Annotated in this window: 64 protein-coding genes (1 of these 64 only partly in view); 48 read left to right on the top strand and 16 right to left on the bottom strand. The window is 43.7% G+C overall.

The features are described from left to right. Positions 1–238: 238 nt before the first annotated feature. Positions 239–1,399, top strand: a complete 1,161-nt coding sequence (locus tag MJX74_RS19810; protein WP_240224742.1) for a FimV/HubP family polar landmark protein — start codon at positions 239–241, stop codon at positions 1,397–1,399. 127 nt (positions 1,400–1,526) lie between these two features. On the opposite strand, the gene MJX74_RS19805 is transcribed toward MJX74_RS19810, so the two are convergent. From MJX74_RS19805 to MJX74_RS19795, 3 genes are read right to left on the bottom strand one after another with little or no spacing between them, the layout of a single operon-like run. After that, positions 1,527–1,871, bottom strand: a complete 345-nt coding sequence (locus tag MJX74_RS19805; protein WP_240224741.1) for a hypothetical protein — start codon at positions 1,869–1,871, stop codon at positions 1,527–1,529. Positions 1,872–1,880: 9 nt separating this feature from the next. Further along, positions 1,881–2,294, bottom strand: coding sequence for a hypothetical protein (locus tag MJX74_RS19800; protein WP_240224740.1), 414 nt, complete (start codon positions 2,292–2,294; stop codon positions 1,881–1,883). After that, positions 2,284–2,760 carry a hypothetical protein gene (locus MJX74_RS19795; RefSeq protein WP_240224739.1) on the bottom strand — a complete coding sequence of 159 codons (477 nt, stop codon included), beginning with the start codon at positions 2,758–2,760 and terminating at the stop codon, positions 2,284–2,286. The genes MJX74_RS19800 and MJX74_RS19795 overlap by 11 nt, the downstream gene beginning before the upstream one ends. Before the next feature lie 142 nt (positions 2,761–2,902). Here MJX74_RS19795 and MJX74_RS19790 point away from each other — a divergent pair, with 142 nt between their 5' ends. The 5 genes from MJX74_RS19790 to MJX74_RS19770 all read left to right on the top strand — a co-directional run bounded on the left by MJX74_RS19790 (position 2,903) and on the right by MJX74_RS19770 (position 5,459). Beyond that, positions 2,903–3,220: a hypothetical protein gene (locus MJX74_RS19790; RefSeq protein ID WP_240224738.1), complete on the top strand. Its 318-nt coding sequence runs from the start codon at positions 2,903–2,905 to the stop codon at positions 3,218–3,220. Between the two features lie 5 nt (positions 3,221–3,225). After that, on the top strand, positions 3,226–3,462 hold the full coding sequence (locus tag MJX74_RS19785; RefSeq protein ID WP_240224737.1) for a hypothetical protein: 237 nt from the start codon (positions 3,226–3,228) through the stop codon (positions 3,460–3,462). A gap of 80 nt (positions 3,463–3,542) precedes the next feature. Beyond that, a complete protein-coding gene (locus tag MJX74_RS19780; RefSeq protein WP_240224736.1) occupies positions 3,543–4,544 on the top strand; it encodes a DEAD/DEAH box helicase family protein in 1,002 nt (333 codons plus the stop codon). A gap of 4 nt (positions 4,545–4,548) precedes the next feature. Beyond that, a complete protein-coding gene (locus MJX74_RS19775; RefSeq protein WP_240224735.1) occupies positions 4,549–5,178 on the top strand; it encodes a helicase-related protein in 630 nt (209 codons plus the stop codon). 5 nt (positions 5,179–5,183) lie between these two features. Further along, positions 5,184–5,459, top strand: a complete 276-nt coding sequence (locus MJX74_RS19770; protein WP_240224734.1) for a hypothetical protein — start codon at positions 5,184–5,186, stop codon at positions 5,457–5,459. A gap of 17 nt (positions 5,460–5,476) precedes the next feature. Here the strand turns inward: MJX74_RS19770 and MJX74_RS19765 are convergent, their stop codons facing one another. Continuing rightward, on the bottom strand, positions 5,477–5,890 hold the full coding sequence (locus MJX74_RS19765; RefSeq protein ID WP_240224733.1) for a hypothetical protein: 414 nt from the start codon (positions 5,888–5,890) through the stop codon (positions 5,477–5,479). A 213-nt stretch (positions 5,891–6,103) separates the two neighbouring features. Further along, positions 6,104–6,817, bottom strand: a complete 714-nt coding sequence (locus MJX74_RS19760) for a hypothetical protein (protein WP_240224732.1) — start codon at positions 6,815–6,817, stop codon at positions 6,104–6,106. Positions 6,818–6,974: 157 nt separating this feature from the next. On the opposite strand from MJX74_RS19760, the gene lepB reads away from it, so the two are divergent. From lepB to traN, 6 genes are all read left to right on the top strand, one after another. Further along, on the top strand, positions 6,975–7,502 hold the full coding sequence (gene lepB / locus MJX74_RS19755; RefSeq protein ID WP_240224731.1) for a signal peptidase I: 528 nt from the start codon (positions 6,975–6,977) through the stop codon (positions 7,500–7,502). After that, the gene (locus tag MJX74_RS19750) at positions 7,489–8,799 is read left to right on the top strand and encodes a TrbC family F-type conjugative pilus assembly protein (protein ID WP_240224730.1); all 1,311 of its coding nucleotides are present in this window, start codon (positions 7,489–7,491) and stop codon (positions 8,797–8,799) included. The genes lepB and MJX74_RS19750 overlap by 14 nt, the downstream gene beginning before the upstream one ends. Beyond that, positions 8,796–8,936, top strand: a complete 141-nt coding sequence (locus tag MJX74_RS19745; protein WP_240224729.1) for a hypothetical protein — start codon at positions 8,796–8,798, stop codon at positions 8,934–8,936. The genes MJX74_RS19750 and MJX74_RS19745 overlap by 4 nt, the downstream gene beginning before the upstream one ends. After that, on the top strand, positions 8,933–10,102 hold the full coding sequence (locus MJX74_RS19740) for a TraU family protein (protein ID WP_240224728.1): 1,170 nt from the start codon (positions 8,933–8,935) through the stop codon (positions 10,100–10,102). Before MJX74_RS19745 ends, MJX74_RS19740 begins: the two co-directional genes overlap by 4 nt. 7 nt (positions 10,103–10,109) lie before the next feature. Beyond that, on the top strand, positions 10,110–10,571 hold the full coding sequence (locus MJX74_RS19735; protein ID WP_240224727.1) for a hypothetical protein: 462 nt from the start codon (positions 10,110–10,112) through the stop codon (positions 10,569–10,571). A 107-nt stretch (positions 10,572–10,678) separates the two neighbouring features. Continuing rightward, complete coding sequence (gene traN / locus MJX74_RS19730; RefSeq protein ID WP_240224726.1) at positions 10,679–14,548, top strand: conjugal transfer protein TraN; 3,870 nt, start codon at positions 10,679–10,681, stop codon at positions 14,546–14,548. 9 nt (positions 14,549–14,557) lie between these two features. Here the strand turns inward: traN and MJX74_RS19725 are convergent, their stop codons facing one another. Next, positions 14,558–15,478, bottom strand: a complete 921-nt coding sequence (locus MJX74_RS19725; RefSeq protein WP_240224725.1) for a hypothetical protein — start codon at positions 15,476–15,478, stop codon at positions 14,558–14,560. Between the two features lie 176 nt (positions 15,479–15,654). Between MJX74_RS19725 and MJX74_RS19720 the strand changes: the two genes are divergently transcribed. The 26 genes from MJX74_RS19720 to MJX74_RS19600 all read left to right on the top strand — a co-directional run bounded on the left by MJX74_RS19720 (position 15,655) and on the right by MJX74_RS19600 (position 35,338). Then, on the top strand, positions 15,655–17,520 hold the full coding sequence (locus MJX74_RS19720; RefSeq protein WP_240224724.1) for an ATP-dependent helicase: 1,866 nt from the start codon (positions 15,655–15,657) through the stop codon (positions 17,518–17,520). Positions 17,521–18,066: 546 nt separating this feature from the next. Next, entirely contained in the window at positions 18,067–18,297 is a 231-nt protein-coding gene (locus tag MJX74_RS19715) for a hypothetical protein (protein ID WP_240224723.1), read from the top strand. A gap of 65 nt (positions 18,298–18,362) precedes the next feature. Then, a complete protein-coding gene (locus MJX74_RS19710) occupies positions 18,363–19,262 on the top strand; it encodes a hypothetical protein (RefSeq protein WP_240224722.1) in 900 nt (299 codons plus the stop codon). Between the two features lie 339 nt (positions 19,263–19,601). Next, positions 19,602–19,946, top strand: coding sequence for a hypothetical protein (locus MJX74_RS19705; protein ID WP_240224721.1), 345 nt, complete (start codon positions 19,602–19,604; stop codon positions 19,944–19,946). A 299-nt stretch (positions 19,947–20,245) separates the two neighbouring features. Next, a complete protein-coding gene (locus MJX74_RS19700; RefSeq protein ID WP_240224720.1) occupies positions 20,246–20,470 on the top strand; it encodes a hypothetical protein in 225 nt (74 codons plus the stop codon). 326 nt (positions 20,471–20,796) lie between these two features. Beyond that, positions 20,797–21,339, top strand: a complete 543-nt coding sequence (locus tag MJX74_RS19695; RefSeq protein WP_240224719.1) for a hypothetical protein — start codon at positions 20,797–20,799, stop codon at positions 21,337–21,339. Between the two features lie 76 nt (positions 21,340–21,415). Beyond that, positions 21,416–22,456 carry an AAA family ATPase gene (locus MJX74_RS19690; protein WP_240224718.1) on the top strand — a complete coding sequence of 347 codons (1,041 nt, stop codon included), beginning with the start codon at positions 21,416–21,418 and terminating at the stop codon, positions 22,454–22,456. Between the two features lie 50 nt (positions 22,457–22,506). Then, entirely contained in the window at positions 22,507–22,989 is a 483-nt protein-coding gene (locus tag MJX74_RS19685; protein ID WP_240224717.1) for a hypothetical protein, read from the top strand. 95 nt (positions 22,990–23,084) lie between these two features. Continuing rightward, positions 23,085–24,179, top strand: coding sequence for a DUF3150 domain-containing protein (locus MJX74_RS19680; RefSeq protein ID WP_240224716.1), 1,095 nt, complete (start codon positions 23,085–23,087; stop codon positions 24,177–24,179). 103 nt (positions 24,180–24,282) lie between these two features. Next, positions 24,283–24,429, top strand: a complete 147-nt coding sequence (locus MJX74_RS19675; RefSeq protein WP_240224715.1) for a hypothetical protein — start codon at positions 24,283–24,285, stop codon at positions 24,427–24,429. 95 nt (positions 24,430–24,524) lie between these two features. After that, positions 24,525–25,637, top strand: coding sequence for a DUF7146 domain-containing protein (locus tag MJX74_RS19670; RefSeq protein WP_240224714.1), 1,113 nt, complete (start codon positions 24,525–24,527; stop codon positions 25,635–25,637). Further along, positions 25,637–25,891 (top strand): class I ribonucleotide reductase maintenance protein YfaE, encoded by a 255-nt coding sequence (gene yfaE, locus MJX74_RS19665; RefSeq protein ID WP_275692864.1) that lies wholly within the window; start codon positions 25,637–25,639, stop codon positions 25,889–25,891. The genes MJX74_RS19670 and yfaE overlap by 1 nt, the downstream gene beginning before the upstream one ends. A 660-nt stretch (positions 25,892–26,551) precedes the next feature. Then, on the top strand, positions 26,552–26,782 hold the full coding sequence (locus tag MJX74_RS19660) for a hypothetical protein (RefSeq protein WP_240224713.1): 231 nt from the start codon (positions 26,552–26,554) through the stop codon (positions 26,780–26,782). 67 nt (positions 26,783–26,849) lie between these two features. Then, on the top strand, positions 26,850–28,547 hold the full coding sequence (locus MJX74_RS19655) for a cobaltochelatase CobT-related protein (RefSeq protein ID WP_240224712.1): 1,698 nt from the start codon (positions 26,850–26,852) through the stop codon (positions 28,545–28,547). A 78-nt stretch (positions 28,548–28,625) separates the two neighbouring features. Then, complete coding sequence (locus tag MJX74_RS19650; RefSeq protein ID WP_240224711.1) at positions 28,626–28,886, top strand: hypothetical protein; 261 nt, start codon at positions 28,626–28,628, stop codon at positions 28,884–28,886. 86 nt (positions 28,887–28,972) lie between these two features. Next, the gene (locus MJX74_RS19645) at positions 28,973–29,206 is read left to right on the top strand and encodes a hypothetical protein (RefSeq protein ID WP_240224710.1); all 234 of its coding nucleotides are present in this window, start codon (positions 28,973–28,975) and stop codon (positions 29,204–29,206) included. A gap of 466 nt (positions 29,207–29,672) precedes the next feature. Beyond that, positions 29,673–29,933: a hypothetical protein gene (locus MJX74_RS19640; RefSeq protein WP_240224709.1), complete on the top strand. Its 261-nt coding sequence runs from the start codon at positions 29,673–29,675 to the stop codon at positions 29,931–29,933. A gap of 90 nt (positions 29,934–30,023) precedes the next feature. Further along, entirely contained in the window at positions 30,024–30,344 is a 321-nt protein-coding gene (locus MJX74_RS19635; RefSeq protein ID WP_240224708.1) for a hypothetical protein, read from the top strand. Between the two features lie 121 nt (positions 30,345–30,465). Continuing rightward, entirely contained in the window at positions 30,466–30,588 is a 123-nt protein-coding gene (locus tag MJX74_RS21830) for a hypothetical protein (RefSeq protein ID WP_275692860.1), read from the top strand. Between the two features lie 146 nt (positions 30,589–30,734). Next, complete coding sequence (locus tag MJX74_RS19630) at positions 30,735–31,703, top strand: hypothetical protein (protein WP_240224707.1); 969 nt, start codon at positions 30,735–30,737, stop codon at positions 31,701–31,703. Further along, positions 31,697–32,584, top strand: a complete 888-nt coding sequence (locus tag MJX74_RS19625) for a hypothetical protein (RefSeq protein WP_240224706.1) — start codon at positions 31,697–31,699, stop codon at positions 32,582–32,584. Before MJX74_RS19630 ends, MJX74_RS19625 begins: the two co-directional genes overlap by 7 nt. Beyond that, entirely contained in the window at positions 32,581–32,862 is a 282-nt protein-coding gene (locus MJX74_RS19620; RefSeq protein ID WP_240224705.1) for a hypothetical protein, read from the top strand. The genes MJX74_RS19625 and MJX74_RS19620 overlap by 4 nt, the downstream gene beginning before the upstream one ends. 691 nt (positions 32,863–33,553) lie before the next feature. Further along, positions 33,554–33,925 (top strand): hypothetical protein, encoded by a 372-nt coding sequence (locus MJX74_RS19615; protein WP_240224704.1) that lies wholly within the window; start codon positions 33,554–33,556, stop codon positions 33,923–33,925. Positions 33,926–33,991: 66 nt separating this feature from the next. Further along, positions 33,992–34,276, top strand: a complete 285-nt coding sequence (locus tag MJX74_RS19610; protein WP_240224703.1) for a hypothetical protein — start codon at positions 33,992–33,994, stop codon at positions 34,274–34,276. Between the two features lie 12 nt (positions 34,277–34,288). Then, complete coding sequence (locus tag MJX74_RS19605; RefSeq protein ID WP_240224702.1) at positions 34,289–34,723, top strand: hypothetical protein; 435 nt, start codon at positions 34,289–34,291, stop codon at positions 34,721–34,723. 306 nt (positions 34,724–35,029) lie between these two features. Continuing rightward, positions 35,030–35,338, top strand: coding sequence for a hypothetical protein (locus tag MJX74_RS19600; protein WP_240224701.1), 309 nt, complete (start codon positions 35,030–35,032; stop codon positions 35,336–35,338). Positions 35,339–35,454: 116 nt separating this feature from the next. On the opposite strand, the gene MJX74_RS19595 is transcribed toward MJX74_RS19600, so the two are convergent. Together MJX74_RS19595 and MJX74_RS21895 are read right to left on the bottom strand one after the other, a co-directional pair. Then, positions 35,455–36,159: a hypothetical protein gene (locus tag MJX74_RS19595; RefSeq protein WP_240224700.1), complete on the bottom strand. Its 705-nt coding sequence runs from the start codon at positions 36,157–36,159 to the stop codon at positions 35,455–35,457. 174 nt (positions 36,160–36,333) lie between these two features. Further along, positions 36,334–37,476 carry a tyrosine-type recombinase/integrase gene (locus MJX74_RS21895; RefSeq protein ID WP_240224699.1) on the bottom strand — a complete coding sequence of 381 codons (1,143 nt, stop codon included), beginning with the start codon at positions 37,474–37,476 and terminating at the stop codon, positions 36,334–36,336. Between the two features lie 238 nt (positions 37,477–37,714). On the opposite strand from MJX74_RS21895, the gene MJX74_RS19585 reads away from it, so the two are divergent. Then, positions 37,715–38,347, top strand: a complete 633-nt coding sequence (locus MJX74_RS19585) for a hypothetical protein (protein ID WP_240224698.1) — start codon at positions 37,715–37,717, stop codon at positions 38,345–38,347. Between the two features lie 73 nt (positions 38,348–38,420). Next, positions 38,421–39,152 (top strand): hypothetical protein, encoded by a 732-nt coding sequence (locus MJX74_RS19580; RefSeq protein WP_240224697.1) that lies wholly within the window; start codon positions 38,421–38,423, stop codon positions 39,150–39,152. A gap of 37 nt (positions 39,153–39,189) precedes the next feature. Here the strand turns inward: MJX74_RS19580 and MJX74_RS19575 are convergent, their stop codons facing one another. Beyond that, complete coding sequence (locus MJX74_RS19575; RefSeq protein ID WP_240224696.1) at positions 39,190–39,462, bottom strand: HU family DNA-binding protein; 273 nt, start codon at positions 39,460–39,462, stop codon at positions 39,190–39,192. Between the two features lie 41 nt (positions 39,463–39,503). Next, entirely contained in the window at positions 39,504–39,941 is a 438-nt protein-coding gene (locus MJX74_RS19570) for an OmpA family protein (protein WP_240224695.1), read from the bottom strand. A 412-nt stretch (positions 39,942–40,353) separates the two neighbouring features. Here MJX74_RS19570 and MJX74_RS19565 point away from each other — a divergent pair, with 412 nt between their 5' ends. From MJX74_RS19565 to MJX74_RS19540, 6 genes are all read left to right on the top strand, one after another. Then, on the top strand, positions 40,354–40,716 hold the full coding sequence (locus MJX74_RS19565; protein ID WP_240224694.1) for a hypothetical protein: 363 nt from the start codon (positions 40,354–40,356) through the stop codon (positions 40,714–40,716). Continuing rightward, positions 40,688–41,569, top strand: coding sequence for a DNA replication terminus site-binding protein (locus MJX74_RS19560; protein WP_240224693.1), 882 nt, complete (start codon positions 40,688–40,690; stop codon positions 41,567–41,569). The genes MJX74_RS19565 and MJX74_RS19560 overlap by 29 nt, the downstream gene beginning before the upstream one ends. Then, positions 41,566–41,847 (top strand): hypothetical protein, encoded by a 282-nt coding sequence (locus tag MJX74_RS19555; protein ID WP_240224692.1) that lies wholly within the window; start codon positions 41,566–41,568, stop codon positions 41,845–41,847. The genes MJX74_RS19560 and MJX74_RS19555 overlap by 4 nt, the downstream gene beginning before the upstream one ends. Positions 41,848–42,108: 261 nt before the next feature. After that, the gene (locus tag MJX74_RS21890; protein ID WP_240224691.1) at positions 42,109–42,714 is read left to right on the top strand and encodes an AHH domain-containing protein; all 606 of its coding nucleotides are present in this window, start codon (positions 42,109–42,111) and stop codon (positions 42,712–42,714) included. After that, positions 42,707–43,282 (top strand): hypothetical protein, encoded by a 576-nt coding sequence (locus MJX74_RS19545; RefSeq protein WP_240224690.1) that lies wholly within the window; start codon positions 42,707–42,709, stop codon positions 43,280–43,282. Before MJX74_RS21890 ends, MJX74_RS19545 begins: the two co-directional genes overlap by 8 nt. 600 nt (positions 43,283–43,882) lie before the next feature. After that, a complete protein-coding gene (locus MJX74_RS19540; protein WP_240224689.1) occupies positions 43,883–45,112 on the top strand; it encodes a hypothetical protein in 1,230 nt (409 codons plus the stop codon). 218 nt (positions 45,113–45,330) lie between these two features. On the opposite strand, the gene MJX74_RS19535 is transcribed toward MJX74_RS19540, so the two are convergent. After that, complete coding sequence (locus MJX74_RS19535; RefSeq protein WP_240224688.1) at positions 45,331–45,921, bottom strand: hypothetical protein; 591 nt, start codon at positions 45,919–45,921, stop codon at positions 45,331–45,333. A 431-nt stretch (positions 45,922–46,352) separates the two neighbouring features. On the opposite strand from MJX74_RS19535, the gene MJX74_RS19530 reads away from it, so the two are divergent. Continuing rightward, entirely contained in the window at positions 46,353–46,814 is a 462-nt protein-coding gene (locus tag MJX74_RS19530) for a hypothetical protein (RefSeq protein ID WP_240224687.1), read from the top strand. Positions 46,815–47,379: 565 nt separating this feature from the next. Further along, the gene (locus MJX74_RS19525; RefSeq protein WP_240224686.1) at positions 47,380–48,114 is read left to right on the top strand and encodes an EAL domain-containing protein; all 735 of its coding nucleotides are present in this window, start codon (positions 47,380–47,382) and stop codon (positions 48,112–48,114) included. Here MJX74_RS19525 and MJX74_RS19520 read toward each other — a convergent pair. The 5 genes from MJX74_RS19520 to traF all read right to left on the bottom strand — a co-directional run. Further along, positions 48,050–49,012, bottom strand: a complete 963-nt coding sequence (locus MJX74_RS19520) for a hypothetical protein (protein WP_240224685.1) — start codon at positions 49,010–49,012, stop codon at positions 48,050–48,052. The two genes, MJX74_RS19525 and MJX74_RS19520, sit on opposite strands and share 65 nt — an antisense overlap. Before the next feature lie 430 nt (positions 49,013–49,442). Beyond that, entirely contained in the window at positions 49,443–53,597 is a 4,155-nt protein-coding gene (locus MJX74_RS19515; RefSeq protein WP_240224684.1) for a conjugal transfer protein TraG N-terminal domain-containing protein, read from the bottom strand. Position 53,598: 1 nt separating this feature from the next. Beyond that, complete coding sequence (locus tag MJX74_RS19510; RefSeq protein ID WP_240224683.1) at positions 53,599–54,927, bottom strand: conjugal transfer protein TraH; 1,329 nt, start codon at positions 54,925–54,927, stop codon at positions 53,599–53,601. Between the two features lie 107 nt (positions 54,928–55,034). Next, positions 55,035–55,475, bottom strand: a complete 441-nt coding sequence (locus MJX74_RS19505; protein ID WP_240224682.1) for a hypothetical protein — start codon at positions 55,473–55,475, stop codon at positions 55,035–55,037. Positions 55,476–55,550: 75 nt separating this feature from the next. Next, positions 55,551–56,266, bottom strand: partial view of a conjugal transfer protein TraF gene (traF, locus tag MJX74_RS19500; RefSeq protein WP_240224681.1) — the 3' portion only. It continues 316 nt past the right edge of the window; only the last 716 of its 1,032 coding nucleotides appear in the window; the start codon falls outside the window, past its right edge; it ends in the stop codon at positions 55,551–55,553.

Here is a 56,266-nt window from a genome sequence, read left to right as displayed (position 1 = left end):
ATATATCAGTCAGCTTCTTGCTACTAATTCGCTAAGGACTTCAAATTTACGTGTTTAACCCCCACCCCGAAGACTGGGATATCTGCAAGAGAAATTTGCGCTTTTGGTGGTTCTCGTGAGGTGGAATACCAAATTCTTTCTTTTTGACAGCTAAGTATCAAATATCAGCAACCTTAATCTCACTCAAGCAAGGTAGTTCTCTAAATAATACCGTCACAACTCCTTGCGGACGATGACAATGAAAAAGCTTACGAAGATTGCTATCTGTTTAACTATGGGCGCTGCGTTTAGTTGCCAGTCAGAATGGTACAGTCAAAACCCAGACGCATGGCTCAAGGCAATTGAGAATACCGACCGAGCCAGGGAAAGGGCATCAAAAGCGAAAGTGGGTGATAAGGAACTACAGCAGGGTGCGGTGCAAGCACTACCTGTTGCCGGCTTAATTACCAGCAAGTTTGGGATGCGTTTGCATCCTGTATTTGGCGAGATGAAGCAACATAATGGGATTGACATCGCAGCAAAGCGTGGCGCATCTATAACGGCTGTTCAAGATGGAATTGTTGTCAGGGCAACACATTCACCTACATTTGGCAAAATAGTTGAGTTAGATCATGGCAATGGCACAGTCACAAGATATGCGCATGCAGATAGCATTGAAGTCGATGTCGGTGAGTTTGTAAAGAAAGGTAGTCAGATTGCAACCGTTGGTAGTACTGGTTTGGCAACCGGTCCGCACATACACTTTGAAGTATTGGAGCATGGCCGGCAAGTCAATCCCCTGAAAGGATTTATACACTTCTTAAACGTCGGAACTGAGCATAAGTTAGCTGGCGCTGTAAATAAACAAAAGGGATCGTTAAAAGTTGAGAGCCAGCGTTTAACTACCAGCAATGTGGTTCAACCAGATAAATTGCCTGTTAAGGTCCAAAGTCCCATGCCGATGGCACCCGTCGATGTATTAGTTGCAGATAAAGCTGTGGGATTATCTGCAGAAAATGTAGCGGCCCGTCAGTCTCTTGTAGAGCGCGTCACTGAAGATGAGGGGGCAAACGATGCTCCAGGTGAAACTAAAGATCATGCTGTATTAATTACTGCCCCCCAAAAGCTTGTTTCACCAGATGCCCTTAACAAAATTAAATTAGCAGATTCGGTTGCAATATGGGACCTGGCTAAGGAAATACGAGGTGACAACAGTATTTACCAGGCAATACTTGCTATATACAAGCTAAATCCAAGTGTATTCATCAAGGATAATATTAATCTACGTAAACGGGGTGTTCACCTTATTTTACCTGACGATAGCTATATTGCCTCAATGTCCAGGAAAGAAGGCATGTATAAAGTGAATGCTGACAATCGCAGTTTGAAAAATGGCAATGTACGCACCACTAACGCGTAGTGGTGGTTTGAAATCAGCTACTGGCTAAGTCAATCCGCCATTTACACCGGAATGATATCAATGTGCACTCGTGTAAACTGTTAGACCTCTTCAAATGGCAAGGAAATCACGTTAGGTAAGGTGCATCCTAATTGTCATTTTGCTTGCTAAGTAAAACCCCAAAACACTTAAGAAGTGCTGAAAATAAAATAACTAGAAATACAAAGCTGATTACTTTTGGTACCAAATTTTGCAAGTACCAGTCTGATTTCTCCTGATCAGTTGTTAGGGCGGAATAAGGCATCTCTGCTGTAGCCTGAAACTCAAGCTCTCTCTGCTCTCTAACAGTTGCCTCTAATCGTTTGCTTTCAAGCTTGTCCTGATAATACTGTGTCTTCACATCATCAGGTAAATGAGCAATTTTGTATTCAACAATGAACATGCAAAAAAGTGCTGTAAAAACTAACAGGGAAAGAATTATAACTGTTTTCATACTTTCACCTTAGAAAACGAATTCAGACTTGCCATGAGCTTTGAAAGTACTCACTTTTTCACATTCCCCGGATAATTTTTCAGTTGGGCATAAGAAGCGCTCGCCATTGCTTAACTTTAAAGCGAAGTATTCCGTAAATCCTAAACGGGCGCTGCCATACAGGAAATAATTATTTAATTCCGCATCTGTAACCATAGTGGCTGCTGGTGCGAACAGTTCATATATGGGCTTGCTCCAGGGGTCAACCGTTTCGAGCTTACTTGCCTTATATTTTGGCTCTGGCCGAAAGCCCATCATGTTGTCATTAATTGACCTTACATCAATACGTGTTGAATTGACCTGAGTAGTTTGCTGGCCAGCCTGTGTTAACAGAGTGGTAGCGATCAGGCTGACGCCTACCAAAGTCAGAATTTTAATCTTCATAGTTAAGCGTCCTTAAGTAGTCTGAATCATCAGGGAATGGGATAACAGGGAAAACCTCATTGCCAACTAGGCGCAACATGAACTCTTGCCCCTCAAAAACAGCCAGGATGAATGTTTGCTCAAAGGTTGAGAATTTAATCATCAGAAATGGTGTATCTGTTTTGGGAAAATTTCTGTCACAGTTGCTGTTAGCTTTCAGGAACTCATAAAAATGCTTATGTGCATCTTCATTGTCATAAAAACTATATGAGCCCTTTACGATTGCACCACCAGATTTAATGCCTTCTTCTAAGAAGGTAAAGTCCGAAATCTGATCATCAAGTAAGCCCTGGCAGTGCTTTGGACTTTGAAGCCAGCGCTTTATGATCATTTGCTTAACTCCTTCAATGGAAGCAGGCTGTTCCGGGTTCGGCGAGCAAGCTAGTAATACCGCGCAAAGTAAAGCCGGTGTTAGAGATTTGAGCATTAATACCTCCGGTTATTCAGGGGTATTATAGGGGCCGTTTGCAGATGCTATTCCCTGTTAAGCAGTAATTATTTGGGTGCTTAACCGGCATTGTTAAAACGCAGGTTGGTTACAATGCCTGCACAACCATGGGGATAACATAATGTTTAATATGACTGATTTCAGGGTTAAAGCTGTACATGAGAGAGCTGAGATGCTTGTTGCTTTGACCACGCCTATTGCTGAGGCTGCTGGCTATTTAGAAGAGACAATTGAAACAAGAAACTTCTTTAGTAATTGGTATGGTGAGCATAGTAAAGAGTTTCTTCTAGCAAACTCTGTGGTGGTACTTTTGAGGATGCTCAGAAATTCGAACAGTGAGGTTTCGAATCTGGAAGAGTGGATTAATGAGCAACCTATTCGCAGAAGCTGGTTTATGAAAATTGATAATGAACTACGTAACGGCGCAGAGGCAGCCTAATTGTTATGGCAACCCCTGAATCATGGGCGTTTTGTAGGGAACAGCTCATTAAAATTATTGGGGTAAATCGATTTAAAAAAACGGCCCTTCTCTGGGAAGGGGCAATATACAGCGTTATGAACCGGGACAACTGTAATCTAATTGATGCAGTTCAAATACTGGAAAATCGGGCGGACCTTTCGTTGCAGCAAATCGTGGTAATTAAAGCTGTTGCAGCAGAGATGACACTGAAGAACAACTGACAATTTCAAACAACCGACTCTTTAGCCAGTTTTGTGGCGCTAATCTGAGTTCGATTTATCCTCCGAAAAATGGAGGAGCCATGTCAAAACACCCTTTAGGAAACCTAAAGCTCGCCGGCCTCAAGGCAGTGGAAGAAGTCCCACTGTTTATGCCGGTTGAGTATGCTGATTACAGGTTTCCGGTAACAGACTTTGATATAAATCGGCTTATGTCGGGTTGTGACTATTTGTTTGAATGCACCCTGGCTTCAAGCCCTGAAACAAAATTTTCTAAAGGAAGACCACAAACATCTTTCACTGTAACCGACGGTGCGCTGCTACTTCAGTTCGTTCTCTTTGGAGATGTACGTGAACAAGTTGAGCAATTAAAGGCGGCAGAGCGCTTCTATGTGCATGGCACGCTCAATTGCTCTGGAAGCGGGGCTTACATAAATAATGCAAGGTTAATTGAGCCAGTGTTAGTGGGTAGGGTTAATGCAATATACCCGGGCGTGCCTGGAAAGCTAAAACCTGCAACCGTAGGAAAGCTGATTTCAAGTTTAGTTGTTGATGCAGTACCTGCCGCTGCGGAAAAAGTAAGGAAGCTATGTTTGAAGCACTTCTCAAACGGGGCAGGTCTAAGAAGGTACCTGCAGTGTGAAAGAATGACATTGGAAGATCTTCTTTATGCTATTCATTTTCCAGAAAACATCGAGATAGCACATTACGCCTATAGCATCTTTCATAAATTAGCTACGCTATGCGCTTCAGATGCGCTGCTGGCCAGGGCTGCTGCTGCAAAATCAATCCAGCGGGTAAAGCCTATTTTAGGTTGGCCATTGGAGCGCTTGACAAAAAATGTGCCATTTCAGATCACGAAGGAGCAACGCGATATTGTACAGCGGCACTTAGCCGCTCTCAGTGCCGGAGAAAAGGTCAACACACTGTTGGTTGGCGATGTTGGTACCGGCAAAACAGTGACGTATGGCTTAATTGCCGGCTATGTTTGCAGTGCCGGTGGTAGGGTATCAGTGTTGCTACCAAATGGCCGGCTCGCTGAGCAAATTCACCGTGAGCTTTCGGGGGTATTTTCCGGAGTTTAGCCCGTTGTTGGTTAACGGCAATAGTGGTCACACAACAGCACAAATGATGCAAAGTAAACTTCTTATTGGCACAAGTGCTCTGCTGTTTCGGGAAGTGGGGGAGTTTTCGCTCATTATTGTCGATGAACAGCAAAAGTTGTCATCTACTCAGCGCTCTAAGCTTTGCACTGGCGAGACTTCAGTAATTGAAGTCAGCGCCACACCTATACCGCGTAGCATGGCCCTTGCCGAGTTTGGAGCGGTCAGAATTGAATGCATTACTCAGTGCCACGCCATAAAAACGATTGACACCCGGATTATGGAAAAGCATCAGGCGCGGGAGCTGATGCAGATGGTGTATCGTACAGTTAATGCTGGCGCCAAGGTTCTGGTAGTCTGTCCAAAGCGGGAAGCGGATGATAAAGATGATGACCTTCCGGATGCCGAAACAATAGCAATGCAGTTGGAGCAATTCTTTCCCGGCAAAGTCAGCGTGGCGCATGCCGGACTTTCAGAAGAGGGAAACGCTAAAGCCCTCAATGATATTTCATCTGGCATCACGAGTATCATTGTGAGCACGGTAGTAATTGAGGTGGGAATAACCATCCCTAAACTGGAATTAGCGACGTTTATCATGCTGAACGGTTTGGCCTGACGCAATTGCATCAAATTCGCGGCCGCCTGGTTCGTCATGGCGGACATGGAGCCTTTGTACTTTATTTGCCAAGGATGCGAAAGAACCCTAATAGCCTTGAGCGCATGCGTGCGTTATGTGAGATTAGCGATGGTTTTGATCTGGCAATGTACGACCTGAGATTAAGAGGTTTAGGTGACATAGAAGCGGGCTCCACGCAACATGGAGCCTATCAAGGGTTAATTAGAAATATCAATGTCAGCATTGATGATGTTGAAAGTGTCGTGGAACTGCTGAGTTAGCGATAAATTTGCTATCTTTAAAGACTATTGCGTAAGGGGCCTGTGAAAATGGAATGCCAATTGCGAAGGGTCTCACATTGCTCTGATTTAAATGCTAAACCTTGCACATAAGTTCGGTCATTGCGTAAAGCCTTAGTGTAGCTGTTAATCACTATGCCACATGCACCAATAGCTTTCATTTTAGTAAGGTCATCGGTGTCTCTGGGTTTAAAGGGGTAGGTCAAAGAAACCTTAATCTCTTTAATAACCGTGATTTCGCAGTCACACACTTTGGAAGCTTCATCAGCACTTGCGGCCAAAAGCACGATAGACTTTAGATAGTCTTCCCCAGGTGACGTTTCAGCGTTGTCGGGCAATAATATGAAAAATGCAAAAGCCGCCAAACACATTGCAGCTAAGGTGAGAAGAGTTTTTGATTTTGAAATTTTCACGGCCAATACACCAATCTATTTAAATTCAGGTATATGGTAGAGCGAATTAATTATGTCTTTGTTGGCTTAGGTATGGTTTTTCTGAGTCTTAACAACTTGGCATATCTAAATATGTAAAAAATGTACGTTAAAATTGGACACTCCCTGATTTGTTCAAGTGCGAACTTTTAAAAATAGATGCGCCCCGATAAAACGGGGCCGATCTATTTACTACTACTGACGCCGTTGAGCCTGCACTGCAGGGAATGAGCCGTTATCGTACATCTGCTTTGACATCATCCTGATTGTCGTTAAAGCAGCCTCAGAGCTCAGGCCTGGGTAATTTTTGATATAGGATACCAAAGCAATTGTCCCAAACTGCAAGGCATCCACCAGTGAGATCGGAGCCACATTCATCTCCATTTGTGATGCGCCCATTTTCATATAGAAGTTCTTGCCTTGATTCTCGATTGAAAACCACTTGTTCTGAGGTCCATGGTTCTTGAACTCACAACTGGGGAGCTGGCCCATTAGCACAGCTATTACAATGGGCAATTCGGATGCCGTAAGCTGTAGTAGTATTTTTTTCTGCCAGTTGTAGTCTCTGTTATTTGGATCGTTGGGGTTCAATCGTTTAGCCGATTCCATAAAAACAGTATGAAGACCTGACCTGCTCTTACCGCTGCTAAACTGAAATGCTGCGTTTTTACCGTAACCAACATGCTCAATCCGTGGCTCAACGAACGGTTGCGTCGTTTGTTTACTGTTACCCGTATTTGAGGAGTGTTGCTGCTGACTATTAACGTGTTGAGATATTTCACTTGGACCATTGTTTACCCGGCTTAGGGATGCTGGACGGCTATTGACTTGTTGTGGTAGCTGGCGGCCCTGTCCAGGGTGCTGATTAGGGTATCTGTTTTGATTGTTAAAATGGTACTGATCACTCACGGTGTTCTCCAGTTTTGCCGGAATAGTAAATGCATTATTCCAGAAGCATGAAGTCGGGCAATAAAGCTGCCTATTACCCATCAAGCATACTGGGGCAACCTTAAGGCTCGAAAAACAGCTGTCTTAGCAACGTAAAAATATGAGCATGGCAATTAAGATGACCTTATCTGAAATTGCACATATCGAGCTTATGAATATTTCCAAATTCAGCGCCCAATTCGCAGCTCTTTGCTTAATGGTTGGCTTGGCATTCACCTACTTCAACAGCAGGTACTCCTTTGCATTTAATGCTGCTGATAGTGACTGTCTCTATGCCTCATTTTTCCTTATAGATAAGTGGGATAAATCAGTATCCAAGGGAGAACTGGCCGCATTTGTGATGAACAGCCCTAATGCAATTCACGGTGTCGGCGGTAGGTGGATAAAAAAAGTGGCCGCAACGGAGGGTATGTCTGTCCATGTTGATCAAGACAAAACCGTTATTGCCGGCACAGAAGTGGTGGACCTTAGTCTTAGCTACTCATTTCAGTACTTAGGAATGTCCATAAGCGATATTCAAACCGACTGGTTAATTCCTGCAGGTGAATTTTTCATGATGGGTGAAACCATCAGCTCCTACGACTCCCGCTACTGGGGAACCGTAAAACAAAGTGACATTATCGGGAAGGCGTATGCAATTTTCTAAGTTATTAGCCTGTGGTTTAGTCGTCATTCTGCCTTTCATGGCCTTATCGGGTGATGAAGTGTTTAACACTAAAAAGGCGGATGAAATGGCTCAAAAGCTCAGGTCTGAAAAGTGGGTTGGCCAGGACAATTCAACTTCAACTGATACTTCGTGGGTTCAGGGTGTTGTAGAACAAACCGGTGAAGCTTCAAAGTCATTAAAAGCAGATGGCAGCCTGAATCAGTTTTCTGTTGAGTCAGTTGAGGCGAAGGTTCAAGCCTACGAGAAAGCTGCACAGCAACTTGTGGACAATACGTATTCGCGGCTGGATGTTGAACTGCAAAAGCATGCAGGTTTAACACAGGAAGAAGCCAGCCTGTTTAATCCAGAATACAGTGACGCCCCTAAATCACACTTTGCAATATTCATTAGCTTCAGCATGTCAGAAGCTGAAATCAAAGATGCTCTAACATCTGCCCAATCCGCTGGCGCTCAGGTGTACCTAAAGGGGTTAAAGAAGGGTGATGAAAGCATTATGGACACCCTTAGCCATCTCCAAAGGTTGGCCATCAAAATGGATGAAAAGCCATATACCAGGTTTAACCCGGCTGCCTTTGAACAATTTCAGGTTACACAGGTGCCGACGATTCTCTATCATGAAAATGGCAGAACCTACACAGCGCGTGGGATAACAAATTTACGATGGCTAAAAGGACACGCCGTTGACAATATGGAAAGTCAGGACTTTGGTTCATACGGCCCTACTAAGCCTGTCTTAGAAAGAAGTATTGTTGAAGATATTCAAGACCGAATTGCAAGCTTCGACTTTGAAGCGGAAAAAAAGCGAACGGTTGACAGCTTTTGGAAGCGTAAAAAGTTTGTCTCTTTACCCAACGCTGATAAGTCTGAAGTGTGGTTTATTGACCCAACTGTACGTGTTACTGCTGATGTGAGAAACCCACGAGGGGACTTGCTGGCAAGAGCGGGTGACATTATCAACCCACTGGCCACGATGACAGCCGTGCAGAATTTCATGATCTTCGACGCCTCTAATGTAAAACATCTTGAATGGGCAACTGCAGCATTAAGCTCGCCGCAGCTAACCGGGCCGGTAATGCTAATGACCAGTACTTTAAACAGTGAGAATGGTTGGGAGCATCTGGCCGCTATTCGCAAGCATTTTGGTAAGGAAATCTATCTGTTGCCAAAAGAGCTGGTAGATAAATTTAAGCTTTCTGCGTTACCCGCAATTATAACTCCTGAACTTAAAAAACAGGTTTTTCGAATTGAGCAAATCAAACTTGAGGAACGGCAATGAGATTTTTACCCGCAATATTTTTCGTGGCTGTGGGGATCTGGGTGTCATTCTCATACCCTGATCTGGCTGCGCAAGCCTTTAACTATATTGGAAGGGCAATAGAGTGGGCGAAAGAGATGCTGGGAGATAAGGTGTGAAATCAGTTATTAAGCTTCTTTGGGTTGCAGCGTTCATCTTTATTAGTGCAGTAGGGAACCCAACTCGTGCAGAAACAGATATTGAAGTAAACCCGATTTGTGATGATGCGAACGTCTTTACGAATGTCTTTACGCAGATTTGTTGGGACTGCTTTCTCGACAGCTTGAACTTGTTTGGGGTTGGGAAAAAGCCTAACGGCGCCAATGATTCAGCACTAGCTTGCATGTGTCAGGATGCATTGGGTGTTCCTGAATTTGGCACTCCTATGGGCTTCTGGGCGCCGGTTAAAGTTAATGAAGTTGTCACTACTCCCTGGTGCTCCCCTGCACTTGGCGGTATCCGCTTGCAAGACTCACTTACAGGACTTGGCCACAACCAGGGCTTCAGGCACAAAAATGGCGGTAGTGCCGGCGCGTTTTATCAGTACCACTATTTTTCTTATCCGATAATGGCCATGCTGGGAATGTTAATGCTGCCTGATTGCTCAGATGGTTACATTGACATGGACTTGCTGTACGTAAGCGAAGTTGACCCTTTGTGGAACAATGATCTCCTGTCTTTAGTGCTTAACCCAGAGTCAATCATATTCGCTAATCCCGCAGCAATGGCCTGGTGCGCGACTGATTGTGTTCTGTCCACAGCTGACAATCAGGACGAATCTTTTTACGGTTGCGCTGGCTGCGATGGGAGTTTGTACCCCCTTACCGGCAACGTATTCCCTCAGTCTGATCCAGTCGCTGGCAGTTCGTTGATTACACAGCGGGTACTCGCTTCATTACACCGAAAAGGACTAGCCCATAAAACGATTGGCGATGAAGCGATGTGCGAGACAACCTATTTCCCGACAATACCGCGATCGCAGTATAAATTCAGTATGTTGTATCCGGTACCGGAAGCCAGCTCATCAACAACCAAAGGTTATCAGGTGCCATTTATTGGTGACCCGGATAATGAAGAAGATGTGAAGCTTAATGACAGTAACAACTATGCAGGCTCAGTTGGTGAAGAAGCAACGCCATTTGCTGATTGCTGCCACCCTATGGGAATGTCAACTGCAAGGTGGTGTACGCCGGTTGGAGGCCGAACCCGGCCGGGCAAGGACAATGCGTATGTCTACTTAATCTGGAATTATAGAAATTGCTGTGTTCGCTCCTATGGTGGGTAATTAAAAGATGCCCAGTGAGCTTCATGAAAAGTTATGCCTAAAAGCCGTTTCCTGGTTAAAGAATAACGGGTTCGGCGTTGCTGCAATGAATGTCTGGGCATTTGGCAGCAGAGAGCGTGCTGACTGTATTGGGTTCAGGCAGCAGTGTTCTGTATTAATTGAAGTGAAAGTTTCCCGGGCTGATTTTCTGGCCGATAGGAAAAAGCCAGAAAGGTTTTCGGGTGGCTTTGGGAATTACCGATTCTACTTGGCCCCTGCAGGTTTGCTCGATGTGACTGATTTACCCAAGGGCTGGGGCCTGCTCGAATATCAGCGAAAAGTTGAATTAGTACATGGGCCATCGGGTAACATTTGGCCATCTGAAAAAAACGCTATTGGTACCGACTGGCAAGAGTATATCCATGCCTCATGTCAAGAAGCAGAGCGCTCCTTCCTTTACACGCTGGCACGAAAGCAGCAATCTGTGTGAGCCAATCCACAATGTAAGCTAAGAGGCCAAAATCAATACGCTTAACGAAATATGGATGGCTGCAGTTCAAATATCATTGCGGGCAATCGATTAAGTTAGGCCATGATATGCGTCTTAAAAATATTGTCACTCACTCGCTGATAGCAACCATGTTGCTAAATCTCAATGCAGTTACGATGTTGTCAGCAGTTTCAGGCATCAATGTGCTGTTCAATTACGCTTACGCACAAGAAAGTGACACGCCTCTACTCGATGAGCTCAAGGATAAATACGATCTTGAGAATGTTGACAGGAACCATCAAACAACAGGCCAGACCCCGGAGTCAATGACCCGGCAAATGAACCTGCCATCCCGTAACTTATCGGGAGTAATTGCCGAGCAAATTAACGGAGCTGGGATAGCACGACAAATTGACCTTACTGGCCAGACTATGTCAAAGCCGGTAAATGAAGCTGCATCGACATCACAAAATCAAGCATTCTCTATCGGTAAATCCCACGGAAGCCCTTTAAAGCAAGATTCTGGCGATGAAGTTAAGGGTAGCTATGCTAAACAAGGTACCAGGGAGTTCTATCGTGATGAAAATGGCCAACTTAGAATGCGTGCCAAAGAAAACGTCGAGAGAGTATCAGGAATTACTGGCTCTGACCTCTACGGTGTTGAAGCTAAGAATCCTGAACATAACTTCAAAGCTAATGAGAAATACGGTGATGAAACCGGTCTTCATGGGGAGGGCAAAACCACTTACCAATCTTTTAAAAGTGGTAAGTCTGCTTCTGCAAGGGGGTTTCAGGCTGTAACTAACAAAGCTCAGCAGGGAATTAACACTAATATCAATGAAAATGAAGGGTGGCTGCAGCCCGGTTTAAACTCTTTATTGGATGCTGAGAACAGCCCTGGTGATTTCTTTTCATCATGCCAGAACGTTACTACGGATATTAGTGGTACCGTGAATTCGCCAAATACTCAAGAATTTTTCTGTCAAGACCTTGAACAAGCGAATTATGACTACTGTGAAGTTGAAAGGATATCTTATTACCCCTATACCATACTTCATGCATCTGGAGCTGTCATCGGTTCTTGTGGGCCTGGTTGCATAGATGTCACCATTGGTAATATGCAAGATAACGTATACCGCGCGAGCTGTACCACTTTCTCCAGCTCTGCAAGCCTCATTTTGAACCCGGCGCTAAAAGTACAATCTGTCAAAGTGGTTGAAAGTGCAATTGATGACCATGCTACATTGAAGGTCAACGGTGCAACGGCCTGGTCTATGTTAAATGGTTCACCCGGTAGTAGTGGTGATTTGTCTCAGGTTAGTAGATGTGAGTTGGCTACTAACTTTAGACCAAGCCATTCGGGGAATATGTTCGATGCTATCTCTTCTGCTCACAATAATAATCAGCAAATTGACTTTAATTTCGATGTTCTAGTTGATAACAAAGGCGAGGGGGGTATTAGATTTCAGATCCAGATGATAAATCCTAACGGAAAAGGTTTTGGTGTAGAAATAAAGCAGTTCCCAGAGGGCTGTTACGATGCACTTGATAAGAAGGCCCGTGAAGATAACCCCTTAGCCGGGTATATGGAGCCTGATAATCTCAATGATGTTGTTTACCAGTGCAGTAGAAGTGCGTCCCTACCAACATGCTCAATTGGTGAAGTTGTTGGTACGGTCACTGAAGAGCAATGCGCCATTAAACCTGAAACCGAATTTTATTGTGATACGGGAAGTCTAGAGGGTGAAAAGTGCACTACTGAACCTCAAACAAACCAATGCCCTGTTGGCTTCGCTCTGGACACCCAAACAAACAAGTGCCTTGCCAGTGCGCAGACCCGACCAATCTGTAGTGGTAATTTTACGTTACAAGAAATCGGATATAAAGGCGATATTACTAAAATGTGTACCAGGCCAACTGATGGGCGCTCCTCTCCGAGTTGGAGTTGCAACGGCCCATCAGGATTCGGTCCTTATTCCTTTGGGGGTGGAAGCTGTTCAGTCATTACAGAAGAATTCTACGATAGCAACAATGAACTTATCAAAACCGAAGATGAGATGGGGAATAAATTACTTCATCGGTCCTTTGTAGATACTGCGAGTTGTAGGAAAAACTTTATTGGTGAGGCTGCAGAAGAGCCGACTAGTTTTTGTAAATTCGAAAAGTACCAACCAATAGACGTTGGCTCTAAAAACTATCCTGTTGAATTTTTGAATAGTATTCCACAATTCTATTCAGGAGATGAAGGGCACAAAACTTGGAAGGTCAATCTTGAGGGCTATGAGTGTGACCCGACTTATGGGCAAATACTACCTTTTACTAACCCTGAAACGGGTGAGCTTGAGAATTATACTTGGAAGGAAATCCAAAAATTACCTCAGCAGTGTCAACGCTATATAGATGATCCTGCTTGTAGAGAAGTTGCCAGGGAATGCACTGACGGCTGGTTTGAGGAGCAAACTGGCCGCTGTATGGCTGATACTGTCACATTCCGCTGCGACCGCGGTAAGGAAATTGACTACAGCTACTCCGAAACGACCAATACGTGTTCAGGAATTTTACCGTGCTCAGGCGGTGATTGTTTCGGTACTGAACAAGAGTCAAATGGCAGATTTGTAGAGGCAATGGTGGCTGGTTCAATCCTGGATAATATCCAGTCTGACAGCTCGTGCACTGACCCTAAAGATCCTTCAACTTGCCGCATATTCGAAGGCGAGTACAAATATTGTTCTTGGGAAACAACGGGACTTGGTAGCGATTGCTGCGAGCAGCCAGGTGGAATAGATATTCTGGCTTATGTCTCATTTAGCCGGCAGATGATGAAAGTAGGGCAGATGGCAGGTAATGGTGCTTTTGGCACCGGGGCACAAGGTATGTACTCTACACTAAGTGAACCAATTACCAGTGCTGGCCAGGCGGTGTCAAATTGGGCTAGTAGTGCTTATAGTAGTTCCATGAACAGTTTGTTTGGTGCAGAAGAGGTAATTGCTGAAGGTACTGCTACGGCAGTTAATGCTGCTGCAGGTGAAACTGCTACTGCTGCAATTGAGGCCGTGTTAGCTCAGCTTCAACAACAAGTCTATTCGTTCGTTTATGACATGCTGCCAGATCAGCTTGCCAGTATGATATTTACGGAGACAGCTAACGTAGCTGCTGGCGAAGCGTCATCCTTAGTAATGAATGAAGCGCTTTCAAACGCAATGAGCAATGTAATGGCTGTTTATGCTGCTTATCAAATGATTAAGCTTGCGCTTACCTTGCTTACTGCCTGTGACAAAGTTGAAATGGATATGGGTATTAAGCTGGCTCAAAGATCATGTTTTGCAGTCGGGCAAAAGTATTGTTCGAAGCGGTACCCACTAATAGGGACATGCATGCAAAACCGTCAAGACTATTGCTGTTACTCCTCAATTTTATCGAGGATAATCATGAAGGAGTCGTACAACCAATTAGGGATTAATCCTATGGCCGGCGGGCGTCCAACTGAAGAGCAGGCAGAATCAGGTGAAACTAATGCTTGCTTAGGTTTAACACAAGAGCAGCTTTCTATGGTGGACTTTGCAGCTCCGAGTATGCAAAGTGCACTACAAGAGTGGGTAGGCCTTTTACTTGAGTCGGGAGAGATACTAACCGAATCAAGTGAGCAGATCCTTACCGGGGGGGCCTCGAAAAAAGATGTTAGCTGCCAAGTAATTATGCAACCTGTAATTGACCCATTAACGGGTGAGCAAATTGTTGACCGTAATGGTAACAGTGTATGGGAAGAAACTGGAGAACAAGATTGCTATCAAAGAGCTGATGGTGGGCAAATTTTCAATGCTGATGCGAGGAAGCCTACAGGACAAAGAACAAAGGACCGGCTCGGAACAGCTGATGAACGGGTGCAGGAGGCAAAAGATTACATGAAAGATGCCGCAAATAACTTAGATTGCTCTATTCATCCGCGGCCACCAGTTTGCAATTATGGTTTAAATTAAAGGGCTAAATTAGCCCTTCTTTTTCTCAAATAGCAAAATATTTGATGATTTTGCTACAAATGAATATGGACGAGTAACGGTGAAAGTTACAGGCTTATCTGTAGCTTTGACTTCGAGTGAGCTTGGCACCAGAACATAGCCATCGTAATTTTCGATAATAGCTTTATCGAAAAAATTACCTGACTGAATTTCTGCGACAACAACATAGTGGTCCCGACCATTTTGATTTATTAAACCTGCAATCTCAACCCGTTGGAATACACCGCAATATCCACCAACATCATCAATCTCTGTTTGGAAAAACTTTTTGAGAGGTTGTGTAATCTTCGTAATAGCATTGGACTTGTTGTATGCAGTATATCTAAGTGAATCTTTACATGCATTTTCCGAATAAAACAAAACAGCAGAGTTGAAATTGCTTTTGCTATTACGAGGTTCGAACACTCCAAAAGATTTAAGGTCGGCGTATTCTTTACCTATAGCATCAATTGTCTTTTCACCCACAAATTTAGAAACTTTGTGTATTAATTCACTGGTTGACACATTTTCGTTTGGTACAGGGTATAGCTCAACAATGGATGTCCTCCAATTCAAATGCTGTTCCGCCGCTGAACCTAATGTTTCAGAGGATGCAACCCCATAGACACCCATAGCTAAACCGGATGTAACCGCATCAAATACACGCATAGCACCAGAAGACTTGCCCTCATTAGCTTGCATACCATCTTCGAAATCACGCATACCGCCACCCACGCCGGCAGGCTGAGCCATTTTAGCTACGTTCAGAGCCTCTGAGATTGAGTTATCCCATACATAAGGTTTGTTTGATAATACCTTGAAGCTCCCATCAGGGGCTGAGTTATCTGTGCTGGCACATCCTGCTAATGCAGCTGCGGCTGAAAGAATTAAAATTGTTGTTAACTTTTTCATAAGTCACTCCGAGTTGATCTGAGGACATAATAATCGAAGACAGGATTATGGCAACAAACCAAAACACATAACGACTTGTTACGTTTGCTAAAGCAGAGAAATCAGCACCCTTAATACCAACCTCGGCTGCATCAGCAAATTATACTGTCGGCCAATTGCAGTATCAGGTCCAGAAAATGTCTTTAAGCCAAGAACAATACGACACAACGGTCGAACCAAACGAAAACAAAATTGTTGTTGCCTTGCCTGGGAGCGGCAAAACACATACCAGTGTCAGCTTTACTCAATCGGTTTTAGAGAAAGTACCCGGAAGTTCCGTGCTTCTGGTTACCTTTACGAATGCCTCAGCAGAGGAAATGGGTAACAGATTAGAAACCAGGTTGGGTGCTCTTGTTAAGCGAACCCGGTCATTAACATTCGCCAGTGTCATGCTCAAGCAATTTGCACCATTGAAGGGAGTCAGGCAGCTTTTATTAGGGGGGGAGCAGCTAAGCTATATCAGAAGGTGCCTGACAAAGCTGAAGGTGAACACAGATAACCTGATGATGTTTGCAGAGCGAATTGATGCTTTTGGCCGGCTTTACGATTTTAAAAATGATGGGTCATTATCCAGTAGCGTCTATGTGGAATACCTGAACATGCTTGCCCGATTTAATAGGGTAGATCTGAACACGGTTGCCAGAGAGGTTGTAGAAGCTCTGATAGCCGGTAAGATTAAGCCGGTAAACGAAACACATATTGTGGTTGATGAGTACCAGGACACTGATGCACTTCAGTATATGTGGATCTCTGTCCACGCTAATTATGGCAAATATATTTTTGCAGTTGGAGATGATGACCAGTCTATCTATAGCTGGCGTGGTGCTGAGGGATACGAAAACATAGTCAGACTGCAGGAAGACCATGGAGCAGTCGGGTATGTACTCAGTAAGTGCTTTCGTTGTGCACCAAAAATTTTAGCGGCCGCTAAAAGGTTGGTCGAAAATAATGTTGAGCGTATTCCAAAAGATATGTCTTCAGGACGGGATATTGAGGGTTCAGTACAGATTATCGAAATACCAGAGGATTTCCAGTCAAATTTTAGCCAGGAAAGAAGCCAGCGCGACACCATTGAAATCACCAACATGAAAACTAATTCCAAGGTGAAAGTAAGTGATCCTGAAAAGGCTGATAAAGAACTTGAAGCCTACCGTTATGTAGTTGAGAAAATACAGCATGACCCGTTTGGCTGGGCTATTTTATCAAGAACAAATGTGCATTTAGATTTAATGGAGCAGGCACTTGCTGAGCGGCAAATTAACGTTGTAAGGCTTGGCGGGAAGTCAATCTTTGACAATGAACACGCATCCGGAATAGTTAAGCTATTAGCTGCAATCAGTCAGCCGAAAATGGCGGATCACCTTTCTGACGGCCTGGGATGGTTAGGCGAAGATGACGGTACAGTGCATGCCATATATCTGGCCGCAAGCAATATTGGGTTTGCGGCCTGCAGCAGCATGAATAGCAGAGAATGGTTACCTGCAACGGCTGCGCTTCAACAACTTGCATCAGACTGGCGAGATGACACACAGCTGCAGGGTGAGATAGAAAGCCGAATGGAGAAATTCAACCGGTTGATTATCAAGCATCTTGAGGGAGCTGGTGACGATAAAAGCTACGGCATGCAACGCGCAATATTAAAGCTCTGTACTGACATAGTTGTTGGTTCCAAAGGTAGCTTTGAAAGTAGAGTGCAAAGCCTATTAGAGAAGGCTACCCGAGGTAAAAAGAAGAAGGTTGACCATAAGGTCAATGATGCTGTGATTTTGTGCACGATGAACAGCAGTAAAGGCCTGGAGTTTCCGAAGGTCTGGATTATTAATGTTGAAGAGGGGCGGGTACCACTAATCAAAGACGATGAAGTAGACATTGATAGTAAAATTGAGGAAGAACGCCGCCTGATGTATGTAGCTATGACTAGGGCCGAGGATGAGCTGAAAATTTCGTACAGAGTGAAAAAAGAGAGCATGTTTATTCAGGAAATCAGAGGGTACTCAGATTGAAGTGGGTGCTAAGAAATTAAAATCGATAGTCTTAAGATATCCAAAGACTTGCCAGTATATATAGAATTACATTGTCGGTAATGACCTGACATTGCGCGAAAGCGCCTCAAGCCCTTTGGCTCACGCGAAAGCGTTCTTTGTTTGCTGTAAAGCATTTGCGCACTGCGCCACCGGTCACGCGTTTTTCCTGTTTGCTTAAAAATGGGAGAGAGGTGTGTTTTCGGCTGTTCGCAACTTTATCTTGCTCAAATACGAATTAATTAAATTTCCCGACTTCATGCTTTAGCCGGCTAAATAGCAGGTTAAAGCATGGCGTTGCCATATCGATTTTTTACCAATGATGTACCTACATCGACCGCTTGCGAGCGGAATACAAACCCAGCGGGTTTTAAGTATTTATACTTATAACTGACAGTGACCCGATATCACAATCGCGTTACTCGAAATTGGCGTAAGCCCATTAAATTAAACCCATTTGGGAGTTATGTATGCTCCCAATGGGGCAGCATACTCCCTCTAAAAATTGCCTTCGGGCCGGAGAGAGCAATGCAAATTACATTTCAAACAGTTGATACTCAAGTTGTTAATTTAACGGAAGACCAGGTAAAACAAGTTGCTGTTAAAGCAATATTGTCAAAGCTTGGTTTAACAGAAAATTATCGAGTTATTGGTGACCAAATCCATGATGATTATGGGCCAGTGGAAAACGTATTTGAGCGTTTTGTAACAGAAGCAGATCGTTCTGCCTTTGCAACTATCGCGCTAATTCTTAAATAACCCAATAGGGGCATCCTCTATTGGGAATGTCCCTCTGCAATGTTGCCTTCGGGCCGGAGAGTGATATGAATATTTACGATTCATGGTGTGCATATGCTAAAGCTAAAGACTTAGATTTATCCAGCTTGCAATATGAAGTTGAGTGCCTGGTACATTTAAGTCAGATTAATGGCGTTTGGAAAGTCTGTCGTGAGCAAGATTCATTGCTTACCGGCTTCATTCCAGAGTTCGATTTTGAACATCTAATTGATGGGGACCATCCTCATGTAACAGAGCTGCTTCATTTGTTTATACCTACAGTTGAGTTTCGTTATTACCTAAAGATGCAGAAGCAGGTTTCATGCGTTACTGTAACTAATTGCTACATCGCTGGTCATGTTGATTTTTGGCTTAAAAAAGGTCGGGTATGGCTGAAGTGTAGTGAAGACGTTTGTGAGTGGATTTCACTCCCAACTGAGGAAAATGAAGTTAAGACACTTAACTGTGGTTTCCCCAAGTTATTTGTTTACATGGAGCTTGCTAAGCGAGAGCGAAAATTCTCTGGCCGCACTCCAGATATGTGTGAAACTGTTGAGGAATTCTTGGAGTTTTACCAGCCTGGTATTACTGAGTTATCAAGAAAATCAAAACAGGTTGACTGGCCTGACGAAGATGGTTTCTTTGTAGAGCATGAAAGGACTATTTCCTATAAAGGCTCGTTATTCTCAGTTACCCATCTTGAGTCAAAGCATATCGAAGGACATACGCGCAAAACAGAGTGGAAGCGTGATGGTAACTACCACCATATGTCCGGATTTGCGGTCGTTGACTTTTTAAACCCTTTCATCCCATCAGAAGGTTATCTAGCTAAAGATGAGTGTTCACGTTTTGTGAATGGTGTGCTTATTGAAGAGTTAGATAAAACTTTTGAGACGATTGTATCTAGATGGCCCAGTCCACAAAGGGCTTATTTTGGATACGATTAACAAGCTTTAGGTAGTGATACCAATAAGCTAATTTCTACAACACCCTGCGGTGAATTTTTCACCGCTAGGTGAATTCTTCTGTCCGGACGCTTGGTGTTTAAAACATTTACTCATCAACCGGATGATGGATAGGAGAGAGTCATGGTGCTAATGGTATTAGCTGGTTGCGTAATGGTGGGTTCCTTAGGGTACCTGTTCATTGTTCGGCCGGTGTTAAATCAACTTGGCGTTGTATAACGCACCTCACCCTGCAGGGATATTTTCCCTGTCAGGGGCATATATATCTCTGCAGTTTTTTATAAATAAAAACTCTGGGTCGCAGACTCAGTAAGGAGAGATATGTACAAATATAAATATGTTTTAACTATGTTGGCACTGTTCTGTTTCAACGTGGCAATTACCAATTTTTTGATTGGGGATGATCTTGTTGCAAATACAGTGTTTTTTATTGGGTGTATCCTTTTGGTGATTAAAGTTTACTTTATAATCCAAAACGAAAACCTTGAAGGACTAAAAAATCAAGCAAAGCAATGGCTTTTCGAGATTTCTCTATATATTGGGTTTGTAGGTTACAGCGTCGCTTTTAGCGCTCCGCTTTACTCTGCAATTTTAGTCGTTACTGGTGTTTGTGGTATACTTGCATTTGTAGGTGTTGCTTTGCACACTGAAATGTCTAAAATGTAGTTATTAACGATAAATAGGACAAAAGCATGAATACACCATTGATTATGACAGCTATGTTGCTGACTACTTTAGTCATCGGTTTATCAATGTTCGCATTCGCTATTAAGAAGGCCAGTAACGAGAAAACTAACTAACTCAACTGCTGTTGATAGTTAACTCCACGGCCAATAAACAGCCTAAACGCTAGTCGCTTAGGCTGTTTTGCATTTTTAACAGGTTGTTTCTGGTCGGTAGTTACCACCAATGCACGTTTAATAAGCGTGTATCGGGGTAACTACTGACATCAAGAGGAACATCCCATGCTAGCCACTTCTACTCTTTCAAATACACAAATTCATTTCTTTGACTCTGCCAATTCTCTGCTGTTAATTAGCATCGGGAATGGTCTTTGTCGGAATGTACCTGTATCTGCACCGGTTCCAGCTTCTAATGATGATTTTGCCCTACTTGAAGAACTCAAAGCGATTTGTGTTAATCAGGGGCTTATCTCTGCAAATGATGAAATAGCCATGTTGGCGAGCTGATCGGCGCACGCCGTCACTTAGTGACAACTAAGTGCGGCGCCCAACCTCAGGTGGTTTACTAAGCCGGTTGAGGTAGGGCGTTGCCCTAGATGTTTTTTACCAATGATGTTTCTACATCGACCGCTTGCGAGCGGAATACAAACCCAGCGGGTTTTTATGTTCTGCATAAAGACTGACGGTACCCGATGAATAATCGAGTCACCCGGCCATTGGCCATACTTTGGCGTAAGCCCTTAAATAAAAACCCTATAGGGAGTTTGCTTATAACTTCCCTATGGAGGTTGTACGCAGCTCCCTTTTTTATTGCCCTCGGGCAGGAGAGAGAGATGCGTACACAAACCAAAAGGCTGCACCCTGCTTTGCGTATGCAAGCAGCATGGCGGCTGTTAGAGCCTGGTGCTAAAGGCACTGTAGCTTCAGTAATGAAACGGTATGACATGACAGAGCGTGAGCTTAAATCAGCATGCCAGGATTTTCTGAATCAAAACTTCAAAAAGGACAGGTCTTGGAATCCCGCATGGGATGATGAGCTTGTTATCCACCACCCTGTTGATACTGCTGTAATGGTTGATATTGGCAATGGTGCAGAGAAAGGCTCGGACATCGATTTGATGTTTGATCCTGACTTTGACTCGGTTAACGGAATGCTTCATGTACGTTGGACATCTGATGATGTATTAGCGCTATGTGAAGGTATCCCTTATCGGGTGTTAGAAATTTTACGTGACTCAAAGCCAGGCGATGAACTCTACCAAGAGGCTATCGAAATGGCAGATAGTCAGATATTCAAAATGATGTGTAGCGCTTATGGCATAGATGCAGATTCAGTGTTGCTGAAAGCTCTTAACATCACAAAAGCAGATATTTAAAAACCCTTGGGGGCATTCTTACCCTTAAGGGTAGGCGTGTTCCTCACCAATTTAGGCCTATGGCCAGGAGAGAGATATGTCAAACGTAAATACTGTTGAAAAGATTAACTTTGATGAAATGGTGCAAATGTCTGTTGCTCAGGTTTTCCCTGAAGTGTTCGACACCAGTGCTACAGGAAAAGTGAATGTGCGTAAGCATCGTCACCCTGACTGTGTTCCCAGCAACCCTGATTACATCCCGGATGAGAAAACGCTGCGCCGAGTTTTGGCCTGGTGGTTCTCTCCTATGCGCCAAGCATTAGGTCTATGGGGTGAAACAGGAACAGGCAAGACGGAAATGCTGCTTTATGTAGCTGACCGCTTGAATGAGCCGGTGTACATGGTAAAGGTGCATGCGTCATTAATGCCAGAAGATCTTGAGGGGTCGAAGGAGTTAAAGGCAAGTGCAAAAGGTGTTGTTACTGCTGACCGGTTAGGTTTAGCTGCTAAGGCTTATGCCTATGGTGGTTTAATCATTCTGGATGAAGTGGATAAGAGCAACGCTCCTTTAGGCTGTGCTTTGCACGGATTGGTTGAGGGGAAACCCTGGCCTATTGAGCAGTTTAGTTTAGTGCTAAATAAGCATGCTTTCTGCCGTGTTGCGGGTACTGCTAACACTAACGGTGCGGGTGGGCATGAGCGTTACCATACGAGTAATCGGATGGATCAGGCGCTGCGCTCACGGTTCGGCTGGTTGAAATGCAACTTCCCTGAACCGGCTCATGAGATGGCAATTTTGGAGAAAAAATTCACCAAACTGCCGAGATTGATGCGAAAAGAGTGCGTTCAAGTTGCAAACAAGCTTCGTGACGCCTTGCTAGGTGAGAAGCGTGATGGAGTAGTTGATGAACCAATCAATGCGGTGTTTTCGACACGGACATTGGTTAATTGGTGCAGTTACACCATGGCGTTTGGGCCGGATGCATTGTGGGGTGAGTCTTTATCTTTTGCTTTTGACGGTTCGGTAGATCCGGATTGTGAGCAGCAGGTAAAAGATGTCATCAAGCTTCAGCTGAGCGACTTAGTTAACAAACCGGTTAAGGAGGTAGTTGCCCATTTTGGGCAGGTAAAGCCGTAACACCGGGTGCAACCAGAATAACCCCGGCAGACATGCCGAAGTTAAAGTCAATGGCGTTTGAAGTCGGAGAGGAAATGATAGCCGGGAAATTGAGAACCGTAGCGTTGTCACTGGACTCGGTAAATGGAAAGAAATACAGGTTAGAGCTTACAGACGGTAAGTTTGAACAGTGTTTCTTAACTGACCAAAATCATTCCTTTAGTTCGAGTGGCTACAAACATCAACGCCTTACAGATGCATCTGATACCGCATTACACTTTGAAGATTTGCCATACCAACCAAGTCCTTATTTGCATTCAAGCGAAAGTATTGCAGTGGAGTTCTATTTACATCCATCAGGAAAAGCTTGGGCAATTGGGTCGAAGAACAATCGAATGCACGTATTTTTCGCCAATGCGGATACGGAGCATAGGTATGTACATCAGATAGTAAAAACGCTGCCGGAAGGAGAGCGCCAGGTTGAAAAATCCCAAAAGGGTTATGTATACCAGGGCAATAAAACCTTCTGCGGAAAAACACGTTCAATAATTTAATTTAAAACACTACCCACAGGGGAGTATTCACTTCCCTATGGGGGTGATCTCTTCTGCTGGACTTTAAACAAATAGCCCTCGGGCAGGAGAGATATATGAACTATTCAGTACAACAAGCAAAAGATCTGGCCGAGAAAATCGCTAATGATAATCCATCTATGGCCAACAGCGCTTGCCTAGTATGTGCACCAGAAATTGGATGTACCACTGGCCGAATCACCTTGCGTGATGCGGAAACAGTCGTTGATGGTCAAAAGGTGAAATCAACTGCGCTTAACGGAGCAGACCTTGCGGTTTTCCCGGTTAAAAAATTACAGCCGTTCAATAACCTTCGTGTTGCTGCTAAGCGGTTGTTTCAAAACCATACAGTGCAAATCGGTGATTTGTATCTGTGTCCTGTAGAAAAGCTGGCTGATGTATTGGCTGGTGTGGAAGAGCTGCGGGAAAAGTTTGAAGGTGAACTGACAAGCTTGCAGGCAAATTATGACTCTCTTGTTGAGGACCATAAGCAAAACCTGCCTGAGGTTGCCCATCTGATTGAGCGAAACCGTCTTCCATGGGGGCAGTTCTCTGCGCCCTTCAAGTTCAAGGTTAACCCGCCATTGGCGATCAGACCTTTGTTCGATGAAGACGCGGAAATGTTGCAGTCATCAGCAGCCGACACCCTTTGGGATGAGGTAGCAGCTGATGCAGCGAATCAATACAAAACCAGCTTCGCCGGCAAAGAAAAAATTAGTCAGAAGGGAATAAACGCTGTTAAGCGATTACGTTCAAAACTGGTTAATTTATCTTTCCTGCATGATGGGATTGACCGCGTAGTAGACCGTTTTGATGAGCTGTTTGATAAGCTTCCAAAGGCGGGTTACTGCGAAGGCGGTGACTTCCACATGGCTGCTCACTTTGTTCTTCAAATCTCTGATGCCCAGCGTTTACGCGATGAAGCAGAGGGGTTAAATGGCATTACTGCTTTAGAAGTCGAAGAAGAACAGGAAGAGCTGAATCAACAGGAGGAGGACGTTTCTGTAACTGCAGAGACCCAAATGCTTGCAGCTGAGACTGGTGCCGGTGAAGGAATCGAATTCAGCGATGATGCAGATCTTGAACCTGAAGTAGACCTAGCGACATTAGTTGCTCAGGCACAAAGCCAAGTCACGACATCGATTAGTTCAGATGATTGGGGCGGCTTTTAACGATTTACTTTTAACCATACCTGAAGGGTACAGACATTCTTACCCTTCCGGGGTAGGCGTGTCTGTCTTTTCTATTAATCGCCCTCTGGGCAGGAGAGACAGCATGTTAAATGAAACCAAGGCAGTTACTTTCGATACAGTGAATGGCCGAGTAGTTGTAGTGGGCTTTGTTTGGAAATGGGGTCCTGGGTTTTCCAAGCCTCAACAAAAAATGAATAAGCCTATTGGCAGTCAACCGACTCGCCAATAGGCGAGTCTCTTTCTAACCCCGGGATTGTCAGATCACCAATATGCCTGGCAATGCCGGGTATATCGGGATCTGACAATTCCGAGAAGGAGACACCCATGAGAGAAAGTAAAATTACTAAAGTACACGCACTCGTAGCGCAGCGCGGTGGATGGGGAGCAGTATTTTCTGCTATACCATCGCTGTCGCAAGCGTTCGAACGCCCTGGTCGTCAATTCCCCTGCCCAAAATCTGGTGGTGGAAAAACCAAGTTTCGCTTTTATAAAGACTGTGATGCAACCGGTGGAGCATTTCACAACGATGTCAGGTCGATGCCGGATGGTATCGATGTGATCGCGTGGTATTTGGGAACTGACAAATCTGCAGCGATGGATGAAATCATTCAAATCTGTGGAGGTGATTTATCAACCGTCAGTGCGCTGGATACAAAACGGATGCAGCAGCAACGTCGACAGATTTCAGATAATCCAATATCTGAAGCAGAATCTGCAAAACGTAAGTTAACAATTAGCAAAATCTGGCGAGGGGTTCAGCCTCTTGTAGGTTCAACAGCTGAGTGTTATCTACGTAACCGCGGCATCAAAGGTGACCTGTCTGTTTTGACAAGAAACCTTCATGCTCATCCAACACTTTCCTACAAGGAGAATGATAAGACACCATGGGAGAAATACCCTGGCATGCTGGCCATAATTCGTGATGGAAACGGTAAGGCATTAACTCTTCACCGCACCTTCCTTGAACCAAATGGCTCAGGCAAGGCGCCAGTATCAAGACAGAAAATGATGGTTCAACAACCAGCTCCGTTAAACGGCGGCTGTATTCGCTTGGATCAACCGGTTCAGATGCCGCATGGCAAACTGATCGGTGTCTGTGAAGGTATTGAAACGGCGTTGAGTGTGAGGGAGGCAACGGGCTGTCCAATGTGGGTCGGAATTTCCGATTACATAATGGAGCAAATTGCATTCCCGGATGATGTGAAAGTAGTTGTTGTGTGGGCTGATCTTGAGAAATCAGGAGCAGGTTTACGCGCTGCAAATGCAATAAAAGCTCGTTTAGAGCCAAAAGGTGTAACGGTTTTAATCGAAGCGCCTACACAGTATGGTCGTGATGAAATGGACTGGAATGACGTATATGTCGAGCACGGTTCAAAAGGCTTTGACCTCATCATGGAGCCTCAATATCGGGTTTATACCGGTGTGGAGGTTGAGTGATGATCACTGTCCATACAAATATAGGTACCCGCAATTTAGCTGGCACAGATGTGACAATACTGGAGATGCTTGAGAAAGAGCATATTTATGTTGAGTCGCACTGTCGCCAAGGTTATTGCGGGGCATGCAGGGTGAAAGTCCAGGGTGATGTTGAATACACAACAGAGCCTTTGGGTTTTTGCAGAAAGGGGGAGGTTTTAGCATGCTGTAGCAAGCCAAAGTCAAACCTTGAAATTGATGTCCGCAATGTCTAACTCAGACATTCGGGCATCAGCCTGTTTTTTGTCAAACGACACTCTACCTGAGCGGTTTTTTTTAAGGCTGTTGAGGTAGGATGTTCTCCTAACATTCCAATCAAACCTTCATGAATTTCAACATGAAGTGGGTGCTAAGGTTCAGTAATAAGAAGGTTTAGGTTCGTCGACTGCTGAACAATGACTGTAAAGTAACGGCATCAGGATCATCCTGCCACTGCGCGAAAGCGCCTCAAGCCTTTTGGCTCACGCGAAAGTGTTGATTGTTTGCTGTAAAGCATTTGCGCACTGCGCCAACTCCCTCTGAATGTCCGGGGATTCAGTTTGACTTTGGCCGTGCTCAATATCTACTAAATCAATTAAACGTTTGTACTTTCCGACCCCATGCTTTAGCTGGCTATTTAGCAAGTTAAAGCATGGCGTTGCCATGTCGATTTTTTACCAATGATGTTTCTACATCGACCGCTTGCGAGCGGAATACAAACCCAGCGGGTTTTTATGTTATGCATAAAGACTGACGGTACCCGATGAATAGTCGAGTCACCCGGCCACTGGCCACACTTTGGCGTAAGCCCTTTTAAACCCTTTGGGAGATTTGTAGCGCTCCCATTAGGGGCCTGCATACTCCCTTTAAATTAAGCCTATAGGCAGGAGAGAGTTATGCAAATTACTATTCAGAAAGTTGAAAGTCAGGTCATTAATTTATCAGAAGATCAAGTGAAAGATATTGCCACTCAGGCAATTCTTAAAAAGCTTGGTCTTTCAGAAAATTATCGTGTACTTGAGGACAAAATCTACGACGATTTTGGCCGGTGCGAGAATATGTTTGTGCGGAACATCACTGATGTTGATCGTGCGGCATTTTCAACTATTGCACTTCTATGTAACTAACCCATGAGGGAACATGTCCCTTATGGGACGTTCCTTCTTTCAAATAGCCTTCGGGCAGGAGAGAGTGATGAACGCAAGACAGTTAAAGCGCCAATTCGAAGTAAGGGCCAAAACCCTTGCTACCGTAATGGCCAGCAACCCAAACATTAAAGTCACTATTCAGGGAAGCACAGCTTTCCGGGTTACAGGCCATATAAATCTTCCAATGGGGGATTTTACTGACTTGGAGTGGCAGCAGATGCTGATGGGCTGGATTTACCATGAGTTAGGGCATGAAGCTCACACGAATTCATGGTTTTTCGGACATGCTGCTGCAAAAAGCCCTACCCATTTAAGCTTTCTCAATATCATTGAGGATGTTCGTATGGAAAAGGCTGTAATGCAGCAGTACCGCGGTGCAAAACCTACCCTAAACCGGCTGGTTGAGCTGGCTATCATTCGTGAGCTATTCGCTGATCCAACTCACTTAACATCAACCCAGCTTATACAAGGCTTATGCCTGTATTGGGGGCGTTGTTTTGTAGCGGGTCAAGATATGCTTCAAGTATATGCACAGAGCGCCAGGCAGCTTGCCAGTGATGCAATTGGTGAAGAGCTTGTTGACCGTATTATAGATGAAGTTATAAAAACTGAATCTGCAAAAAATACGGAAGATGCTTGGGATATCGCAGAAGCAATCATTGCCCTTTTAAAAGAAGAGCAAGATGCTGATGACGACACCGACGACACCGACGACACCGACGACACCGACGACACCGACGATTCAGATGATCCTGGCTCTGCCGGTTCGACGGATGAAGATGGTAGCGAAGGTGGCGATGCTCAAGCTGGTGACTTACCTGCTAATGAACAGCCAACGGTACAGCAAGTCAAAGCGATTATTGAGGAAATTCTTAATTCATCGGAAGATGACCAGTTAAAGGATTTTCATGAAGTACTCGCTGAAGAAGTGACTGCGGAAGCTATTGATGCTCAGCATGAAGATGGGGACCTAATGTGTGCTGGTTCAGGTGACATCGAAGTCACAAAGTCAGCATGCATGGATAGTAATCAGCTTGATGTTGATGCAGCGAAGAAAATGTCTGGTCAGGTATTTCAAACATTGAACAAGGTTTTATTCGACCAGGTGCAGAGTTTGGAAGTTACCCGTAAAACGGGTAGTCGCATTGTACGAAATAAACTTTCTGGTATACCTGCGGGTAATCGGAGTGTTTTTTCACGGCGAATTGACCAAAAAGATATAACAGCTGCTGTTAGTATCGTCGTCGATGCCTCTGGCTCGATGGATAGAAATGGTCGTATGAAAGCAGCCAACACCTCAGCACTCGCATTAGCCTTAGGGTTAGAGCGCTGCGGGGTTAAATCGGAAGTTTCATACTACGGTTGCGATATCGGTTCAGACCACACCTTTGGTTACTTCAATGCTAAAAGCTTTGACAGTAAACCGGTACCGGCTAGATTTCCTATCAATGCCTATGGCGGCACGCCAACAGGTAAAGCCATGGAAATTGCTTTAATGTCACTAGCATTAAGGCCGGAAAACAAGAAACTGATGTTGCTTTTGACTGACGGTGACCCGGACGATTTATCATCTGTGGAGTATTCACTGAGAGTTGCAGCGGCTATTGGTGTGACTGTTGTGCCAATCGGTATTCTGTCTCTGAGAGTTCAGGGGTTCGATACCAGCGAGTTTGTATCAGTCAATGATGTGAATGATCTTGGTAACGCACTTCGTGAAGCGGTCAAACTAAAATTATTTAATTAAACCCCAAAGGGAGTTATGTCTGGCTCCCATTCGGGCCTTGCATACTCCCTAATTTTTGCCTTCGGGCTGGAGAGAGATATGCAAGAACTAACACAACACGGTTCAGTGATCGAAAGAGAGCTGTCGCCATATTCATTAGCCGGCTTTGAAGCTGGGCTTGGAAATGGATGGTCATTTTTAACAAGCGATCAACCCAATTGTCATGCGGTATTTGTAAACGAAGAAAAGCTTTCTTTGGTTACTTACTGCGAGGGGGACGTGATTACGAAAAGGTCACCGAATGAATTTGTATTCAGTTTAGAAAAAAACGATGAAATGTGGTTTACGGCTAACGCCTAAATCAATTAACCCAATGGGAGTAACGTATTGCTCCCATCGGGACATGCTTACTCCCTTTTTTATTGCCCACGGGCAGGAGAGAGAGTATGCAACAATTTGCTGAGTTAGTTACGGTTATACCGGGCCGCGGCTTGGTTACACTGTATCGCGGTATGAATGCAGCTAAAGTGAAGTCCTATCAGGTTTACAATGGGCTGCAGGAGTTTAAAGGCCGTAAGGTCAGCGTAGTAGAGAGTAAAACACCTGCTTTAAGTCGCCCGGTTATGGGGTGGTTGTTTAAGGAAGAAACTGCAAAGGGGCGATGCTATGGAATGCATTAATGCTTCAATGCAAACCCGGCCGATGCCATTTGTTATGCAAATGACAATTGCTGCCAGGGGAGAGAGAGTTAACCACTTTCGTACCATCCCTGGTCGTAAAGGTGAGGTGAAGGTGTTCTATTCTGACACGAAGGTTTTCATAGTTAGACTGGACCGGCTACGCCGATTGGAAAGCTTTGAAGCCAGAGTACGCAGACCAAACGAATCACTTCTTGGTATTGAAGGTAGTATCGAAGATGCGCTACGAAGAGAGCAGGTGTTCAGTCAATCCGCATAAGGGGGTTGAGAGCACCTGTGTTTCAGGCCTGTTCCAAAAAAACTTCAGTGATGGCCTGGCAACTCAGCAACTTACACTGTTTGAGCTGATGGAGTGGTTATTAACAGCTCGCAGTTAATTAACTTGCTTTCTTCGGATCACTAACCCTGAAAGTTTGTAATCCACTTTATTCAGTTTTGGAGAAATAGAATGAGTAAAAAAGGTTTTGTCATTTTGGTGGATGGAGTTCAAATACATTGTGCTAATTCACCGTTGGCAATAAATATAACAGCGCAAAGTATCAACGTTTGGGGAATGGATAATCCAAATGTAAATGCTCATTTTACTAACGCTGCTGCCTTGTCAGAAGCCGTAAGATTGCAAACTGCTCTTGATATTAAGTTCGGAGAAGGTAAACACCTTGTTCAAACTGCATGGGTTGATTTGATTGAACCTAATACAAAACAATAAAATTTTACTTAACCCAATGGGAGTTACATCTTGCTCCCTTTGGAGCTTGTGTACTCCCTCTATTAATTTGCCTTCGGGCTGGAGAGAGATATGCAAGAAGAAAAAATTTTGTCAGGCCTTCGTGAAGTGGGCATTAAGCTAGTTGAGTCAGGTAAGACAGTGAAAGGCAATTCGGCATACGCCGCGGTTGCAGCAGATTATCTGATTGAGAAGCTGGCAATCACTGGTAAGCCCTATGTAACAGCCACAGAGCTTGTAAAGGTTCTTGGCGAACGATTGGTAATGGCTGGCAAGTTAAAATCGGTAAAGTCGAATCCAGAGGATGTTATGAAGTTTCTTTATGACACCTTTGGCATCGATATGAGCCGACCGCTTGTAACAGCTATCGCTAGACCAAAAACACTTCATTAAAACTAAGCAGCCATCCGGCTGCTTTTTTTTTCCTTTTCACTAAGCAACAAAAAACCTCTATCTTAGCCGGCAATAATCACAATGAGAGCCGATACAATAAAAGCTAAAACTGGAGGGGTGTATGAGTGAAATTTTAACCTTTTTGTGCATCTGCGCGCTGGCGCTTATCGCGTTGAAAATGTTTGCTGGTGGTGACGCCGGCAGTGATACTGATACAAACGATTCTGATACAGACTTAGAGTAAAAGGTATGTCCGAAATAATACTGGTACCAAGAGATAAAAGTGGCCTTCAAGTGTCAACACGTTACGCTGACGTTGCTGGCCAAGTAAATCTGAAGGCATGGTACCGGCATTATGACTTGCAGTGTGGGTGCATACCAGAAGGCGTAATGATGCACATTCGCCATCGCCAGGACACTGATTTGTTTTACCTGGCAGATAATCCCACCTCTGAGCGACACTCAGAGTCATGCGATTTACACACGGTGAGAGCAACAGTTAGCTCTGAGGAATTACAGCTACTAAAACCGGTTGTTGAGTTCCATCCCTACAAAGAGCGCAACCGCAGCGAAAGAAATTCCTCTACCAATCACTCTGTGTCAAAACGGCCAATTATGTCAGGCCTGGAAAAGCTGTTCGCAACGTTAATCACTAATTCATTTACCAATTACCAGTTTGGTCGGTACCAAAACCTGCCTGACTTCATGAATAAAGTGATCAATTCCGAAAAGAACAAAGCAATAGGTACGCCCTGGGGCAAAACACTGACTGAACTTTGCTATTACGGTCCAAAAGGGCTGGAATACGCCCAATCAGCTGTAAAACGCCTTGATCAAACCCACAACCAAATTCCAGCGTCACTGTGGTTTAACTATGCACCTGCCGGCACAACGCATACTGGTACCAGTGTTACTGTCAGAGAGCAACAGTTCACAGCTACCAAAGTTCAAGTCCCACATAAGGCAAGTGGGCCGTTCTTAATGGTATGTACGATTTCAAAACAACAATCTGATAATCAATTCAGAGATATTTTGTTGGTACCCATTGTTAGTAAAGATTATATATTTGCGGTCCATTCTGACATTGAGCGAGAAATACTGCAGGCCTTTTTACCCAAGCTTTTTCGTATGAATAGCCATGCGGAATTTACTTATTATTTGAATAAACCAGCATGGCCAGTGATTGATAACGGTGCGGTTTACTGGCCGAATTGGCTTCTACATAGGAAGTCAAAAAGTGACAGGAAAAAATCATTCAAGGTCATCAGTGACGATAACGTTGATGTTTTAGCTGACATTTACGGTGTCGAAGTAATACACATGAGCAGCCTGCTAGCTGCAGGAGAAGTTACTTGGTGAAGATGGCGCTGCTTAATGGATGGGTTGTCCATATTGACGATCCAGCAGTTCAGCCTGGCAATGATTGCAACTGTATCTGCAGCAACTGCGGAGCAGCTTTAGTTGCAATGAAAAACGAAAAATCCGATGGAAACCACTTCGCACACACAGTTGGTAGCTGCAATTATGACCCTGCTATAGCTATTCATCTATTTGCCAAGCAGGCCATCGCTGGTGCAAAGGTAGTCAAGCTACCAGATTTAAAAGTGATTCTCCCGGCTGTCGTGTCAGAGAAGGGGATGACGCTAGTGCCGGAGTTGGCCGTAAATAAGCAGATTGGCGCCATTAGAATAGACACAGTAAGTGTTGCGGCCGGCGTGGAAGCTGAAATTGCGGATCTTCGTTGTGTAAAAGGTGGCTCGACTTTCTTTATCCGTTTAGCAACAAAAGGGCTGTTAGAGCATGAAGGCGCTGATATCGCAAAGCAGCGCGATATTTCATTAATGGAAATTGACCTGACAAACGCACCGGTTACCTGTGATACAAAAAAGCTGCAGACCTATGTTATCGAGCAATCACCAAGGCGATGGGTAAGCAATCCCAAGCTTAGACGCTGGGTTAAAAATCAGATTAGTGATAGGAAAGCAAATAGTGCACGCCACATAGAGGTGTTGAAACAAGACGTAAAACGAGTTGGCTCAATATCGGCTGTTCTAACTGCGCAAATGACGTTATTGACGCTGAGTACTGTAAATCAGTGCGGTGCGTGTCAATTATTGTCTACCAGCTCAGAGTTCTGCAGTCACTGCTCAAGTTCAAATGTCACAAAGGTTAAGTCTTCAGGTATTCATAAAGAAGCATTACCGACACTGATCCGGCAGCGTTATAAGGAGAGCGCATGAATCAAATCATACCAATAGTCGGTAAAACATATATTGCATATCGCCCGGGAGCAGAGTTTGAACTGGACGGGCAGATAGTGGAGTTTGAAGAAGAACGAAAAATGATTACCGTGTTACCGAAGCCGGCCCAGGTTATTGCCGATGATGGTGTTACAGAGGAGATAATTGATATTCCGGAGCACCTTAAAAGTGAAGATTGGTTGTTAGTCGAAAATTTAGAAACAGGGCGAAGTCATTGGCTCTCACTCAAAGCCTATTCTCTCATGTTGCCAATATAATTTGAATTCCAACGCTAAATTGTACTGAACAACGCTATCATGTACTTTACACAGATATTACGTACTGGCTGCCTGGACGTTTCCTATTAGCCAGCCCATAAGCCCCTAAATTCGGGGCCTCTTATCACGTGCAGGTAGCCAGAATAAAATCCGGCTGGCAAAATCGCGCATTATTACCCTACTGGGTGCGCTGATTAATGGATGGACGCCCTTTGAATGGCCCCGAACTATAGGGAGCAGTTAATTGCACGTAATAGCGGCAGAACAGATCCGCTGCGCCACAGAAATAAGCTGCTGTTTCTGTTGGCCAGTCTTACAGGATTTCGCGAGACAGAGCCAACATAAATCACCATTGGTATATTCGTGTCGCCTGACGGAGAGATACGTGAATTCCGCGCCATGGAAGAAAACCGAATTAAAAATTTTAAGGCACGACCAACACCTCCTAGACCCAGGTTAAAACACAACATTTACCCCTTCATGAATTTTTTTCTTAAAGCCGGCTTAACTATATATGCCCTAATGCCGTTTAATGGGATTTTCCAATATGCTATCGGCCCCATGGTACATTTGTAAATTAGTAAATGTTAAATTCGTTAAGCATAAGAATTAGGCCTGCTTGATTTATTGCCAGAAAAGCAAATTGCATTAATCTATTCAGTATCAACAGTTAACCGGTACAGGAAACCCAATGAAACAGATACCTAAGCTTTCACATGAAAGTAAAAGTCTGACGAAAAACCATAAACTCAATATTTTTATAGGACTCGTGGTTGGCTTTATTTTTAGTACAGTATTTTATTTATCGTCTGCTTTTGGTGTGGAAACATCTCTTTATATCGGTATAGCAGGAGCTGTTTTTTCTACTTTTGCCATGTATCACTTTGAACATGAGGAATATATGCATTCCTCGTATAGAAATAGTCTTAAAAATTACGACCTTGACCAATTGATTCAGTTATCGAATAGCCAGGAACTAAATGACACTGAACGAGGTTTGGTAGTCAAGTATCTCAATGAGAAGCACTCAGGCTGGAGCATTAGTAAAGGCAAGCCGGTCTGATTTATGGCGCTGAGCAGATACTAGGTTACATTAGCAATTATAGAATTTTCAGATACAGGAAACATCATGGAACAACTGGATTACTCGCCTGTTTTGAAGGCTTTGAAGCTTGCTGATCAGGACTTTACTGAAAAACATGGTGTTGCTCACTATTCGCTTTTTGATGCTGCCCTGGAAGAAGCTGCGAAAGCGTATAATCGCGAGAATGGTACTGACTATGATCCGGTCGAAGCGCGGCACCAATACCTCGAACTGTGCGAATCCGAGCCAAACCCTTTCGCTCTGGAACAAGTAGTAGTGGATGTTGAAGATTTGATCACTGGTAAGCCTGAAAACCGTTCAATTCATTAAAAGGAAAAACCGATGGAAAAGCCAAATTTTAAAGAGTTTGTTCCAGGTCAAACAGCAGAATTTAACGCTGGTTTTGAATCTTTTTACATTGGCCGTGAAAGTGCCGACAACCCACACAAATCAGGTTCAAGCTCTGAAGCTGAATGGAGCAAGGGCTTCGATGCCGCTGTATTAACATCTGCATACCGCAATATTTTTATTGTTAAGACAATTAAGGAAGCCAGGCAGCGCTTTGCTGAAGTAACACCACCAGCCCTTTTTCAGTTTCCGCAATTTAGCTTAGGTGCTGAAGATTTGGAAGAATTTAATGTTTTTGCTGCGGAGGTTAGAAGTAAGCAAATTGTACTGAAATACAATGAAGCAGACTTTCTAAAGTCAAAGGCCTCACGGCGTGAGACTGTTTTGAGATCGCTCGAAGCAGCTACAGTAATTAAAAATTCTAAATAGGAATCAATGAGGTCTTACCTAATTGCTTGATTTTATTAGATGCCAGTTTAGGCGAATGCTAAAAGGCTATTGTTGGAAATGTGGTGAAGCTAAGTATCGTTTGCAACCGACTGATGACCCTGACAAGACAAAGCCTCAAACAGTAATGATGTGTCCGATCTGTGGGCATATAGATAAGTATGTGAAGTAGGATACCCCGATGACAACGAAAAACAATAATCCACAGGGGGAGCTGATTGCCTCTATGTCTCCCGGAATGGTCTGTGTCCGGTCATATCAAAGTCATTTTTTAATAGAAGATAAAAATTGAGATACTTACTAACAACCGGACATAACGAGCCAAAATTTTACAAGCAAGATGGCTCTATTGTTGAGCTTGAATTGAAATATATTAAAAGCAGAACGATTACATCCATTGATGAACATGGTCGTATTGTCTCTCATACTGTTACTGGCCTCCCTAGTAATGTTGATATATGGATGGTTGATTCTGTTGAAAAAGCTCTTAGGCTTTTAGCAAAACATGGTATTTACCCATATTCAAGTAAGTCAGCAGCAAGAGCAAATGCGAAACGTATAGGTTTGACTACTTTCAAGTATATTTCGGTGTCATAGCAATCCTAATTCAATCAACAGCAGGATAGGATAAAGACCAGTGCCACTAGCCGACGAAATATTGACGTTATGTCAGCTCTTGTGGGTAAGTCGGAAGCGGGCTTAATTAATTCAGTTCAGTTTAGCCATCTCATTTCTAGTTCTGCATTTTCTAATGTTGAAACCACATCCAATTTATTTGAAACTTTAACTCTTTTTCCACCTCCAGTGCTTACCCAAAGCTCACAGTAGGGACGAATTTCCTTATTATTAACTTTTTCGAGGATGGAGCATGATAGTGTATTCATCTGGTCATCAGCCAATGTACAATAGTTTCTTTCAATATTAATCTGGTCTGGCTTAATTGTTGTTTTGTAAATAGAACAGGTCACTGGTTTCCAGTTATATGAAAAGGTTCTTATTTGTATTGTGATTGGCGTTTCAGTTCGGCTTTGAGCATGTAGATAGAGAAAGTTGATGTCTGGTACTGCGTCGTAACCAAGTGCTAATCGTTTAGCTCGTAGTTTCGAAACTTCATCAAACCGGCAATTAAAGTTTGAGTTAATTGCCATTTCTTCGTTTAACACAGTAACTGCAAGTCTTGAGTGGTTATCCATCACAACAATGCAATAGCTATCCTGGTCGGGAATATATATGAGATGACCAGACCGTGAGTTTATTCGTTTACCGCCGTGACCTGCCCCATTGAGCCAAACAAATTTCCCCTGATTTAGAATATCATGCAGGTATGCCTCATCCAGACCAAACCTTTCGTTTAGACGTTGAATTGCATGTTCATGTAATTTTAGTTCACTACCATAATTGAAGTTAAAGTCTTTCACCCTAATTCTAGTCCACAGTTAAGTATAATTTTGAACATGCTAGCATCAGTGTAGCTAGTGGTGATTTATTAAAGGCATGAATATTGCCTCCTTAATTAAGGTATTTAATCTAGTTAGATGTAAATGGTTAATTAGTAATTTCCGAATAATCGCGTCAGACTTGGGGTAGGGAAGTCACCGGCCTGATAACTTGGCCAACATAGCTGCCCCTGACTCTTCAGCATCCAGCATTCGGCCGTAATAGGTAACCATATTGGTGTTCTTCCACCCACCGGCCATTTGGATCTTATGGTTTGGGATGTTTGCTGATATCTGATCAAGCGTACTACCAACCCGAGTACTGTGGGCTGTAAATGCCTCTTCACCGCCAAACATTTTGTAAACTCTGAGCACGGTATCATAACTGATAGGTGGACAATTTAGCTTTTTCGTTTTGCCTGGTATTGCATTTGATTTAGCGGCAACCTTTCTGAACAGGTATCCAGCGGAAATGCCGGTGTGCGTTAGCCAGCGATCTATCAAGGCCATGGTTGAATTAGAGATATACCGGTAAGAACCGACCGCTACTCTGTCAGTCTTAGAGCGTTCAATGAGCAATAGGCCGGCGCCATTTCGCCGGCTAATGTGCTCGACTTTAACCATTCTAATTTCTGAAGCACGAGCCATCGTATCGTAAGCCAGTGAAAGCATAACTGCAGCCCTCAGCTGAGTGATATTCGCTAAGTCCAGCTTCTGTAGTGCTGCTTCCAGCGCCAAGCTATTGAGTGGCACAGCTTGTTTGGCCGGGGCTGAAATACTTGCCGTGGTGTATTTGATATTCATCCGTAGCACATCATCTGTGATCAACGGATTAGCTACCTTCATTATTGAGAATATCTTTCGAAGCGATGACAGTCGACGGGTCAAAGTATTTGCTTTAACTTTTACCGCTTGATCAGCAAGAAAGCCGGTAATCGTTGCTGAAGCGGTTTCATTATTCCCAGATGTTGGGGGGAGATTGTTTTGCCGACAATACTCAACATATACACGCCAGTCACAAACCAGAGCCTTTTTTGAATTATGCGGTAGCCGGTTGAATACTTCATCAATAAATCGAAAAAACTGGCGGCCGTCGTCATCCGAGCCAGCCGAAGAAAGGCCGACCAGCTGTACCTGGTTATTCTGTAGAGTATGCAATGCGCTCATCATATATACGTAGTGTAATGCGTTTATATCGTTGAGTATAACTACAATTCCATGACTAGACAAATATACAGTAGTAAGAGTAATCAAATCCATCGAAAATAAGAGTGCAAGATAATAACTGTTATCTTGCACTCTAAATTGCCATATGCTGAACTGACAAGGCAAAATTGGTGCTTATTTATCGAGCAACGCTAAATTAATACTCCAATACAGTAGGGATGTTCGAAAAAAAATAGGAAACCCTCTCATGGGATAAATATTGATTGCCAAAATTATACCATGAGATAATATTTGGTACCGTTACCGTCAATTATTGACATCAGCACAATGGACAGCGATTTTGCGAACCAATAAAAATAGATGGGTTAGTGTGAGTGAGTTTGTTGCTATAACCGCATGGTTAAAAGTTAATTCGTTCAAGCTTTTTACTCCACACGATTTAGTCGATGAAACAAAGTGTAACTCCACCTTTTTCGACACGCTAAATCTACTTTGCTCGCCGGCGCCGGGTCAAGATCTGGCATCCGCGGCCGTGACTATTAGCAACTATCTTGATGGTATGGTTAAGGTCGAATCATGGAAGAAAATCAAGCAAAGATATCACCGGAACAAGCACCGGCAGGCTAAAGGCGCTGCGACTATTGAGGTACCGGATAAGACTAAACTAAAGTTACTCCAACTTAAGGAAGAGCACGGGTTGGATACAATGAACGATGTGATCTGCGAGTTGTTGTCAGGCTCAATAAGCCCACAATCAAAAGTTGCTTCCATTTCGCCGGCAATTAATGAATCGGTCTGGAGGGACCAAACAGCGGTCGTCGCCGAAGCAGTTAATTCGATGCCAGAAGATACTCAGGAGCACTTTGTAGCATTTGTGGCCGAAGTGTTTGCCGATGGATACCTTCAATCCAAAGCAAGCAAAAGGCGCAGCATAGAGGATATGCAGGCTAGAATTAGGCAGCTTAAGATCTTCAAGTTACTTCATAGCAAATTAATGATGTAACGGTCGAACCTATATATTTACGCAGTGGAATGCGATAAAGTAATTTTATGACATTAGAAATTTTCGAATTGGTATGAAGTCAAAGATTAAAAAGTGGCTCCAAGGTGACGCTATTCTCGATGTTGCCAGTTGGCTAACTAATACATACCAGGCTCTCAAAAAGACTGTAGAAATTGAAGCGCCTGAAAATTCAGCTGAATTTTTTGAAGCTCTACCCTCAATATATGAACTGTCTCAGCCGGATGTCTCAGAGTTAAAACAAGCACTGCCGGCGGCATTCGACTTATTACCTAATGACGTGGCCTATAAGCTGGAAATGCGGTATCGCTCATACACTAATCGCAAAATTCAGAAAGACCCTAACAATAAAGTGCAGCCAGTGGCCAATAAGAAAAGTTGGTGCACGCCTGACCAGGCACATGAAATTCTACAGTATCTATACGAGAAATTAGACACAGTACGCAATCGAGATGGGCTATTCATTGATGCTGATAGTGCTTACGCTTTCGACAAGGCCATTATCGGGTTACAGGTCAAGAATATTAAAGCCCCTGATGCCCTGCAAATCGAATTGGAAGCGGTACTGCAACATCATTTACACCTGAAGGGCTGGCGGGAACTCAAGCACACCATACGCTCATTCAGGCATGCCAAATCGAATAAACTTGTGTCAATTAAAGTAGATGAAAGCGCGAAACAGCTGCTTGAATGGGTAAAAGAAGAGAACAATCTAAGTAACGTCTCAGAAGCCATAAAGTTGCTTGCTTCTGAGAAATTCATAAAACCCGCTCGGATTAAGCCGTAAAACCTGAAACGCCAGCAAGTGCTGGCGTCAAGCAATGTTAATTACAAGCGTCTTTAAGGGCTTTACCTGCAGTAAAAGCAGGAACTTTTGCCGCGGCAATTTGAATAGCTTCACCAGTTTGAGGGTTGCGGCCGGTACGAGCGCTGCGATTATTCACTTTAAAGGTACCAAAACCCACTAATTGCACTTGACCACCATCAGCCAGGACCTCGGTTACAGCTTTAGTCATTTCATCGATAGCCCGGGCAGCAGAAGCTTTTGTGATATCGGCGCCGGCGGCTACTTTGTCGATTAATTGTGATTTATTCATAGAACTTTTCCTTATTTTACTAAATTACAAGTTGCAACATATTAGTAAGCCAGGACAACGCGGCGATTACGCTTGTCTGACTTTGCGTTTAGAGGTCGCTCTACGCCCAACGAGCTGACGATAACCTGTGAACCGTCAACACCCTGAGCTAAAAGCGCCTTAGCAACGGCATTCGCTCGTTTCAAACCTAACACATAGTTATAGTGGTAATCACCAGTTTCATCCGCTAAACCTTCTATTAAAACCCTTCGATCAGGATTTGCAATGAGCATTTTGGCATGTGGTGCCAATATCTCCTCAACATCTGCAGGTAAAGAGACATTATCAAAAGCGAAGAAGACAAAGTGCTGTACCAGGTTCTTATTAATAGGGGTACTGAAACCCTTTGAGGTTGATGTGGCAGGCGGAGCTGTTGGAGTAGGCGCTGAACAGCCTGTTATAACCGCCAGCATTGCCATCAAAGTAACACATTTGTGCATGGTGGAATCTCAATAGGGAACTTAACACTGATTATAAACACTGTATGAACTGCGGTTCTTCACTAAGGGCTTGGAAAACGCCTCCTTAACCCAGCACATAAGCCATGCGGCCCGACATAATACCGGAAAGAACTGGTGCTGATACATTAATTACGTGCATCATACCTAAGTACGCACCCTATAAACCTGTGCCGCTTCGCGGCACTAAGCTCTTCGAAGCCGGAACCGGGCCGGCCCGAAAGCGAGGAGAAGGGAAGGGGCAAATAAAGGATTCATAAGGTTAGGACCATGTTTTTCTCAGAAGTCAGAAGATGCACCGGCAATATCACAGGTTGAGGCGAAGTTGCTACGAAGTACTGCTTTTGTCTCGAATTGACTATACTAGGTATGATGCACGTAAAAGAGGTTAAGTGTGGAATATTTAAATATCGAATCGATGGTGAAGCCGGTACAAAAACCTAAAGGGTACGTAGTCATCATTCTGGCTATTTTTACCTTGCTATCGGTCGCTTACGAAATGGGTGGGGGAAGCGGCGGCCGCAACATGGCCATCGTTCTAATCATGGCAAACCTCTACTACATGCTTTTACCCGTATTGCGGTTAAAAAAGTACCGGCGGGAAGCAATTGGCCACTATGCCACTTACTTGCAGCAGTTATCGGATGGTGAAGTGAGGCAATTAAGAAGGTGGCCACAATTAACAAATGCCTCTCGCAACATGATTGAACAACGCCTGGAGGGTAGCAATGGAAGATCAGAAGCGAAAAGCGAGTGAACTAGTTGCAGATCTGTACTTAATCGAAGCGCACATTCGCCAGCTCAGTGACATACTTGAACAGTGCGATCATCAAAGCCATGTGTATGAATTCCCGAAACTAACTCAAGAAGATGTCGGAACGACACCTAAGAGCATAGTCCTGACGTCATACGCCGGAAAGCAGGCATTTCAGAAAGCCATGTTGCACATCCGTGACTTCAAATGGCTGGAGGACGAGCCCGGACTATTTGGCCGGCGTCTGGCCGGTACGGTTGTGCTGCAGTCAGCACAAGGTGAAGATCTTTGTCAACGTATCCAGGCTATCAACACCTTGAAGGATCATTTCCAGCAAAGCATTCTAATGCTTCATAAAAATGTTGATAAGCGGTTTGAGCTGTTCAAAGAGGCACTACCAGGCGTATCCAAAAAGGCTATCACACGGCACATTTTGCTGGCTCCATCAGGGCTAACAGCAATCAACTTCAGTTGGGCTCACAAGTATTCAGGTAAGACTTTTACAAGGGAAGAGGTGGCTGATCTAATCACTAATTCTGGTAAGCAGGTACCGGCCAAAGTTGATGCCGCTACGTGGGAAATTCAGATTCAAACAGAACTGGAAGCTTTACGTAACGCCAATCACACCAATGTATTTTATCTACGCCGGCCGCTTAGAGTGACACCAACCGCCAACCTTTATACCAGTTATAAGTCGTATAGCATCACTTCGGTTGCGCATTCACCCATATTTGTGATCAACCAATCACCCGTAATAAGTGAGTTTAATAACTTTCCGCATCGCAGCCGGGAAAGCAAGGCAAAGCAATTAATGCTCGTGATCCCGCGCCGGCATATCTATTGTGAGTATCCATGAAAAATAAAGAAGCATTGTCGAGGTTCACTGAACTACTTAAGCAGTCAAAAACCACCTTTTTACAGTCAGGCAGCAAAATCCATCTTGGAAATGGCACTGTTACCTTTATCGATCAAGGAGTTTCAATTATTCGATTAGGCGTTCCAGACAGAATTATCCCATATTCAAACCTTAATATTGATCGCCTTTACAGTCTGGTCTGTCATCCAATCGCTGATATCAAGCAGGTTAAGGCAACATCGGGCCGCGAAAGCCCTGTCGAGCACCTGCCTGGGTGATACATTTAATTACAATGCCTTAGCACCCATCTTTAGTAGTTTTAAGGTAGCTTATTGAAGTGCCTGACCGCAGGCCTTTAGTAAAGAACACGCATAAATTCTGACACTCTGAAATGTGGAAGCGTAAGCTTTTCTTAAAATTTCCTCCAATTAGCATAAACAGGCTGTTGTCTGCTAAAAGCCAAATGCTTGCGTGATTACAATATTTACAAAATGCTATCATACTGTAAACTTTGAAAGAGCCAATGCAAGGAGCACGATGTGAGCAAAATTACAGAGCCGGTGTACCTGTCCGTCAACGAAATGGCGGAAGATTTTACAAATCTGACTGGCAGCCGCGAATATGGCCAAGCAGCTTCAATGGCCTATGCCATCTATTACCGCGACACGGTAATTGACACCCTCCGCTACCAGAGAGGCGCTATCGATGACAGAGCCTTAAAGCTTAGCCGGCATGTACGTTGGGAGCATGCTAAAAGGCATAATGTTATGTTGTCGGACAATATGCTGGCTGCCGGCCGTCACCGACCGAAAAATGTCTCCACACATCACATTGTTGCCTGGGACCATCCCCGTGCCGCGAAATCGCGTATACGCCTGGCTGCTTATGCGATTGATATCGACAACGAGTTCAATGGCGTTTATTTGCCGCGCTACCAAACGCATTGTCCTCATCCATATTTACCTAATGCAAAATCACATTCTAAAACGCATACTGAAGAGTACTTCATGAATGTTGAATTTTTGCTTGAAGGTACCATTGCAGAGGGTTTGGGGAAAAATGCTATTATGTCAACTTTACGTGATGTCGCTACCATGCTGGAGAATGGTAAGTTTCCGCTCCGGAGGAAGTTAGCAGATGGATAACACCGTTATCGATACAAAATGTTATGTTGTGGCCACCAACGTCAGAAAATTTTCCATGCTGCAGGAAACTGCATTGGAATTGATCATGCAGATTGACGAGCCGGTGGGGTTGTATGGAAAGCCCCTCGCTGATAATTGGGTACCAATGGAAGTTACCTGGTTTTACAACCCGGACGAGCGGATTAAACCGCAGCCCGACATTGCCGCATTCGGATCAACGGCCTTTGCCGTCTCAGCAGCAACCTGTGAGCAGCTTCGCCCCCATATACAGGACTATGTTGAATTTTTGCCAATCAACGTTGACGGATGGCGCTGGTACATTATCCACGTTCTGGCTCGTGAAGATGTTTTCAATGAACAAGAGTCGCGGCGGTTTATGCGGCTAGACGGAACACCAAGCAGGATGTTTGAAAAATTGGTGTTAGACGGACATCGAGCTAAAAATGGTGTGTTATTTCGTGTGACAGGCCTTGGCCTGGGTATTTTCACGACAGATATTCCAAATTCTTTTAAGCAAGTCGTCAAAAAGCTTAAACTGACCGGTCTTTCGTTCCAAGATATAGAATAATAATAGGCTTTATTATAAAAAAGGTATTTGGACTACTCAGCCAGGCATATGTGAGGCGTAGCCGGGATTCTGGAAATTTTTTCATAAAATGCGCGCTAAGCTACTGAATTACAATGATATATTTGGAGGATGAATTAATATACTCCTACTTTACTCGGAGCTTAATCTAGACTGCTGGAAACGCCTTGCTGGTACTGCCAATACTGTACTGACATAACCGGTAGTTTTATTGGGTTCTGATGCTAACCAGTAAAAACTCAAAAATATTACTGGTTAGAAATGCTGAAACTCAGTAACTTCTGAGCTGCACCTCAGTACGTATATACATATTACGTATTAGTACGAAATGATAATGCAGATAAAAATTCAAAATCCCGTTAGCCCCTCTATGTTAGCCGCCGATATCCTGGTTCCGGTTCGGTTGTGATCGAAATTCTGTGTCATTTCATTTAACTAAGCAAAAACGGTATGACTCATGGCCAATCCAACTTTCGATATGCAAGCAGCCTACAGGCAATGCACAAATATCAACTTGAGCCATGATAAGGATTCCCCTCAAGCTTTTAAGGCTGATGTATCTAAAGTGAAAGGGCTCATAGTATGGTGTCGCTGCTCAATCGGGTTGGCATTACGTACAGGCGAGCTTTTACATTTCATTTATATCGTTTATCCTGCTGCGTCAATTTGATTTTAGGTAATTTTGCGATGATAGAGAAGCTAGATAAGTTCTTGGATGTTCTGGAGCGGTTGTTAGAAATCCTTCGGCCCAAGACCTTTAATGTGATTGCCAGGCTCTCGGCGATTACAGGTCTGGGTCTGATCATTGAGTCACAGGTTAATATTTTCCAAGCCATCCTCATTGCAATTTTTGAAGAGTTTATTGCCAAGTCTGACTGGTTGCGTTCTATTGTTGACGGCCTAGCAGATCCTAGTGTCGGCATCTATGTTTTATCCATCTCACTAATTTATCATTTATTAATGAGCCTTGGTCTTGAATACATTTCCATATTCAAAGCCCGCGTACCAAAAGTACCTGAGTTCGACCTATATTTGAGCACTCAAAGTGGTCATTCATCAGAAGATAGCATGTTGCAACTTGATGGGCCCATATATAGCTTCGAGCAGTGGATTGAAATTCCGGATTACAAAAAGGAACCTGAGCAACCTAAAACAACTAATCGGCCACATAGTAGATTGAGTTTAGAGTTGCTGGATCAAATGTTGGAGGATACTACAGTCTTTCCGGGCTCTTTAGGTAGGGGCAGGTTAAAAAGCATTACAAACAAATCTCTTTACCGTGAAAGAGCATCGTTACTTAAAGAGTGGCTTGGGTACGAGCCGTTAAAGCTTTCTTTATCCAATGAAGGTGAGCAGCTGGCCAGTGATTTGCGCGTGCAGCTTGAGTTCCCTGTATCCAAACATCTGGATATTAAAGAGCCTGGTGTTTCATTGCCGTGTAAACCTGAGAAATCAGAAACTCAATACCCTTTTATTGAGAGCCTTCATGATGAAATGTTTAAGTCGCTTTTTAACTCCGAGCTTCCTTTGCGGTATTTTCTAAAGGACGATCATCATGTTATCACTTGGAAAATTGAGAAGCTGCAGGGTGGAACTGGTCTTGATGCCAGGATCCAACTTCTGTTTAAAGTGACCGGACCAGTTTCAGGCAAGTGCACAATATTTTGTGATCAGCTACCTCGCCCTTGCGGGTTTGATTTCCAGCTATTACCTTCGTCAAGTGTGGAAATTTTAGATCAAAGTTCGCTCAAAAACGATGATGAATTCAACAAACGTTATGCAGAGATCGTTTCTGTCTTCAAAGATGATTAATTTATCTTACCGTTTAATTCGATCAACCTATATGTTGCCTAAAATTAATCAAGCTCAGTTCATCTGTATTACCCGTTACCTTTATTTTTTAATGATGGCTTTTTGTATACATCAGCATTTCACCATCCCGCACTGGATAAAACCTCAGTTAATTGTGATCCAACTCCCTATTAACAAGAAAGCCTCTTAAAAAGAGGCTTCTGCAAAACAATAGTAAATTAGACTTTGCCTGGGTCATTTAAAAAGTCCTCCCAACCGCTCCAACCTTCGGTTGCATATTCACGATCAGGCATAGCTGGCAAATAAGGCGGCCGCTCGCCACTACGGCAGAACTTACGCCACTCCGATGAATTTGTTGGCCATAAAAAACGAGCTACTGATCGAGCTTGTTCAAAATCCATAACACTGCGGTGTTTAGGAGCCAGCAAGTCACCCCATCCCTTAAATTCACTTCCGAAGCATTCCTCTGGATTTTCGGGTGCCGAAGGGCCTAACCGGCCCAACGAAACAGACTTTTTATATTCTGCAATTGAACTGATACCAAGCCTATGTGTGCCTTTTTTTAATTCACTATAGTCCGGCGTCGATATATCTACGCTATCGGAATGAAGAAGCTCACGCCCCATCTTCATTAGCGCTTTCCAGCCTGGGAAATCAGGGTAATAAGTATGCGGTGATGATGGTATTTCTATAGGACGCTCGCCTGAAGAGCACAGTTTTCTGAACTCTACGTTATTGGTAACGCCAAGCCTAAGAAGTGCCACTGCCGTCTGCTGCATTGTGAGCTTAGGCGACTTTGAAGTCTGCATGCTCTAATACCTTTACATTAGCGTCATTAATTAAAAATAAATTTGAGAATTCCACTATCAACCTTTTCGCATCGTCTACACTTTTAAGAAAGTAAGGTAGAAATTCAGTTCCCGAATCTGATTGCACCGCCAGGGTAAACCGATATCTACTGGGAAACCCGGGCATTAAATAAGCCTGAATCTTGAATGTAAGCGTCGCTTTTGTGTTTACAGCTAAAATTAAAAATCTACGAAAAGCTGATAAATCCATGATAACCCAATTTGCTCAAATATTCATCATTGATATTTGCAGAAAAGTTTAACTCAAACTCGATCTCAATCCATGCGCTTAAGACCGGATATTTAGGCTCTTAAAACACACTTGAACCGTTTTGTTGTGACAAAATATGCATGTGTTAATCTCAAAGCATACTTATTTATGGAAGTTAAAAATGACAAATAGTGTTCTGGCCGGGTATCTTTCTTATGAGTTTTCATCATCATTTTCCCCTGAGGCGCTTCGCCTTGCTCAGGACATAGGTGAGATAAAAGTCTATTTTTGTGATTCAGTTGGACTGCCTGTATTTGAAGTGTCGCCTATTAGTGGGCCTATGAGTAAACTTGGCCTCCCTTTGATTGGAGCCGGCACAATTCACATAAGAATTAACCCTGTTCTGGCACTTAAATCGATTAAGAATAATGACGGACTTACCAAAGAGGAAGTAAATCTATCCTTTCAGAGAACCATACTGCAGTCAGTTTACTCTCAGGTTCTGCAGCAACTACCATCAATGGCACCGGACTTGTCGCCTGAATCACAATTAAGTAAAGCGCTTTGCGCACAAAAAGAGCAGATCAATCAAATGTTGAAGTTTATTGGAGCCGGAAATAATGACGCCCATTTATACCATTAACTATAGGCCTCTAATCAGCCATCCAATAGGAAAAGCCGCTTTTGCATTCCTCCTGTTACTTTCCGGCCTACTTGCACTGATGATGGCAAACCATGTGCGACTGTATCAAGGTTTTCCACCTATAGAGTTCTTCTTGCCGCCTTTTATAAATCTGGTACTACTGAGCTACAACGAAACACTCAACATATCTCGTGGTCAATGTGTGCTGGAAAAATCCATACTTGGGTTCAGATTAAAATGCATGGAATTTTGGTCAGTAGAAATAGAGCAGGACAGGAAATACTCAACATTTGTATTCCAGAACACAAAAGGACGATACGTAAGCAATATTGTGCTTTCTAGCGAGGATGCTAAGCGTCAAATACAGGTAATTCTATCTATGATTCACAAACCTGTTTAACTAAAACCCACCTACACATGTGAGGGCCTGAACTTGCAGAGAGTTCAGGCTGCATCTGCCCCTATAATTTCAGTTAACTTTAATATTAAGCCTTCAATTAGGCACATCTTAACGAGCCTCATTTTTGTTCTAATCAATTAACATTAGCCAAAAGAGGGGAGTGCAATGAAAACTGTTATAGCTAACCAAAGCATAATCGATGCGACATCATTGAAACCAATTGCTACAGAATTGCTGCTTCGGTCTCATCAAGGGGTAGAGCTAGCTGAGTTCTTGACATACCCATCGCTATTCATTGAGCACCTATCCGACCTGACAGATAGTAAGGTGTTATTCGTATTTGAGTTGATGAAGACCTACCCATCGCACGTGTATTTTGTAAATTACACACCAGGGCAGATAGCTCATGAAGACTTTATAAAAATACTTGGAAGATACTCAAAAGCCGGCATACCGGCATCATCAATTGGTTTAGAGATAACTGAAGCGACCCCAATTGCCTGCTGGGCAACACTAAAAGAGAACCTTAAAATTGCACGAGCTCTTGGGTTTCACATCATCATAGATGATTTCACCCAGGGTAACTCTAACCTCAAAGCATTGCTTGAGATAAACCCTAATGTGGTGAAGTTGGATATGTCCATAATACAAGGGGCTGAACACTGCAATCGGCACCGAGCTTTGCTAAATGCGAGTGTTCGCTTAATCCACGAAATGGGTGCCAAAGTTGTGATTGAAGGCATTGAGACTGCACAACAGCTAAACCTGGCCAGAATATCGGGAGCTGATATGCTGCAGGGCTTTTTCATTAGCAAGCCTGATGTGTATTTGCCTCCTACTGGTGAACAGCTTCAAAAACCTGCATGCTCACACAGGCCGATACTCGTAAGTGTTCATTAACACGATTTAGCACAACATCCTTTCCTTGGTGCCGAGCTCTTACTAAGTAGTGATAGCCATCTTTCGCGCTACCCAATACACGCGGCTCATCTTCGATATACGCTCGCCATTCTTGCGCATATGGATACCATTCACGCTTACTGATACACGGCGTTGGCAATTGAGATTTAATGCCATCCCACAACGCAACTATAGTGGGGATCTCAGAAAACTCGCCTTGGAATTCATTAAGCACCTGGGCCCAAGTCTTATTGAACTCCACTCTGGCATTAACGTATTCATCATCGACATTCAGAATAGTCACCTTAGCATCAGAGATATATTTGGCCAATGCCCCCGTATAGAGATATACACCCACCCGGGTATATAAGTCTTGGGTGGCAGCCTGTGATGCAGCTATGTTGTCCCTGATCAGAAATTCAGAAAGAATACGCGCACGTTCACTTTCAACCTGAATTAGTTCTGGCTGATTAACCATACCGGCTGCAGCAATAGCATCAATTTTATTGTACACTTCTTTCAGCCTGGCTCTAGCCTCAACACTTAGGCGGATTTCTTCAATAAGCTCAAGCGACTTGGCACTATCCATAGTGACATCCGCAGAAAGGGTCAATATGCCATTATTCCGATCCCAAACCTCACTGCTGACCGTCACAGTGGATTCACCTGCAGACAAGGCTTTTATCTCTTGGGAGTAGTCATCATCTTTCAGTTGCTCAGAGCCTGACACAACCACCGGTAACCGATCGATAGCACTCCACTGAGCTTTCACCCGGGCGGATTGCCTAACGACTTCATCAGGCCGGCCGCCAATTTCTTCTTTTACAGTTACACTTACAGGTTTTGCATCAGCTGATAAAGCCCACAGCAGCAGGGCACTCATATACACTCGAAACATTAATGACCTCCAACAAATTACGGCCACTGTAACCAATTTTTTTTTACTCGCAACAAATCGAGCGGGCCTGTTGTTTTAATCATAAGTTGAACTCTCAGTTTTTTAATATGGTTAATAGAACATTATCTTACGAATTTTTAAACCATAAACTGACCTTCAAAATTTAAAGCATAAATTGAACTTTTCGGGTTTGTAGAGGGTGGATACAGCCACCTATAAGGTGGTTCTGGAATCGTGCTGCAGGCACTCACCAAGTCAAATTCAAGGCCAACTACACGGTTGTCCCCTGCGGGTATATAAGTATTGGCCTGCTGGTCATGCTGTAGTGGTGACGCTCAAAAGCTCATTTTATGGTTAAAAAAGTTCAACTTATGCTTAAAATCGACAGGCCCCCACCAAAAGAAAAAGCCCCGCAAAAGCGGGGCTATTTTCAGTCTTTGTTGTAATAACTCATCTTCTTTCCATCAAAAGTGAAGTAACTTGCATCGTCACCTTCACCCATTCTATATATGGCAATTCCATCATTGTTTTCTCCAACATTTAAGTATGAACTGCCATCAAACTCAAACGTTTTATCTTTTGGGAAAGGCTCACCTGTTTCTGGGTTAATAGCAGACTCGCCATTTATATACGCCTGGTACTGAGAATTCAGATCTGACTGACCAGTAACCAGTCCGGAAGAGTTAGCCTTTTCTGACAGGTCAGTAACAGCGAGAAATAAACCCTGAGAACTTGCGCCAAGTCCGGAATCGTTTAGCTTATCTAAAGCTGAGAATTGACCATAATGTCCACTTAGAGCGTAAACTAGGTGTGAGGCATTAGTATTTCCATCAACTGCAGATGAGATTAACCTGTCGTTAATACCTTCGAATCCACCGTTATTCCCAATCGAATCTATTATCTTACTACTATAGTTACCAATTTGAGCTGATACCGCCTTTGAGTTTACATCAAAATCCTTGTTGTAACCTTGCAATGTGTTGCCATCTGACACTAAACCGCCGGCATTGTAGTTCAACATTGCAGTATCTTTAACAATGTCATTTGCTGCTACATTTGAGTAATTAGCGGCTAAAACAGGATTATCTCCAGAGATATCTTCACTAATTTGTCTAGGTGTCCTGAAATCATCATTTTCCCGAATAAACTGGCTATAACCACTGGATGTGTTATAGGAGTTTTCAGAGGTGTTAACTATATCTCTAAGCACTCCGTTATCTTTTGCAGCACCCAAGCTCGATGCATATATTGCTGAATTAACACCCTCTGAAGCAGTACCACTACTAAAAATTTTATTAATTGTACTATTTGTAGCTGAACCAAGCTCAAGGAATCCACTGGCCTGATTGTTAGTGATTTGCCCTTGCATTCTTGCTGCTGATATCGCATTCAACTCCACAGCGGATATTGTTGAATCTGAGTCGGTTAAATTTGACATTGCTCCGCCCATAGCATTCATATTGGCAACTAACCGTTTACCGTCATCATTGCTTAAAGCGCCTACAGCTGCTCGGCCTTCATCAGTCTGAAGGAATAACCTGGCATCATTCATTGCAGATAGTTTTGACAATGATTCTTGGTTTCCATTATTAGCTCCTGAAACAAGTTTATTGAAATCTTGGCCACTAGAAATCATTAAATCCTTTAAACCTTCGCGTAAGGCCAATGAGTGGTTTCCATTTCCATTTGCGAAAGAGGCAACGGTTGCAGACCAATCCTCTGCGTTTTTCCCCCACTCACGGCCGTTACCAAATAGTTGTGCTAACTGCTCTGGTCCTTGCTGAGCAAAGTTTAAGCCTTTAGTGAAGAAATCATCTTTGAAATCGGAGCGAGGGTTAAAACCAATTCCATTTCCATAGTTGGCGAGCTCGCTGCCGGACATATAGCTACCTGCACCCATGCGGCCCTCAACACCAGAAGCGAATCCTCCTGTTGCTGCATTGCCTTGGGTCGAAATACTAGATATACCCTTTTGTACTTCCGAAGCCAGATTGGCTGTATTAGGCGCGGTCAATCCTGAATTCCTATTTGGATCAATAATAGCTGCCTTATCAACCCCACTTAGAATCCCCGCCTGAGCAATATCAGCTTCACCGGCTTTACTGAAGCCAGCCCCGACATATCCACCAACAGAAGCGCCAATCGCTTTCATCAGATCGCCACTCAGCGCCATATCCTTGGACTGATTTCCTAAATCAGCCTGAGTTCCATCTGACTTAAGCAGTTCATTGCGAAGGCCCATGAGAGCCTTTAGCGGGTTATCTTCACCGCCGAAAGTCTTAAATAGGCTGCCTGAATCACCTCGTGTTAAGCCAGCTTTTTCTAAAGCGGAACCATGTTTATCCCAAAGTCCATTAATTATGCCCGATGCCGCATCTGGATTTGTTTTGAATTGCTCAGCAACAGCTGCCATATTTAATTGTTGTGTTCCAACTACTCCCTGATTTGATGAAACTACGTCCTGCAGCTGTGTTTGGGCGGCGGATGCAGTCTGGTACATCTCTGTATGCTGATTTAACTGTCCACCTGACTCAGTATTTGACCACTGCGTGTGCTTAGCAAAATCTTTGGCTACTGCAGCAGTGTCACCTTTGGAATTTGTATCAGTATATTGTTGAGAGAAATTTTGCATAAATGACTCAGCTTTGGAGTAGTTATCCGACGTACTCTGTTGGCCACCAGCTTTGATTGCGCCACTAAGGCCGGCTGACAACATACCTTGAAATCCAGCACCTCCATTTGCCATAACCTCCATTACAGCTGACCTGGCTTCTTTAACATCCATACCGGAAGATTTTTGTAATTGCTGAGCTAAAGATTCCATTCTTTGGTCTGTCGACAAGGAAGACCATTGACTCATCAAACTTTGACGGTCAGAAATGCCAGTTTGGTTAGAGTTAGACATCATTGTTTGAAGGGTATCAACAGCACCGGTTGCACTTGAAGATGTGACACTCCCCAATAAGGCTCCTGAAACACCACTTCCACTTGAAACGCTATCCGACACGGACATTGAACCAAAGCTTTGGTCGGTAACGAGGCTTTGACCAATGGCTGTACCACCCGTACCCAAGACCTGCTGGAACTGATGGTCACCCATTGAACGTACACCGGCGTTCATTGAGCTGGCAACATTTGGTGCCATATTTGATGCGTCAACACTGGCGCCACCAACTGAGCGCATTACACCCATAATTGAGTGAACGCCCCCATAGAGCAAGAAGGTTGCAAACATGGGTATTGCGGTAGTTAATGCACCAGCAGTTGCTATAAAACCCTCAATCTCCATAAAGGTAGTAGGGTACTGGCCAAAGGAGAAAGCAGATCCCGTATCACCATTTACAGCGAATGCGCGTTCAACCGCTATGGCAGTATAAAGGTCAACGAATACCTTTATGAAACCCCACATGTTTATGAATAAAACCAGCATCATGTATTTGCCTATGTAGGCAAGCCCAACGCCACCCATGATGGCCATAACCATCATTAGCGGGGCAATAAAGAAGCTGAATGTTTCAATTGCAGTAATTATGGGGATCATTGCCTGTTTGAAGATGCTGGCTTCACCGGATTTCTCTACAACGCGTTTGCGCCAGGACTCGAAAATCATCTTGTCCTTTTCCAGCTCCATTGAAGTGCCGACCAACCCGCTGCGTAGATGATAGGCAGTAAGCATACCCACTTGCAATTTATAGGAGTCAAAGCCCGCCAATGACCCTTTAATCATTAAGCCGGCTTTTTTAATTGCTTCATCAGATACACCTTTACTATTGTAATAACTTACAACCTTTGCCTCAAAACCACTGTTAGTTAAATAGCTATTGATCGAAGCCCATGCATCTGAACATAGCATTCTTGCGCCATATCCGTTTCCAGCGTCAGCTGACTGTTTAGCCAAATCACCGATATAAATAGTGGTCATCAAACCGTTATAGGAAACTTTTAAGCTATCCCAAAGTGCTGCTGGATTGGAAATATCAACCTTTTCCAGGTCTGTCCGAGAATTCTCAGGTACCGCATCGGAGAGGTTTTGATCTGCTACATAACAAAACTCAACGTAGTTCTTTATAGAACGCTCCAAATCATGATGTTCACTGCTTGAGTGTGCAACATGTGCATCAGAAGGTGCGACATCATACATTTTAACTAGTGCACCCAATGGATCCAGATGTTCGGAACCAAGACTGTAAGATACCGGCGAAAAAGTATCCTGTAGCTTCTCCCTGGCAACACTGAAAAAGTTAGATGCTAACCAACTTGGTATGACTGCAATGGCCGGCACATCCTCAATGTACTCGAACTGGCCAGGGTTCGAAATAGACGTAAGCATTACGTCAAATTTCACGGATGAACCACTTGAGCCTATAATCATCCACATTATGAGGCCGGTCACAAATTCTTTAATTGGGTGGGGTGCTTTTTCCGGGTCCAGTGCATGTTTTACAAATGACCAGATTAAAAACAGCACCAGTAAAATACCTGACGCATACCCAAGCCCATTGTCGTATGAAAATAATCTGGCAATACCAGAGATAATTTGTCGGGAGAACTCAAAATCTCCCAAAATTCTAACTTCAATAGCCATATCAGTATTTATCTTTCATTAAGCTTGTTAAAGACACGATTACATTAAGCGCAACTTCCGTTTCCTTAATCTTTTCCTCAGAAACACGTTCGAGCTTTTCCATTTCTACTTTAGCTCGCTGAATTGCTTCATTAATCTCCCTGGTTATACTAATTCTGTCTCCATCAGGGGCTGTTGCACGCATTTCATAGAGAAGGGTTACGAATTGCTCATGAACATCCATTAGCTGCTGTGAAGCTATCTGCGCTGCTAAAACACGGCTTAACGTTTCAATTTGTGGAGTATTGAATGATTGAGCTGCTTTAGAATAGTTAAAGTCATTTGCAAGCATGTATGCTTGAAGTTGTGGGTTAATACTCCCCTTACGCTTAATAGTTCTGATGGCACTTGAGACCATACTCAGGTGATAATCATAAAGCGAGGTGAAGTTACTTTCCGTAGTCTCCAACACTTGAGTACATTCTTCATCCTGGCACCGATTGATTTTTACCTCGTTTTTACCATTAAAAAAATCAACCAATAGATTTTCTATCGGGTGTATCGCCTTTGGTTTACCGTCCAGCGGCACTATCACGGTGCCGAAAAGGGAAATAAACAGCTCTTCCTTTTCTCTCTGAGTATTAAAGCCCGGAAAAACCAAATTTAAGCTGGTAAAGGATGTTTTAAGTTTTTCGGTGAATAGGTTACCTGCAGATACTTTTTTTGCAGCCTCGCTGGTTCCACCGCCCGGTTCGTCTTTAGCAGTATTAAAATAACTATCCGCTTTTTTAACTACCGTGTCAGCCCAACCTATTGCATTGCCAGTCCATGCATCTAGTAAGGGTTGCGCTCCTTTTTCTGCATTTCTCTTTTTATCTTCAACTCTTGCTTCGGCATCAGTCATCTTGTCCCAGAAGTTCTGACATGAGTTTTGTGAGAATTTATTTAGCTCTTCCAGCCTGGCTGCCATTTCTCGCATATTATCCAAGCATGAAGCGCAAATTGAACCTACTGCCATATTGAAAAAGTACCCGGCAGCACCTTGTGCAATACCCCTGGCCATTTGAACGATTTCGTCACCAGATATGACGCTAAATGAGCCGGCGTAAAAATCAATACCGTTACAGCCGGCCTTGATACTTGGTGGGTTTACATTGAATAAGTCACGATTGACAATCTTTGCTCTGGTAGTGAAGTTGCCCCCATAGAAAGACGTACCATCAGATGTCTGGTATACCCCTGAAGCCCCTTGAGAATAAGAGTCGAAAAGGTCTTTCATATCAATGGCAGAAGATATAGATACTGGCAAAAAGGCCAATGTCAAAGACAGCATTAACGGTTTGAATTTCATATAAACCCCAGAATTCGGGCAGAAAAATACCCCAGTTAAGGGGCATTCTACTGTTCGTTATATCTGGGATGGATAGCTAAGGCACCCAAAATTCGAGGCTTAACCTATCACAACGCAAGCCTTGTCATATCAGAAGGTAAACCCTTTTCATTGCCGAAAGTGATTGCCGGCGCAGAGGAAGACTTAAGCTTATTAATCAACTGCTCAGAGACAACCACACCATAACGATGTTTGGTCGGACTTTGAAACCCTTGCACATCCATTGGCAAGGCATTTGCCTGAACAATAACTTTATCTACAACAAAACTGACCTGATATTTGCCAAACTTTTCAACCTGAAAGGTAAAAGCGTAGAATTCATTACCGGTTACAGCGTCTGCCAGCTTAAAAAAATGGTTCCATGCCTGGTGCTGTTTATCGGTAGCGTCAATGCCAGTATCAATAGAGCCAACTAAACGATACTGAGCCTTTGTAGGTGCAGCAACGGCGGCACTAGCTGCCAGTCCAAAAATGACCACAGCGAACCCCAACAGTAACTTCTTGACCATAACTACACCTATTTACTTGTCTTGAGTATGTGCAATATACAAAGCCAGTAAATGAACGTCAACCACTGCGTTTAATTAATTCCATTTTACAGGTGTGTAGTTGACTTCAGGTACCTTCTCTTCATCAGCTTTCTGTGGAATAGAAGTGACCCCGAAAGCTGGTACTTCCTGTAAACGCTGCTTAAGTAAATCTGCTAAGTAACCAGGATCAGATTCGAGCTTCCTGCGGTCAGCGAGGATTTCGCCTTCATCATTTCGGAACACTGTGATATCACGAACAGCTTTTGTTAATGCGTATTGCTCTGTCGATATCAAGCCTTGGTTTTTAGATACAAGTAGAATTCGATCCTCCAGCTCGGGGAGGGCATGCATACCTTGAGCAAGGGGAATCACTTGCTCAGTGTTGTTGTTTACCAAGAACATTGAGGGTGTGACTGACACATTGAAACGTTGAGACACTGCGCCACCGTAATCAAAAACATGTTCAAATTCTTCAATGCCGGGTAAAGTTCCGCCATCCATTGAAATCGCAAGGATTTCTATATCATAAAGGCGCTTCAACCCCTTAAGGACGGGCAATTGCTTCATGCAAAAACTACATGTTGAAGAGTAAAAGAACCACATATGAGATTTATCTTTTACCGCTTTTAGAATGTCAGTCATTGCATTTCGTCTTTCTGAGGAGAACTCACTTAATGCAAAAGCTGAGAATGGCCGGCGTGCGGATTCCTGAAGCGGCTGCTCCAATTCCATGTATTCCTTCATTCTGGTAGAAAACCGGGAGCCTAAGT

Source organism: Rheinheimera hassiensis, assembly GCF_022436675.1.
In the GTDB taxonomy this organism is placed as follows: domain Bacteria; phylum Pseudomonadota; class Gammaproteobacteria; order Enterobacterales; family Alteromonadaceae; genus Alishewanella; species Alishewanella hassiensis.
This window is presented reverse-complemented; position numbering and strand designations above follow the sequence as displayed.

What these genes read in the sequence shown, in the direction of transcription:
- MJX74_RS19735 (WP_240224727.1), top strand. Translation starts at nt 10,110, where the DNA reads ATGCCCAGTGAGCTTCATGAAAAGTTATGCCTAAAAGCCGTTTCCTGG.
- MJX74_RS19745 (WP_240224729.1), top strand. Translation starts at nt 8,796, where the DNA reads ATGAGATTTTTACCCGCAATATTTTTCGTGGCTGTGGGGATCTGGGTG.
- MJX74_RS19700 (WP_240224720.1), top strand. Translation starts at nt 20,246, where the DNA reads ATGCTAGCCACTTCTACTCTTTCAAATACACAAATTCATTTCTTTGAC.
- MJX74_RS19545 (WP_240224690.1), top strand. Translation starts at nt 42,707, where the DNA reads ATGGATAACACCGTTATCGATACAAAATGTTATGTTGTGGCCACCAAC.
- yfaE (WP_275692864.1), top strand. Translation starts at nt 25,637, where the DNA reads ATGATCACTGTCCATACAAATATAGGTACCCGCAATTTAGCTGGCACA.
- MJX74_RS19680 (WP_240224716.1), top strand. Translation starts at nt 23,085, where the DNA reads ATGAACTATTCAGTACAACAAGCAAAAGATCTGGCCGAGAAAATCGCT.
- lepB (WP_240224731.1), top strand. Translation starts at nt 6,975, where the DNA reads ATGACCTTATCTGAAATTGCACATATCGAGCTTATGAATATTTCCAAA.
- MJX74_RS19800 (WP_240224740.1), bottom strand. Translation starts at nt 2,294, where the DNA reads ATGAAGATTAAAATTCTGACTTTGGTAGGCGTCAGCCTGATCGCTACC.
- MJX74_RS19640 (WP_240224709.1), top strand. Translation starts at nt 29,673, where the DNA reads ATGAGTAAAAAAGGTTTTGTCATTTTGGTGGATGGAGTTCAAATACAT.
- MJX74_RS19690 (WP_240224718.1), top strand. Translation starts at nt 21,416, where the DNA reads ATGTCAAACGTAAATACTGTTGAAAAGATTAACTTTGATGAAATGGTG.
- MJX74_RS19530 (WP_240224687.1), top strand. Translation starts at nt 46,353, where the DNA reads ATGACAAATAGTGTTCTGGCCGGGTATCTTTCTTATGAGTTTTCATCA.
- MJX74_RS19655 (WP_240224712.1), top strand. Translation starts at nt 26,850, where the DNA reads ATGAACGCAAGACAGTTAAAGCGCCAATTCGAAGTAAGGGCCAAAACC.
- MJX74_RS19725 (WP_240224725.1), bottom strand. Translation starts at nt 15,478, where the DNA reads ATGAAAAAGTTAACAACAATTTTAATTCTTTCAGCCGCAGCTGCATTA.
- MJX74_RS19615 (WP_240224704.1), top strand. Translation starts at nt 33,554, where the DNA reads ATGAAACAGATACCTAAGCTTTCACATGAAAGTAAAAGTCTGACGAAA.
- MJX74_RS19675 (WP_240224715.1), top strand. Translation starts at nt 24,283, where the DNA reads ATGTTAAATGAAACCAAGGCAGTTACTTTCGATACAGTGAATGGCCGA.
- MJX74_RS19570 (WP_240224695.1), bottom strand. Translation starts at nt 39,941, where the DNA reads ATGCACAAATGTGTTACTTTGATGGCAATGCTGGCGGTTATAACAGGC.
- MJX74_RS19720 (WP_240224724.1), top strand. Translation starts at nt 15,655, where the DNA reads ATGTCTTTAAGCCAAGAACAATACGACACAACGGTCGAACCAAACGAA.
- MJX74_RS19695 (WP_240224719.1), top strand. Translation starts at nt 20,797, where the DNA reads ATGCGTACACAAACCAAAAGGCTGCACCCTGCTTTGCGTATGCAAGCA.
- MJX74_RS19805 (WP_240224741.1), bottom strand. Translation starts at nt 1,871, where the DNA reads ATGAAAACAGTTATAATTCTTTCCCTGTTAGTTTTTACAGCACTTTTT.
- MJX74_RS19810 (WP_240224742.1), top strand. Translation starts at nt 239, where the DNA reads ATGAAAAAGCTTACGAAGATTGCTATCTGTTTAACTATGGGCGCTGCG.
- MJX74_RS19670 (WP_240224714.1), top strand. Translation starts at nt 24,525, where the DNA reads ATGAGAGAAAGTAAAATTACTAAAGTACACGCACTCGTAGCGCAGCGC.
- MJX74_RS19580 (WP_240224697.1), top strand. Translation starts at nt 38,421, where the DNA reads ATGAAGTCAAAGATTAAAAAGTGGCTCCAAGGTGACGCTATTCTCGAT.
- MJX74_RS19540 (WP_240224689.1), top strand. Translation starts at nt 43,883, where the DNA reads ATGGTGTCGCTGCTCAATCGGGTTGGCATTACGTACAGGCGAGCTTTT.
- MJX74_RS19510 (WP_240224683.1), bottom strand. Translation starts at nt 54,927, where the DNA reads ATGAAATTCAAACCGTTAATGCTGTCTTTGACATTGGCCTTTTTGCCA.
- MJX74_RS19710 (WP_240224722.1), top strand. Translation starts at nt 18,363, where the DNA reads ATGAATATTTACGATTCATGGTGTGCATATGCTAAAGCTAAAGACTTA.
- MJX74_RS19610 (WP_240224703.1), top strand. Translation starts at nt 33,992, where the DNA reads ATGGAACAACTGGATTACTCGCCTGTTTTGAAGGCTTTGAAGCTTGCT.
- MJX74_RS19505 (WP_240224682.1), bottom strand. Translation starts at nt 55,475, where the DNA reads ATGGTCAAGAAGTTACTGTTGGGGTTCGCTGTGGTCATTTTTGGACTG.
- MJX74_RS19555 (WP_240224692.1), top strand. Translation starts at nt 41,566, where the DNA reads ATGAAAAATAAAGAAGCATTGTCGAGGTTCACTGAACTACTTAAGCAG.
- MJX74_RS19560 (WP_240224693.1), top strand. Translation starts at nt 40,688, where the DNA reads ATGGAAGATCAGAAGCGAAAAGCGAGTGAACTAGTTGCAGATCTGTAC.
- MJX74_RS19660 (WP_240224713.1), top strand. Translation starts at nt 26,552, where the DNA reads ATGCAAATTACTATTCAGAAAGTTGAAAGTCAGGTCATTAATTTATCA.
- MJX74_RS19650 (WP_240224711.1), top strand. Translation starts at nt 28,626, where the DNA reads ATGCAAGAACTAACACAACACGGTTCAGTGATCGAAAGAGAGCTGTCG.
- MJX74_RS19785 (WP_240224737.1), top strand. Translation starts at nt 3,226, where the DNA reads ATGGCAACCCCTGAATCATGGGCGTTTTGTAGGGAACAGCTCATTAAA.
- MJX74_RS19605 (WP_240224702.1), top strand. Translation starts at nt 34,289, where the DNA reads ATGGAAAAGCCAAATTTTAAAGAGTTTGTTCCAGGTCAAACAGCAGAA.
- traN (WP_240224726.1), top strand. Translation starts at nt 10,679, where the DNA reads ATGCGTCTTAAAAATATTGTCACTCACTCGCTGATAGCAACCATGTTG.
- MJX74_RS19515 (WP_240224684.1), bottom strand. Translation starts at nt 53,597, where the DNA reads ATGGCTATTGAAGTTAGAATTTTGGGAGATTTTGAGTTCTCCCGACAA.
- MJX74_RS19620 (WP_240224705.1), top strand. Translation starts at nt 32,581, where the DNA reads ATGAATCAAATCATACCAATAGTCGGTAAAACATATATTGCATATCGC.
- MJX74_RS21830 (WP_275692860.1), top strand. Translation starts at nt 30,466, where the DNA reads ATGAGTGAAATTTTAACCTTTTTGTGCATCTGCGCGCTGGCGCTTATC.
- MJX74_RS19715 (WP_240224723.1), top strand. Translation starts at nt 18,067, where the DNA reads ATGCAAATTACATTTCAAACAGTTGATACTCAAGTTGTTAATTTAACG.
- MJX74_RS19630 (WP_240224707.1), top strand. Translation starts at nt 30,735, where the DNA reads ATGATGCACATTCGCCATCGCCAGGACACTGATTTGTTTTACCTGGCA.
- MJX74_RS19705 (WP_240224721.1), top strand. Translation starts at nt 19,602, where the DNA reads ATGTACAAATATAAATATGTTTTAACTATGTTGGCACTGTTCTGTTTC.
- MJX74_RS19575 (WP_240224696.1), bottom strand. Translation starts at nt 39,462, where the DNA reads ATGAATAAATCACAATTAATCGACAAAGTAGCCGCCGGCGCCGATATC.
- MJX74_RS19790 (WP_240224738.1), top strand. Translation starts at nt 2,903, where the DNA reads ATGTTTAATATGACTGATTTCAGGGTTAAAGCTGTACATGAGAGAGCT.
- MJX74_RS19750 (WP_240224730.1), top strand. Translation starts at nt 7,489, where the DNA reads ATGCAATTTTCTAAGTTATTAGCCTGTGGTTTAGTCGTCATTCTGCCT.
- MJX74_RS19535 (WP_240224688.1), bottom strand. Translation starts at nt 45,921, where the DNA reads ATGCAGACTTCAAAGTCGCCTAAGCTCACAATGCAGCAGACGGCAGTG.
- MJX74_RS19645 (WP_240224710.1), top strand. Translation starts at nt 28,973, where the DNA reads ATGCAACAATTTGCTGAGTTAGTTACGGTTATACCGGGCCGCGGCTTG.
- MJX74_RS19525 (WP_240224686.1), top strand. Translation starts at nt 47,380, where the DNA reads ATGAAAACTGTTATAGCTAACCAAAGCATAATCGATGCGACATCATTG.
- MJX74_RS19520 (WP_240224685.1), bottom strand. Translation starts at nt 49,012, where the DNA reads ATGTTTCGAGTGTATATGAGTGCCCTGCTGCTGTGGGCTTTATCAGCT.
- MJX74_RS19795 (WP_240224739.1), bottom strand. Translation starts at nt 2,760, where the DNA reads ATGCTCAAATCTCTAACACCGGCTTTACTTTGCGCGGTATTACTAGCT.
- MJX74_RS19635 (WP_240224708.1), top strand. Translation starts at nt 30,024, where the DNA reads ATGCAAGAAGAAAAAATTTTGTCAGGCCTTCGTGAAGTGGGCATTAAG.
- MJX74_RS19780 (WP_240224736.1), top strand. Translation starts at nt 3,543, where the DNA reads ATGTCAAAACACCCTTTAGGAAACCTAAAGCTCGCCGGCCTCAAGGCA.
- MJX74_RS19685 (WP_240224717.1), top strand. Translation starts at nt 22,507, where the DNA reads ATGGCGTTTGAAGTCGGAGAGGAAATGATAGCCGGGAAATTGAGAACC.